Consider the following 57,264-nt stretch of genomic DNA (forward strand, 5'->3'; position numbering starts at 1 on the left):
TGGGTCGTTGGTGAGGGGGTTGGGTGGGTTGTTTGTGGGTGGGGTGGATGTGGATTGGGGTCCGTTGGTGGGTGGGGGTGGGGGTGTGGTTCTGCCTACGTACGCCTTCCAACACAACCGCTACTGGCCCACCACCCCACCGTCGATCGGGACGGTCTCCGCTGTCGGTCTGACCAGTGCCGGTCATCCCCTCCTGGGTGCGCTGTCCCCGCTGCCCGGGTCTGGTGGTTTGTTGCTCACGGGCAGGCTCTCCACCGCGACCCACCCCTGGGCGGCCGGGACCGCGCCGGTCGGAGCGCCGGCTGGCATCCTTCCCGAACTGCTGTTCCGTGCCGCCGACGAGGCCGGATGCGACGCCGTGCACGAACTGACCGTCGACGAGGCGATCCCTCTCCCCGCGGACAGCGCACTACGACTGCACGTCATGGTGGCCGCGCCGGACGATGCCGGGCTCCGCCCGGTCGAGGTGCACACCCGAGCCGAGAACGCCGCCCCCGAGACGCCGTGGACCCGCAACGCCCGGGGCCTGCTCGCCGCACACGGTCCCCGCCCGGACGCTTGGCCGCACACCTGGCCACCGTCGGGAGCAGAGCAGCTCGACATCGATGCTCTCTACGACGAGCTGACCGATGCCGGACTCTCCTGCGTTCCCGACGCACGTTTCCTGCACACTGCTTGGAGCCTCGGTGACCAGGTCTTCGCCGAGGCCGGAATCGACGCGGAGCACGGCGACGGCGAACCGGGGTTCGGCCTGCACCCGGCGCTGTTGGACGCGGCGGCCCACGCAGCCGCCCTCTGCCTTTCCCCCGCAGAGGCGCGACGTCCCCTGCTGCCCACCGCCTGGGCGGGACTGGTCCTGCACGCGTCCGGTGCGACGCGTCTGCGGATCCGGGCGACCCGCACCGGGCCCGCGACCACCAGTCTGGAGCTGGCCGACGACTCCGGTGCCCCGGTGGCCTCCGTCGCCTCACTGACCCTGGAACCGGTCCCACGCGGAACCCGCCCCCCGGGCACCGACTCCCTGCTGCGGGTGCGCTGGGACATCCTGTCCCGGCCCACGGACCGGGCGGACACCCGCACGAATACGCGGTGGGCCGTGCTGGGACCCGCCGGGAGCGCGCGGCCGCTGTCCCAAAGCCTTGGGGAGCCGGTGACCGCCTACCCCGACATCGAGTCGTTGGCCGACGCGATCGAGGACGGCGCCCCCGCACCCGAACTCGTTCTGGCGGACATGGGCGGTCCCGCGGTCGCGCCGGACGCCGACGACGTGCACGCCGCGGTCGCCCGCGGTCTGGGCCTGATCCAGGAGTGGGTGGCCGAGGCGGGACTGCGCGGGGCGCGGTTGGTCGTCCTGACCCGGAAGGCCGTTGCGGCGGGAGGCCCGACGGACGTCCCCGACCCGGTGGGTGCCGCGATCTGGGGGCTGCTGCGCTCGGCGCAGTCGGAGTACCCCGATCGGGTGCAGCTGGTGGACACGGACGACGACGTCCAGCTGGAACTGCTGCTCACGGTGGCCGCGGCCGGGGAGCCGCAGGCGGCCGTCCGTGCCGGCACGATCCTGCTTCCCCGCCTCGAACGGGTCACCGCCTCGGCCCCACACGCACTCCCCGTGCTCGCGCCCGCGGGCACCGTACTGGTCACCGGAGGCACCGGGGCCCTGGGTGGACTCCTCGCGCGCCACCTCGTCGAGGCGCACGGGGTGCGCAACCTGCTGCTGGTGAGCCGCCGTGGCTCCGACGCAGAAGGTGCCGCCGGCCTGACCCAAGAGCTCAAGAGGTTGGGCGCCGAGGTCACCGTGCGGGCGTGCGACGTCGCGGACCGTAGTGCGCTGGCCGCTGTACTCGGCGACATTCCCGCTGCCCACCCGCTTACCGCTGTGGTACACACCGCCGGCCTGGTCGACGACGGACTCATCCCCGCACTCACCCCGCAGCGGCTGGCGGCGGTGTTCGCGCCCAAGGTGAACGCGGCGCTGAACCTGCACGAGTTGACCCGGGAGACCGATCTCGCAGCCTTCGTGATGTTCTCCTCGGCCGCCGGTGTCCTGGGCAGCCCTGGTCAGGGCAACTATGCCGCGGCCAACGCCTTCCTGGACGCCCTGGCGCACGGCCGTCGCTCGGCGGGCCTGGTAGCGACCTCGCTCGCGTGGGGGATGTGGGAGAACCCCGACGGTATGGGCGGCGCACTCGACCCCTCCGACCTGCGCCGGATGGCCGGCCAGGGCCTGCGCCCTCTTTCGGCCGCCGAGGGAACGGCGCTCTTCGACGCCGCACTGTGCCTCGACGACGCGGTGTCGGTGCCGATGCACCTGGACGTCGCCGCCGCGCGTTCCTACGCGAACGCTGCGCTGGGCGGTGCGGTTCCCCCGTTGCTGCGCGCCCTGGTGCGCCCGGCCCGGAACGGCGTCCGACCAACGGCTGGACGCGCGAGCCGTTCGCTGGCCGACCGCCTGGTCGGGCGCACACCGGTCGAACAGGAGCAGGTCGTCCTGGACCTGGTGCTCACCGTCACGGCCCTCTCCCTGGGCGCGACCGAGCGGATGGCACCCGACCACTCCTTCTGGGACGTGGGGTTCGACTCCCTCATCGCGCTGCAGTTCGCCAACAGGCTCAGTACGGGCACCGGTCTGGCGATCGGTGCGGCGCTGATCTTCGACCACCCGACGCCGACCGCGCTCGCGGGGCACCTGCTCCCATTGATCCTGGCCAAGGGGCACGTGTCCGGTGAGGAACTGCTCGCGCAACTCGATGTACTGGAGCGCGCCCTCGCCGCCGCGGAGCCCGAGGACGACGACACGCGGGAGAGCATCGCGGCCCGTCTCGACACAATCGCCGCCCGTATGCGGTGAACCGTCCATCGAGCAGAGCAGGAGAACACCGCCAGTGCCACCGCGAAAGCCCCGGCCCTTCGACGCCGCGACCTACCTGCGACGCCTGGGCTACTCGGGCCCCCTCGAGCCCACGCTCGCCACACTGTGCGCCCTGCACCGCAGCCACCTGCGGTCGATCCCCTACGACAACACCCGGTTCCCCGAAGAGGGCGGTCCGTTGCCCGGGAACCTGGCCGACGTGGACCCCGATGCCGCCTTCGACAAGATCGTGGTGCGCGGGGTCGGAGGGATCTGCTTCGAGCTCAACCTCCTGATGCAGCTCCTCCTCGACACGCTGGGGTTTGCCACCCTCTCCCTTGCCGCGGGCGTCGCCCAGGACGACGGAACGTTCAGCCCGGACCTGTCGCACCGGTTCATCGGTGTCCACGTCGACGACGAACTGTGGCTGGCCGACGTGGGTTTCGCGGGCCCCTCGTTCATCGAGCCCGTGCGGGTGAGCCCGCAGGAGCAGGTGCAGTACGGCTGCCGGTTCAAGGTGACCGAGCAGGGATCGCGGTTCGTGCTGCACCGGAAGGGCGCGACCGGCGACTGGCGCGCGCTCTACCGCTTTCGGAAGCGGAGTCGAACGGTAGGCGAGTGGGACGGTTTCACCGAACGTTTCCAGCGCTTCCTGGGCGAATCCGGCATCGTCAGCACGACCATGGTCGGCCGGGCCACCGATACCGGCCACATCGTCGTCGTGGGCCGCCGTCACCTCAAGGTGGACGACGGGCACGAAACGGTCAGCGTGCTTGGCCCCGGCTCCTACGACGCCGTTGTCGGCGCCGTCCTGGGCCGGGGCGGGACGGCAGTCGGATGATCGGCCTTCCTACCGGTGTACAGCTGCCCGGGACCACCCCATGATCGGACCAGTCGGGGCGCGAGTCGCGGAGAACGCGGGGCGGTGGTGGCGTGACTCCGGTTGGTGATCGGACGGATCGGCCCGGGCGTCCAGCGTGATGATTGTGGAGTCGAACGTTCCTTTCCCCCAAGCAGGCCGGTTGTGCAGGAGGTCGGGATGTGCCATGGCGATCACCAGGAGCGGAACCGGACTGATCTGCTCGACGAGACCGCCGATGAACTCTACGAGTGCTTCGTCGGCACGGTGCAGATCCTCCACGACGACGATCAACGGCCGCTGGGCCGCGATCTCCTCCAACAGCCATCGCACGGCCTTCAACGTCTCGGCCGAGCCCTCGTCCCTGAGCAGCAGGGGCAGCAGGTGCACGATCATCCAGGCCGCCAGGTCCCCGGCCCCGACCAGGCGCTGCACGGACTCGGTGAGCTTGCCTTCGGCCACGCTGTCGGAATCGGAGTCGAGGACGCCCGAGTAGGACCGGACGATCACCGCCAGTGCGGTGGCACCGGCGGCCCCGTCGGCAGGGGAGGCACCACCCCCGAGCAGGCGTACCACCGTCGGATACGACTGCACCGTCTCCTGCAGGCCCATCAGCAGGCCGGCCGCCCGGGGGGAGCCCGGCTCCGCCAGCAGGGTCACCAGGTGCGGGCGGTTACGGCGGCGGACACGTTCGAGCAGGCCGCGCAGGACCCCGAGATCGTGGTCGACAACCGGTTCGGGGCCGGTGTCGTGTTCCTCGGGGAGCACGCCGAGGGGTTCCCACCCGCCGGCAGGGGCACGTTCGGCGGAGTAGAGAATCACCCCTCTGCTGTCCTCGTTGGTGGAGTCGCAGACCAGCACGCCGCCGGCCGGCGCGAACGCCAGCAACCGCACGCACCCGTCGATCACCTCCGCGGCCAGCGCCCGGGGCGGGGCGGTGTCGTCCGGCCGGGCGAACAGCACGACATCGCCGGTGGACACCGCTGCCCGGACCGCGACCCCCGCCCGTGCGTCCTGCCCGAACCGTTCCCTGATGGCAAGTGCCGCGTGCACCGCACGCTCGGCTCCGCCGGCCTCACCGTTGGGCGGCAGACCGAACAGACCCAGAACCATCGAACCGACCGTCCCCGCAACGGTTCCGCCGCACCGGTCGATCTCCGCGCACGTGGTGGCCACTGCCCGGTCGAACACCGTCTCGGAGTCGGCGTCGGTCCCCGTCCCGGTCGACATCCGTGTCGTCACCAGCAGCGCGCTGAGTCGGGTCCGTCGGGGCGGCTGTCCGTCGGTGCCCGGTCCTGTTTCCGCGGCGATGCACGGGGCTCCGGAGGAAGGCGGGGTCTGCACCGTGACCGATCGGCTCCCCGGGGGAAGATCCAGTGCCTGGTCGTGATCGAGAATCATCCGATGCAGTTCGCGCAGTTCCCGCCCGGGCTCGATCCCGAGGTCGTCGACCAGCGCCGAGTGGGTGCGCCGGTAGACCCCCAGAGCGTCGCTCTGCCGACCCGATCGGTAGAGCGCGACCATGAGCTGACCGTGCAGCCGCTCGCGCGGCGGCTCCGTTTCGGCCAGGGTCTCCAGTTCGCCGACGATCTCACGGTGGTGGCCACAGGCCAGTTCGGCGTCGAAACAGTCCTCAAGCGCTGCGAGCCGCTGCTCCTGGACCGCGGCCAGTTCCGGCCACCGGATTCCCTTTTCGACCAGGTCGGCAAGTGCCTCGCCTCGCCATAGTCCCAGGGCCTCGCGCAGTGCCGCTGCCGCCGGCTGCCATGCCCCGGCGGCCAGGTCGCGGCGGCCCTTCGCCGTCAGCAGCTCAAATCGTCGCAGGTCGATGGAGTCGGCGTCGACGTGCAGCAGGTACCCGGGAGCGTGGGTCAGCAGCGCGGCCGAGGGGGTGCCCGCGGTGTCGGTGACGAGCAACCGGCGGATGTCGGTCACGGCGTTCTGCAGCATCTTGCGCGCGGTCGGCGGGGTGTCGTGCTGCCAGAGGGCTCTCAGCAGTCGACTGGCCGCAACCACCTGGTTGGCGTGCAACAGGAGGAATCCGAGCGCGGCTCGTTGTTTCACGCCGCGCAGTGGTACGGGATGGCTGTCATCGATGACCTCTAAGGGGCCAAGCAAATGAAACTGCATGAGATCTCCCGATTTTTTGCCGGCTTTTCAGCGATCCCTGCCGAGGGCGCAGTTTTCGCTATTTTTTCGGGTGGAAAATAGGCAGGCTCACCCCGAGATGGCTTCTCGTGGGCGTCGGCCGATGGGGCGGGTGCGTTCGGTTGCGGCGGTATGGGCCAATCGAACTATTTTGCCGTCGATGCCGCTGGGGAAACATGGAAATCGGCGGCATTGTGCAGGTCGGAGCGGTTGAGAGTTCTGGTGGACGCTTCGTTGTCAAAATCGGTCATAAGGCTCGAATGGGGGTCATCCGTAGTAATTATCAATTTTTGTAAATAAAGAAATGATCGTCGCTGGTAATGATTCTTTCGCTGTTTTGATGTTGCTGTGCTACCTACCCCGGCTGCAGCTCTCCCATGTTTATAGGAAAGCTCCCATCCGATGTCCAGAGAGAGTAATATCACTGTGCTCCGGCAGTTGATTTTATTTTTCGGACACAAGTTCCGTGGTGCGCGGAAAATAAAAACGTACCCGGAAACGCCAATGCGGCGCCCGGCTGCCTGGACGGCCCGGACACCGCACGGTGACGCATTGCCCTAGGGGGGCTGCATCCCCTCCCGTTCGGCCAGGTCGGGCGCTTCGACCAGCATGGTCGTCGGAGCCGGGCGGGGGGCCGGGGTGAGGTGCAACCGGAGGACACCCGGGGAGGCGTCCGCCGGTACTAAGTGGCACGCGCACTCCTCTTCGCCGAATCCGGCGAATCGGTAGGCGACCTCCATGATCCGGTTGCGGTCGGTGGGCCGGAAGTCGGCGACCAGATGGACGCCCGCTCGGCTCGCCTGATCGACCAGCCAGTTCACGATGACCGTCCCCACCCCGAACGAGACCACCCGGCACGACGTGGCCAGCAGCTTGAGGTGCCACATCTCCCGATGCTTGTGGACAAGCAGTACGCCCACCGCGCCGTGCGGGCCGAACCGATCGGCGAGGGTGGCGACCAGTACCTCGTGGGCGGGGTCGGTCAGCAGCCGCCGCAGTTCTGCATCGGGGTAGTGCACACCGGTGGCGTTCATCTGGCTGGTGCGCAGCGTGAGTTCCTCCACGCGAGACAGTTCGGCCCCGCTCGCCCGTGCCACGCACAGCACCAGTTCCAGCGAGCGGAGGAAGTCCTCGTCGGGGCCGGCGAAGGAGGCGCGCTCGGCCGCGCGCTCGAACCCCGCCTGGTAGAGACGCCGGCGCTGCTGCGAGTCCACCGTGGTCGTCGCGGGGGTGAACTCGGGAAGACCCGACAGGCGGGTCGCCTGTTCCGCAGGGTAACAGCGTACGTCGGGCAGGTGAAAAGCCACCTCGGCACGTTCGGCAGGCTGGTCGTCGATGAATGCGATCGTGCTGTGGGCGAACCCCAACTGTTCGGCGATCCGCCGTACCGAAGCAGACTTGACGCCCCACCCGATCTCGGGCAGCACGAAGAATTCGGCCACCCCCAGCGCGTGCAACTGTTCCCAGGCGGTTTCGTGGTCGTTCTTACTGGCCACCGACTGCAGGATGCCGCGCGCGTCCAAGGCGCGGATGGTGGTCAGCACCGCCTCCGGCAGGGTGACGGTTTCGTCCTCCAGCAGAATTCCCTGCCAAAGCGTGTTGTCCAAATCCCAGACCAGGCACTTCACCGGTACCTGGGGCGACGGCGCGACCCTTCCCGCGCTCACGGGGCGATCCCGGGGAGGTCTTCCCTCGTCTCCAGCGCGTGCTGGGCGAGGATCAGCTGACAGATCTCGTTGCTGCCTTCGATGATCTCCATCAGTTTGGCGTCGCGGTAGGCCCGTGCCACCACGTGGCCGTCGTCGGCCCCCGTCGAGGCCAGGACCTGCACAGCAGTGGCCGCCCCGTGCGCGGCCTGGACCGCACTGGTGTGCTTGGCCAGTACCGATGCCAGCACCAGGTCGGGGGAGGCGTCGTCCCAGCAGCTGCTCGCATGCTCGCACGACCGGGCGGCGATCTGTTCGGCCACGACGAGTTCGGCGATGTGGCGGGCCACGAGTTGATGGTCGCCCAGCCGTTTGCCGAACTGCCGCCGGGTACGGGCGTGGGCCGTCGCCGCCCCCAGACAGGCCCGAAGAATACCGACGCAGCCCCAGGCCACGGACAGCCGCCCGTAGGTCAACGCCGAGGTGACCAGCAGCGTCAGCGACCAACCGGAGCCTCCCAGCAGGTTGGCTGCGGGGACCCGGGCATCGGTGAATTCGACGTCTGCGTGCCCTGCGGCACGGCAGCCCAGCGGGTCGGCGATCCGGCGCACCCTCACCCCGGGCGTGCCAACCGGCACGATCACCGCGGCCGCGCCGTCGTCACAGATACCGAAGACCACAATGAGGTCGGCGTAGTGGGCGGCCGTCACCCACGTCTTTTGGCCGGTGACGACGACCTCGTCGCCGTCGACCCGAAACCGGGTTCCCATCGCCGCCAGATCACTGCCGGCGCCGGGCTCGCTGAACGCCACGGCCGCCAGGCCCCCGCTGGTCAGGACAGGAAGGTGTGCTTTGCGCTGCTCGGCATCGCCCAGACGCTGAACAGCCCACGCAGCCATTCCCTGGGACGTCATCACGCTGCGCAGCGAACTGCAGAGACTGCCGGCATATGCGGTGAGCGCTCCGTTGCCCGCGCTGTTCAGGCCGCGGCCGCCATAGGCGCCGGGTACCTGTGCGCACAGAACACCCTCGGCGCCCAGCCGGCGAAGAACCGTCACGGGCAGCACACCCGACCGGTCCCAGTCCGCCGCTCGGTCGCCCACCGCTTCGGCGACCGACGTGCTCAACCCGCGGACCGGGCACGCCTCTCCTTCAGGCATCACCGCCCTCCTCGGCGTCCCCGCCCAACCGCAGCACCATCGACGACATTGCGCGGACCGTGCGAAAATTCTCCATCCGCAGGTCAGGGCCGCCGATCATGACCCCGAACGCTTTCTCCAGATACACGACGAGCTCCATCGCGAACAGAGACGACAGCGCACCGGAGGCGAAGAGATCCTCCTCCGGTGCCCACGACCTCTTGGTCCGCTTCTCCAGGTGGCACGACAGTTCCTGTTCGATCTCCTGCGCCGTCGCGGCCCCGGTCGACGATGTGGTCACAGCAGTGTCTCTCCGTACTCGTAGAATCCCCGGCCCGTTTTTCGGCCCAGGTGGCCCGCCTCGACCTTGTCCACCAGCAGCGCGGTGGGACGGCAACCCTCGTCTCCGGTCCGCTCGTGCAGGACCCGCAGCGAGTCGAGGAGGTTGTCCAGACCGATGAGGTCGGCGGTTCGCAGCGGGCCGGTCCGGTGGCCCAGACAGCCCTGGAGCAGGGCGTCGACCTCTTCCGCCGTCGCGGTCCCGCTCTCGACGACGCGCACCGCGTCGTTGATCATCGGGTGCAGGATGCGGCTCGTCACGAATCCCGGGGTGTCGCCCACCACAACCGGCGTGCGCTTCAGTGCGCTGAGCAGTCGCAGGGCGGCGGCCAGCGCGAGCTCCCCGGTCCGCTTGCCGCGGATGACCTCCACGGTGGGGATGAGGTACGGGGGGTTCATGAAATGGGTGCCCAGCAAGGACTCCGGACACGACACGGAGTCCGCCAACTCGTCGATGGGGATCGAGGACGTGTTGGAGATCAAGGGAGTGCCGGGTGCCACGATCATGGCCGCCTCCGACAGCACCTCGGCCTTGCACGCGCCGTTCTCGGTGACCGCCTCCACCACTGCCGCCGCGTCGGCGGCGCCGGCCAGTGACGCACTCGTCGCGAGCCGGGCCGGTGCCTCCTCCGCCGGTAATGCTCCCGTCAGGCGGGCGAGGCGCAGATGCTGGTGGACCCGGGCCGGCGCACCGGCCAGGCGGGAGGCGTCGGTCTCGACCAGAAGCACGGGCACTCCGTGGCCCAGGGCGAGCGACGCTATCCCCACCCCCATCACCCCGGCGCCGACGACCGCCAGCCGTGGCGCTGTCACCGGCCCGCCCCGCTCTCCGTGCGGGCCCGTGCGTCGGTCGCGCCCAGACGCCCCGATAGCGGTTTTCCTGCGAAACAGGATCGAAATGTCCCGTGGGCCAAAGACATCGGCGCCGTTCCAATCGATTCGATGTGCGTTGCCGCGATAATTCTCGACCGCAGTGGCGGTATAAACAGTGTCTTCGACCCATTCGGTACCCATTCCCCGGTAATTGGGGTGCGGCCCTCGATTTTTCCGTGCGCACTGCTAGCGTCAGAGTATGGCCCATCAGGTTGACGCCAATGCCGAACTACTTGATTATGTCCGGGAATTCTCCCTGCGTGATGACGACATCTTGCGCGACCTCCGCGGAGAGACCTCGGGACTGCCCGCGGCGCAGGCCATGCAGGTCATGCCCGAAGAGGGGCAGCTGCTCGGTCTGCTCGTCGCGCTCACCGGTGCCCGCTCGGTCCTCGAACTCGGCACCTTCACCGGGTACAGCACCCTGTGCATGGCCCGTGCGCTCCCCGCCGGCGGCCACCTGGTCACCTGCGACATCAGTGAGAAGTGGACCCGCGTCGCCGCGCGCTACTGGGAGCGGGCCGGGGTCGCCCACCTGATCGACGTGCGTCTCGGTCAGGCAGCCCACACCCTGCGACAACTCGCCGAACAATCGGGACCGGACTCCTTCGACCTGGCATTCATCGATGCGGACAAGGCCAACTACCCCCGCTATTACGAAGCGGTACTCGGCCTGGTCCGTCCCGGCGGCCTCGTCGTCATCGACAACACCCTGTTCTTCGGCAGGGTCGCCGACCCCGAGGCCCAGGACCCCGACACACTGGCGGTACGCGCACTCAACAGACTGCTGGCAACCGACCGGAGGGTGGATCTGAGCATGCTCCCCATGGCAGACGGGATCACTCTCGCCCGTAAGAGGGTGCCCGCCCAGCGGTGACCGCTCCCGCTGCCCCGGCGGGGCGGCACGTCGAGGGTGATGGCGCCGCCACTGACCCCAAAATGGCATGAAAATGACTGGCGGCAATTGTCAGTCATCGGATCCCACCTCTATGGTGACGATCGAATCGACGATTGACGGCGGTGTATATATCCCGGTTTTTTGTGTTTTCCGAAATGGATCGGCCAGATTTCCGGTCGGTGGACGACGGGAAATCCGGGGACGTTTTCGGCCGCCCTGTTCTGTCCCGGCGAATTTCGCCGAGATACGCGTCTAGGGAAGAAGAGGTAGGCAATGTCCAGTGCCACGCTCGACGCGGTGGTCGTGGGAGGAGGGCCGGCCGGCGCCGTCTGCGCCACGCTTCTGGCCCGCGAAGGCGCCTCGGTCACCCTGTTGGAACGTGACGAGTTTCCGCGCTTCCACATCGGCGAATCCATGCTGCCCTACATGGTCGGCCTGCTGGAGCGCCTGGACCTGCTGGACGCGGTCCAGGCGCAGGGCTACGTCATCAAACGCGGCGGCGAGTTCATCGACCCCACCGGGACCAAGTTCTTCAGTCCGGGAGTGTTCAGGGCCGACTTCTCCAAACAGGGGGAGGGACGCCACGCCGAGACCTTCCAGGTCGAACGGGCCCACTTCGATCGTGTCCTCATCGAGCAGGCCAAACGCGCGGGAGCCCGGGTCCTGCACGGCGCCCAGGTGACCGGATTCCTTGAGGAGGGCGAGCGCCTCACCGGTGTCCGTTACCGCCACCGGGACACGCCGCACGAGCTCCAGGCGCGCTACGTCGTGGACGCGAGCGGCCGCTCCGGCCGGATCGCGCAGCGGTTCGGCCTGCGCAAGACCATCGACGAACTGCGCATGGTCGCGGTCTTCCGGCACTACGAGAACCTCGACGAGGTCCACAACCCCGGTCACGAAGGGGACATCCAGATCGGCAGCCACGCCGACGGGTGGGTATGGGCCATCCCGCTCTCCGCCCACACGATCAGCGTCGGAACGGTGATGCCCCGCGCCGTTTTCCGCAAGGGGGCCGCCGAGGAGCTGTTCGACCAGCACGTCGCGCGCATCCCACGCATCACCCAACGCCTCAAAGGGACCCGGCCGACCATGGGCCTCAAGGTCGAGACCGACTACTGCTACCACACCGACACCGTCACCGGGCCGGGATGGCTGATGGTGGGTGACGCCGGATGCTTCGGTGACCCGATGTTCTCCGGCGGGGTCCTCGTCGCGATGACCACCGCTACCCGCGCCGCCGAGACCATCACCCAGGCGTTGGCCGACCCGGCGTCCGAGACCCGGGTCCTCGACACCTATTCCAACTTCTTCAAAACCGGCTACGACACCTACATCCGGTTGATCCACTCGTTCTACCAGAGCGAACTCCTCAGCGCGCTCGCCGACGCCAAGGGTCCCCGCGAGGAGCTGGAGACCTACATGGTGCGGCTGATGGGCGGCGATTTCTGGAGCGGGGACAACCCCATCTCCCAGGCCTTGCGCGCCAACCCCCGCTGGGACACCTTCGCCCCCTTCGAACCGGTCTTCGGCTGCCCGATCTACCCCGAGAACACGCCCCGGAACCGCGCCGCGGTCGCCGCGGCCACGGGCTGACCCGTCCCGGCCATGCCCTGACCACCCGAGGAACTGGAGTCGTATGCAATCGCCCGTACTCGTCATCGGTGCCGGGCCGACCGGCCTCGCGCTCGCCTGCGGACTGCGCATGCGCGGAACCCCGGTGCGGATCCTCGACACCAACAGCGAGCCGGCAGCCACCTCCCGGGCGCTGGGCGTCCAGCCGCGCGGCGTGGAAGTGCTCAACCGCCTCGGTGCGCTGGGCGACCTACCCGAGCGGTCGATCTCCCTGAGCGAGGTGCGGATCTACATCGGGCACCGGCTCGTGTCCACCATGCCCATGCGGCGCATGGCGGCCCAGGAGCGTTCGCCCCTGCTCATCTCGCAGGTCGAGGTGGAGGCTTCACTGCGTCGACGGTTGGTCGAGCTGGGTGGACGCGTCGAGTGGGACCACGAGCTGGTGGGGGTCACCCAGGACGACACCGGGGTGAACGCCCTCCTGCGCACGCCCACGGGGTTGGAGAGCGTCCGGGCCTCCTGGGTGGCCGGCTGCGACGGCGCGCACAGCCTGGTCCGCAAACTGGCCGGCATCGGTTTCCCGGGCGCACCTGTCGCCGAGAACTTCATCCTCGCCGATGTGCGCACCGGCTGGGACGCCGACCGCGAGATCATGAGCAGCTGGACCCACGGCGGCGGCATGATCAGCGTGTGCGCGCTTCCCGGGGAAGGCCGGTGGCGGCTGATGTCGCCCTCCCCGCCGGGCACCTCCACCGTGGTGCAGGGCGAGGCGGCCCTGGAGCAGCTCCGCCGCCAACTGGGCGACTGCACCTCGTTCTGCCCGGACCAGATCGACAAGGTCGAGTGGCTCTCCAGCTTCCGTATCCACCGTCGCCTGGCCGACTCCTACCGCCAAGGGCGGCTGCTCCTCGCCGGGGACGCCGCCGCGATCCACCACCCCTTCGGCGGCCAGGGCATGAACACCGGCCTCGGAGACGCGGAGAATCTCGCCTGGAAGCTGGCCCTGGTCATGGCGGGGCGCGCCGACGAGCGACTGATCGACAGCTACCAGGCGGAACGGCGACCGATCGCCGACGCCGTCGTCTCGGCCACCACCGCCACCTCCCGCGTCGTCCTCGGCGACACCCCGGGGATTCGGGTGCTGCGCGACTCGCTGATCCTTCCCCTCATGGACCACCCCAAAGTGCAGGAGTACCTGTGGCGCAGCGCCTCCCAACTGGGCGTGCACTACCGGGGGCGGTCCCTGGCGGCCAAACGCAGCCGTTTCAAGGCCGGGCCGCGCCCGGGGGAGCGGGTCCCCGACATCGCCTGCCGCCTCGTCGACGGCAGCCACACCACCGTTCACCAGGCGCTCCGGGGTAGGTGGGCGCTGCTCGCACCACCCGGACACGAGGACAGCATCGCCGTCGCGACCGAGCGTCTGGGAGAAGAACTCGTCACGCTGTACCCCGAGCATCCCGGCCTCACCGACGTCCTGCTGGTACGCCCCGACGCGCATCTGGCCTGGCGCGGGAACGCCGACCCCACGGGCCTGTGGGGCTGGCTGGACGGTGTCCTCACGGTCGGCGCGGCCCCCCGGCGGGCCTGAGCCGATGCCCACCGATCGAATCCGATGAGGAGTGACATGGTGCTGGAACACGAACGGCTCCCGACCATCGCCGACGAGAGCTGGACGGCACTGGGCAACGTCGCCGCACGCGCCGAGGAGACCCGCAGGCCGGCCGGACTCTTCAGTGACCCGCTCGCCGAGCGGTTCTCCGCGGCCCTGGCCGCCCCGGGACAGCGGGACGACAGGCGGAAAGCGGAAACCTGGTCCGGCGACCTGCTCGACATGATCGCCGACACCATCATCATCAAGACCCGGTTCCTCGACGAGTTCCTCGAACAGGCCAGTGCCGCCGGGTGCCGCCAGACCGTGTTGCTCGCAGCGGGGCTGGACACCCGTGCCTTCCGGCTCCCCTGGCCCCCCGGGCAGCGCGTGTTCGAGCTGGACCTTCCCGGTCTCCTCGATTTCAAGGAGGCGGTCCTCGCCGACGCCGGAGCCCGTCCAACCTGCGAGCGCACCGTCGTGCGCGCCGATCTTCGCGACGACTGGCCCGGCGCGCTGCTCGCGGCCGGGTTCGACCCTCGGCGCCCCACCGTCTGGTTGGCGGAAGGAACCCTGGGCTTCCTCACCGAGGAGGCGTGCGACGAACTGATGACGGAGTTGGGGCGGCTGTCCGCACCGGGAAGCCGACTGGGATTGGACCACACCCACGACGGAGAGGTCCACACCGATCGGGTCCGCCCCTTCGTGGAGCAGGCGGGCTTCCACATGGCCGACATGGTCAAAGGCGGCCCCACCCTCCCAGCCGACCAGTGGCTCACCGGGCACGGTTGGCAGGTCGAGGGGCACGACATCGTCGAGCGCGCTGCGGCCTACGGGCGCCCAACCCCGTACCTGTTCCGCGGTGAGCGCTCCGCGCACGGTCGCATCTTCTTCACCGCGGAGCGCGGGTGAGCAAGGGGACACCCGTGTCCAGGGTGCCCCCTTCGGTCTCGGCCATCAGCGGCGAAGGAGACTAGACGGGCTGGTAGTCGCCGCTGTCGGCGACAAAGCGCACCACCACCGACTTGGAGGTGGGTGTGTTGGAGATGTCGGCGGTCGACCCCAGCGGGACCAAGACGTTGGTCTCGGGGTAGTAGGCCGCCGCACAGCCGCGGGCAGTCGGGTAGTGCACGACCTTGAAGTGCGGAGCCCGCCGCTCGACGCCGTCGGTCCACTCACTGACCAAGTCGGTGTAGGAGCCGTCGACGAGACCGAGCTCGGCCGCGTCCTGCGGGTTGACCAGTACCACCCGGCGGCCGTTGTGGATCCCGCGATAGCGGTCGTCCAAGCCGTAGATGGTGGTGTTGTACTGGTCGTGGGAGCGCAGGGTCTGTAGCAGCAGCCGGCCCGCGGGGATCTCCGGTGCGGCGAGCCCGTTGGCGGTGAAGTTCGCCTTCCCCGTCGCCGTGGGGAAGCGGCGCTCGTCACGTGGCGCGTGCGGCAGCGCGAACCCCGAAGGGTTGCGGACCCGCGCGTTGAAGTCGTCGAAGCCGGGCACCACGCGCTCGATACGGTCACGGATCAGGTCGTAGTCGCCGGCGAACTCCTCCCACGGGATGTCGTCGTCCGCGCCGAGCACCCGCCGGGCCAGCCCCGACACGATCGCCACCTCCGAGCGCATCCCGTCCGACAGCGGCTTCACGCTGCCGCGCGAGGCGTGCACCATGCCCATGGAGTCCTCCACCGTCACGAACTGCTCGGCACCACCGGTGAGGTCGTGGTCGGTGCGGCCCAGCGCCGGCAGGATCAGCGCGCGGGCCCCGGTGATGGCGTGCGAGCGGTTCAGCTTGGTGGACACGTGCACGGTCAGCGCGCAACGGCGCATGGCCTCCTCGGTCGCGTGGGTGTCGGGAGAGGCGGAGACGAAGTTGCCGCCCATCGCGAAGAAGACCTTCGCCGATCCGGTGCCCATGGCCTCGATCGCGCGTACCACGTCGTGGCCGTGCTCGCGGGGCGGCTCGAAGCCGAACTCCGCACTCAGGGCATCGAGGAACGTGGCATCGGGCCGCTCGAAGATGCCCATCGTGCGGTCGCCCTGCACGTTGCTGTGCCCGCGGACCGGACACACGCCCGCGCCCGGTCGGCCCACGTTGCCGCGCATCAGCAGGAAGTTCACGATCTCGCGGATCGTGGGCACCGAGTGCTTGTGCTGGGTCAGGCCCATCGCCCAGCACACCACGACCTTCTTGGCGGCCAGCACCATCGCCAGCGCCTCGTCGATCTCGGCGCGTTCCAGACCGGTGCTCTCGTGCACCCGCGCCCAGAACGCCTCTTCCTCGGTCTCCAGCAGCGCGCCGCGGTACTCCTCGAAGCCGTGGCAGTGCTCCTCGATGAAGTCGCGGTCCAGCACCGAACCGGGCCGCTGCTCCTCCATCTGTAGCATCAGCCGGTTCAGGGCGCTGAACAGGGCGAGGTCGCCGCCGAGCCGGACCTGGAGGAACAGGTCGGTGAGCATCGTCCCCGACCCCAGGACCCCGCGTGCCGTCTGCGGGTTGCGGAAACGCTGCATCCCGGCCTCGGGTAGCGGGTTCACCGTGATGATCCGCGCCCCCTCCTGCTTGGCCTTTTCCAGCGCCATGAGCATCCGGGGGTGGTTGGTGCCGGGGTTCTGCCCGGCCACGATGATGAGGTCGGCCTGGTAGAGGTCCTTCAGTGACACGCTGCCCTTGCCGACGCCCAGGGTCTCGCCCAACGCCGACCCCGAGGACTCGTGGCACATGTTGGAGCAGTCGGGCAGGTTGTTGGTGCCCAGCTTGCGGGCGAACAGCTGGTACAGGAACGCGGCCTCGTTGCTGGTGCGGCCCGAGGTGTAGAACAGCGCCTCGTCGGGGGAGTCCAGTCCGTTCAGGTCCTCGGCGACGATATCGAACGCCTGCTCCCACGACACCGGTGCGTAGTGGGTGGCGCCGGGGGCCAGGTACACCGGTTCGGTGATGCGGCCCTGCTGCCCCAGCCAGTAGCCCGAGCGTCCGGCGAGGTCGGCCACGCCGTGCTCGGCGAAGAACTCCCGGGTGACGGCGCGTCGGGTCGCCTCCTCCGCCACCGCCTTGGCACCGTTCTCGCAGAACTCCGCGGAGTGGCGCTTCTCGGGCTCGGGCCAGGCGCACCCGGGACAGTCGAACCCCTTCTTCTGGTTCACGTCCACCAGAGTCAGCAGTCCGCGGCCCGCTCCGGCCTGGCGGCCCACGACCCGCATGCTGTTCAGAACGGCCGGGATACCCACGGCCGACGTTTTGGGGGCGCTGACCTCAGGCGCGTCCTGGCGGGGGTCCTCCTGTGGTGCACGGGACATCGGAATCGGCTCCTCGTTGCTGCTGTCGTTTGGGGGCGGACCTGCGCGGTGTGGCACGCCCTTGATCCGTATTGTCGCAAAGTTCCTGGCGGGGTGCTGTGCGGGGCACCTCCTGAGGGCGCCGGATAACCCCTGGTTGGGGACCTGGTCACCCGAGAACCGTTGTGCTAATCTGACCAGCGGGTTGCAGTCGTTGATTTCGCTTTGATCGCATGTGATCGCCCGCGGAGTTCTTGACAAGCGGGCGTTTTTCTTTGAAGAAGGTTCCGCAGCACCCGCAGACTTGCAAAGTGCGAGTCTGGAACTGTCTCCAAAGAATTGGGAGATCGCATGACGCAGGGAACCGTCAAGTGGTTCAACGGCGAAAAGGGCTTCGGCTTCATCAGCCAGGACGCCGGTGGCCCCGACGTTTTCGTGCACTACAGCAACATCGCGGGTAGCGGCTTCCGCAACCTCGAAGAGAACCAGCGCGTCGAGTTCGACGTCACGCAGGGCCCGAAGGGCCCGCAGGCCGAGAACGTCCGCGCTCTCTAGTCTGCTCGTTCCAAAGCCGCATAACGAGCCCCCTCACGGTAGGGCACGTTCCGGCTTGCGGCTTCCTCACCGTCCCGGTTCTGTTTACCGGCCGGGACGGCGGGAGCCGATGAACCGCCCCGCGGGGGTCGATCGTTCGCGATCGGCCCCCGCGGGTTTTTTCACCCCTTGGCCAGCGCGCCGGCGAGACTGCCCGCCAGCGGCAACCGTGGAAGCAGCACCGTCTGGTAGGCGTGGTAGGCGTCGGGCTTGCCGCTCCAGGTGGCGCCCTCGGGGACCCCCAACGACACCGCGTCGAGTTCGTGGTGCCAGCTCCCCTTCTCGGTGTCGATCAGGTGCGCCGCGGCATGGTCCCACCACACCCGGTACCAGTGCTCATAGCGCTCGTCGCCGGTGCGCAGACCCAATACCGCCGCAACCGCGATCGCCTCGGCCACCACCCAGTGCATCCGCGCTCGGACCACCGGGGTGTCGTCGTAGTCCAGGGTGTAGACGAAGCCTTCCGCGCCGTCCACCGACCAGCCGCGCTCCACCGCGAAGGAGAACATCGCCTCGGCGTCGGCCAGGAGCCAGTCCGGCGCCTTCTCCAGCGAGGTCTCCAGGTTCACCAACAGGCGGGCCCACTCCAGCACGTGCCCCACCGTCACCCCGTAGGGACGGAACGGGTGCGCGCGGTCGTCGGAGTTGTAGTCCGCGACAGGCTCCCAGTCCGTAGTGAAGTGCTCGGGGAGCCGCCATCCGCGTGTGCCCGCGACCTCGTGCACGAAGAACTCCGCGATCCGCAGTGCGCGCCGGGCCCACACCGACGATCCGGTGGCGTCGGCGGCGGCAAGGAACGCCTCCACCATGTGCATGTTGCTGTTGGCGCCCCGGTAGTCCTCGGTCGCCCCCCAGTCACGGGTCCCCCCCTCGCGACAGCGCCCGGTCGCCTCGTCCCAGAACCGCTCCTCGATCACGTTGCCGATATCGGTGAGCAGGGCATCGGCGCCGGGGCGCCCGGCCAGTGCCGCGCTGCTGGCGGCCAGCAGGACGAACGCGTGCTGGTAGGCGTCCTTGCGGTCGTCGGAGGGGGACCCGTCGGCGTTCAGCGCGGCGAACCAGCCGCCGTGCTCGTCGTCGCGCAGCGCACCGCGCAGTGCCTGCACACCGTGGTCGGCCAGCCGGCCGGCCCCGGGGACCCCGTCCAGGTGGGCCAGGGCGAAGACGTGCGTCATCCGCGCGGTGACCCAGGTGTGCACGCCCTGCTCGGCGACGACGGAGCCGTCGGCCCCCAGCCAGCCGAACCCGGTTGCCGGGTGGTCGGCGGCGGAGACGAATTCCAGGAGGCGCAGGGCTTCGTTGTCCAGCCAGACGCGGTGCATGCGCGAAGTGGTCCACTGAGGCATCGAGGGTGGCTCCAATCGGGTCGGGAGAATCGGGCCATCCTTTCGCATCGCCCGCGCGCCGCTTCCCCCGGCACCGGGTGGAGCCGCCTGTTCCCGGAAGGGAGGCCACCGCATCCGCGTACGGATCGGGGGCGGCGAACAGCGAACAGGACCCGCCATCCGGCAACTCCGCGTTGTTCGTGGCCTTCGCCGGTATCGCCGGGGCCGGCGAGGTCGCTAATCGCGGCGGCGGGCGGGAGGACCCTCCGACGCCGGCGGGGCGCTCGGGCCGCACGTGCCGAACACCGTCTTTGGTACGGCCCGGTGACCGTCGCCGAACCGATGGGGCACACCGGCACCGCCCTGCCCGCCGACGAGACCACAGCACCGGAAAGGCTTGCCCGCGATCGGTGTGCAGGCCAAAAGCCCTCGCGCGATCCTGCGCCGGTGTTCCTCGGTCCCCGGACGCAAAACCGCCGGCCGTTTGCGCCGACGGGAACGGCCCCACCCTGGGCGTGGCAGGCGCCGGAGACCGGATACCCGTCATTGCGAGTCGTGCGCAGCGCCGTACGCGAGTCAGATCGGCGCGGCCCAGGCCCGGGCGAAGGCCAGCCGTACGAGTTCGGCGGGGCCGAGGCGGGAGTCGCGCAGCTCGGCGGAGAACAGCACCGCCCCCACGCAGTCGTTGAGCAGTACCCCCGCCAGCCAGCGCGGCGGAAGCGCCGGATCCAGCAGTCCCGCCTCCTGGGCCCGCGCCATCGGCCCGGCCAGCTCGTCCAGGCACGCCCCGTAGCCCGACTCCGCGCTGCCGGTGACCGTGTCCTGGTTCAGGCCGGGGCCGTTGACGAGCACCGGGTAGATCTGCACCGCCCGCATCGCCACCGCCACAGCTCGGTCCAGCAGCTCGTCCTGCGGGCAGGTCTGTAGACCTGCCTCGGCCACGAGGCGCTGGGTGCCTGAGAAGGCCGTCGCGTAGACCTCGGCCACCAGCTGTTCACGAGCGTGGAAGTGCCGGTAGACGGTCGTGCGTCCGAGCCCGGTCGCCGCGGTGAGCTCGTCCATGCCGGCCCCGGGGGAGGCGGCGAGCAGCTCGGTCGCGGCCCGGATGATCTGTTCGTGGTTGCGGCAGGCGTCCGAGCGCTGTCCCCGTGTCCCGGCCCTGATCGGCTGACCCCTCATGCCTTTCATGGTGCCATGGTCCAGACCAATTTTTCCCACTGTGCTCTGACCAGTTACGGACACTCTGGCCAAAGAAAGGGGTGCGCCCGAAAAGGGCGCACCCCCGAGGGAAGTCCGGTCAGACCTTCTTGAACAGGCCGCCGATCTCCCAGATGTCCTGCGGTGGCTGGGCCTGCTCCACACCCCACGTGCGCACGTCGATGAACCCCGGAGCCAACGGCTCCAGGTCGCCGACCAGGTCGGCGGCCTCCTGGGGGCTGCGGACCCGGCCCCAGTTGCCGTGCGTGTTCTCCAACATGGTGTTGGTCAGCTCCGCCGCGGCCGAAGGATTGTCGCTGACCAGGTGGGAGTAGGCCAGGTAGCTTCCGGCGGGGACCGCGTCCATCATCGCGCTGATGCAGCGGGCGGGGTCGGCCTTGTCGGGGATGCAGTGCAGCAGCGCGATGAACAGCACGCCCACCGGGCGGTCGAAGTCGATCAGCTCCCGCAGCTGCTCGTTGCCCAGGATCTCTTCCGGCCGGGTGGCGTCGGCGGTGAAGACGGTGGTGTTCTTGTTGTCGGCCAACAGCGCGCGGCCGTGCGCGAGCACGATGGGGTCGTTGTCCAGGTAGACCACCCGCACGTCGGGATTGACCCGCTGGGCGACCTGGTGGGTGTTCTCGGCGCTGGGCAGCCCGGAACCCACGTCGATGTACTGGTCGATCCCGAGCTCGTCGGTCATGTGGTGCACGACCCGCGACAGCCACGCCCGGTTGTCCAGGGCGACCTTGCGGATCTCGGGCAGCCCTTCCAAGATCATCTCGGCCACGGCTCGGTCAGCAGCGAAGTTGTCCTTGCCGTAGAGCAGCGCGTCATAGATCCGCGCGGTGGTCGGCACGGTCATGTCGATGTCGGGGATGACGGGCTGATCTGCGTCCTTCTCGAGTCCGGCCATGAGGGAGGGGTACCTCGCGTATTCTGCTGGGCGTTGAGGGGCGGTTCGCTCTAACCGCGAATTTTAACCGCGAATCCCCTGTGTTTACGGCATTCCTCGTGTTTCTTGAAACTTGTGCCGCTATGGTTACCCCGCTTCGTCGACGCCGGAGACCTGTTCCCCCGGGCCCTGCGCGGTCAGCGCACGCAGGAGCGGTGCCACCGCTGCGGCGACCTCTTCCACTCCTTTGGGGGCGAACGGCGGCGCGACGGTCACCCGGTGCGGGCGGGGCAGTGGGGGAGCCGACCAGAACTCCCGTGGATCGTCGGGAAGCGGGGCCGCTGCGACAGTCGCGGGCGGCGAGGGTTCGGTGCCTGCGGACACCGGTTCCGCGCCGGCGCGCGCCCTCAGCCGCATCTGTGACAGCAGTGCGGCCCGGTCCCGGCCCAGCCACGCCGTGAGCAGGAAGGGGTCACCGTCCAGCCGCTCGGCCATAACGTACAGCGCGGCAGCCGTGTGCTTGCACGGGTGGCCCCAGTCCTGGCACGAGCAGGTCAGGACGAGGTCGTGCAGCCCCCGCGGGAACAGGTCCAGGCCCAATACGTCGAATACCTGCTCCACCTCCGCGGGTAGTTCTCCCGACAGCAGCCGTGCCCGAAACAGTGGTTGTCCGGCGAGGGCGGCGACCACCACCTCCCACTGGGCGTCATCGAGTACCCGCCCGATCAGGCTCACCCGGTAGGGCCGGGACCGGCTCCCCCGAACTGAGGCCACCACCTCGCCCGGTCGCACCTTCACCTCCAGCACCGCGCCCGAGGCGGCGTAGGCGCGTCCCCGGGCCAACCGTCCGTCCTCGGTGCCCGACTCCAGGGCCGAGACGAAACGCTGCGACCACCACCGCCGCGCGCTCACGGGGTGACCGCCTCGGGGGACAGGCGCACGACCTCGCGCAGTTGCGCGGTGGAGAGCCCGGTCAGCCACTCCTCACCGGTGCCCACGACGCTCTGGGCCAGGGCTTTCTTACGCTCGATCATCTCGTCCACCCGCTCCTCCAGGGTCCCCACACAGATCAGTTTGCGCACCTGGACGTCGCGACGCTGGCCGATGCGGAACGCACGGTCGGTGGCCTGGTCCTCCACCGCGGGATTCCACCACCGGTCCACGTGCACGACGTGGTTGGCCCGGGTCAGGTTCAAACCGGTCCCCGCGGCCTTGAGCGACAACAGGAAGACCATCGGCTCGGCCGACTCCTGGAACCGACGTACCATCTCCTCGCGCCGAGGCCGCGGCGTCCCCCCGTGCAGCCACAAGACCTCCCGGTCCAGCCGCGCGGCGAGATAGGGGGCGAGGCGGTCGCCGAAAGCGGCGTACTGGGTGAAACACAGGGCCTTGTCGCCCTCGGCCAGCGCCTCGGTGAGCAGATGCTCCAACCGGTCCAGCTTGCCCGAACGTCCCGCGAGCGCCGAGCCGTCGCCCAGGAACTGCGCGGGATGGTTGCAGATCTGCTTCAGCCGCGCCATCGTCGCCAGTACCAGCCCCTTGCGTTGGATCCCGTCGGCATCGTCGAGACGCTCGCTCATCTCGTCCACCACGGCCTTGTACAGTGACGCCTGCTCCGGGGTGAGGGTGCACCAGGTGCGCATCTCCAGCTTCTCGGGGAGGTCGGAGATGATGCTCTTGTCGGTCTTGAGGCGCCGCAGGACGAAGGGACCGGTCAACCGTTTGAGCAAGGCGGTGCTCTCCTCGGAGCCCTCCACGTCGTCCCGTCCGGCTTTTGCCGCGATCGTCCGGTCGAAGGCCGCGGCCGGACCGAGCAGGCCGGGGTTGGCGAACTCCATGATCGACCACAGCTCGCCCAGGTTGTTCTCCACCGGGGTGCCGGTCAATGCGATCTTGGTGTCGGCCCGGAGCTCGCGTACGGCGCGGGCCTGCCGGGTGGAGCTGTTCTTGACCGCCTGGGCCTCGTCGCACACCACCCGACGCCAGGGGATTCCCGCCAACTCCTCGACGTCGCGGGTCACCACGCCGTAGGTGGTCACCACCAGGTCGGTACTGCCGAGCAGGCGCGCCAGGTCGTTGCCGCGGGGGCGATCGGGACCGTGCTGCACGTGCACTCGCAGAGCCGGGGCGAACCGGGCGGCCTCGCGCTGCCAGTTGCCCACCAGCGATACCGGACAGACCAGCAGGGTCGGCCCATGGGCGTTTCGTGCCTGCTCCTCGGCCAGGAGCGCCAGCAGTTGAACCGTCTTGCCCAGCCCCATGTCGTCGGCCAGGATCGCGCCCAGCCCGAGGTCACCGAGGAAGCGCAACCATGCGGCGCCACGCTCCTGATAAGGGCGCAACGTCGCGCCGAACCCGTCCGGAAGCCGCAGCGGCTCCAGCGTCCGCTCCGCCGTACCGTCCAGGAGCGCGCCCAGAGCACCGTCGGCGGTCACCTCGGTGACGGGTACCTGCTCCCGGGCATCGGCGGTCACCGCCAGACGCAGCACCTCGGACCGGCGCATCCGGCCTCTGCCCCGGCGGCGCAGGAAGTCCAGTGCGCCCTCCACCGCCGCGGGGTCGATCTCCACCCATCGTCCGCGCAGGCGCACCAACGGCTGTTTGAGCCGGGCCAGTTCGGTCAGGGCCGCCACGTCCAGACGGTCGCCGTCGAGGATCGCCGTGAAGGAGAAGTCCACGAGATCCTCGGCACCGATCCCGCCCCCCTGGGCGCTGGGGCGCTCGTGGGCGTCCAAGGCAAGGCTCAGCGCGGGCCGGCCCGCCCACTCCGGCAGCACCACGGAGAAGCCGGCCGCGGCCAGCCGGGGGGCGATGTCGCGGATGAAGACATAGGCCCCACCGCGGCCGAGTTCGATGTCGGAGGGGGCGAGTTCGCGCAGCACGCGCCGTAGCGCGGGATAGTGCTGGGCAGCCCGGGCGAGCTCGCGCAGGGCCGTGGCCTCCGCCTCGGGGCCCAGCCAGTCCCCGCCCGCCCCCTCCCAGAGGTCGCGCAACGGGAGTTGCAGACTCGGGTCGGTCGCCGATCCCACCCAGAACTCCACCCGCCACACCTCGTCGGCCTCGGCGGTGTCGGGGGCCTCGACGGGCTCGGTCAGGCGCAGCAGCAACCGGGGTTGTCCGTCGCCGTGGCGCGCAGAGTCGAACCAGGAGCGCAGCCCGCTCGCCAGTGCGGGGTCGGGATCGAGCAGGCCCGCCTCGGGAGTGCGCAACGCAGCGGTCCAGGCGGCGGTGCCGGACGGCCGGGGCGCGCGTCCCAGCCGTTCGCGCGCGGTTTCGTCGACAAGCGCGTTCAACACGGACAGGGCGTGCTCGCCGGCGGACGGTCGGGCAAGAGGGTCCAGATGCGCGCGGGCCACGGGGGGCCATGCCTCCGCGAGTGCGGTGAAGAACGCCGCGTCGGTGCCGGTGATCAGAGGACGCCATCGGGCCGTCGGCGGGTCGCCCAGCACCAGGGGGAGCACCCGCCCTCCCGCCACCAGCCGGCGGGCGAGGTCGCGTACGGCGACGAGGTGGCGGGTCCCGGCGCCGATCGCCACATCGCCGGTGACGGCGCTCTCCATGCGTCCCAGTACGGTGGTGACGCTCTCGGCGAAGGCCAGTGCCGGAACGCGCCAGCGGCGCAGGGCCGGCGTGCGTACGGCGGGCGGTTCGGTCAGCGGTTCCAGCCCGGGGGAGGGGAGGGGATGGCGCGCCGAACCGGGCAGGTGCAGTTCGAGCTCTGTGGTCGCCGCCTTCGCGGCGAGGGCGGGACCCAGTGCGGCGGCCAGCCCGTCGTGTCCCAGCGCATAGGGGTGCGGGGCCGCTGCGGCCCGGGATCCGGTGGCGGGGGGAGCGGTGGAGTCCTCGGCCCATACGGCCAGTGCGTGGTCCAGCCACGCGGCGTGCAACACCAGCACGATCCCCGCCTGTTTTCGCTCGTCGGCACGGTTGTCCGTTCCAGTATGGCCGCAGACGGGGACAACGGTGGCGTGACGGACGCCTCCGTCCGCTTCCCAAGTGATCTACATTGTAAAGCTAGTTGTTTGAGCAATTATCAAAAAACCACGCAATCGCCCCGCATCCTGCCCGCGACGGGACGATCACTTCTTCGCTGACGGGTACTCGGCGAAACCCGATGAAGAATTTTCGGCGAAGCTGTCGATTCGGCCTCCTGCCGTTCGACATAGGGGTGAGAAGCGGGGAAATCCCTCGCGATCACGACAGAGGAGTCACCATGCCGCGCTACCTGACGATGATCCGACTCGACGAGCAGAACCCTCCTGCCGAGGAAGACGGCCCCGAGTTCGCCGAGCGCATGGGCGCGCTGTACGAGGAGATCACCAAGGCCGGGGTCATGCTGGACACGGGCGGTCTCGCCCCGACCGCCGAAAGCACCCGGGTCACCTGGTCCGGCGGCACACTCAGCTCCATCGACGGGCCCTTCACCGAGAGCAAGGAGGTCGTCGGCGGATACTCCATCATCCAGGCCAAGGACAAGGCCGAGGCCCTGGAATGGGCCAGGCGCTTCCTCCAGGTCCACGACGAGCACTGGACCATCACCGCCGAGATCCGCGAAATCACCGAAGGCTGACCCGAGCGTGCTTGCCCTGCCCGCGCACGGCTGCTCTGATGGGGAGCTGTGAGGGCAGCAGGCACGAACGAAACGGTCGCAGCGGTGTTTCGGATCGAATCCGCGCGGATCATCGCGAGAGTCGCCCGCATCGTCCGCGACGTGGGAATCGCCGAGGAAATCGCGCAGGACGCACTGGTCGCCGCGCTGGATCAGTGGCCGGAGTCGGGCGTCCCGGACAGTCCGGGCGCCTGGCTCATGGCCACCGCCAAGCACCGCGCCGTCGACCTGGTCCGCCGTAAGGAGACCTACGCGCGCAAGCTGGCCGAGGTCGGGCGGACGCTTGAGGACGCGCCGCCGCCCGAGCCGAGGGACGCCGACGGTATCGATGACGACCTGCTGCGGCTGATCTTCACCGCCTGCCATCCCGTGCTGTCGACGGAGGCCCGGATCGCGCTCACCCTCCGACTGCTGGGCGGACTGACCACCCAGGAGATCGCCCGAGCGTTCCTGGCCGCCGAACCGACGATCGCCCAGCGCATCGTCCGCGCCAAACGGACACTCGCCACGGCCGGCGTTCCCTTCGAGGTCCCGTGCGGCCGGGACCGTACGGCCCGCGTCGCATCGGTCCTGGAGGTCATCTACCTCGTCTTCAACGAGGGCTACTCCGCGACAGCCGGTGAGGACCTGGTCCGTCCGGCGCTGTGCGAGGACGCGCTCCGGCTGGCCCGCGTCCTGGCGGACCTGATGCCCCAGGAGCCCGAGGCCCACGGTCTGGCGGCGCTCCTGGAACTGCAGTCCTCTCGCATCGCGGCCCGGACCGGTCCCGACGGCGCGCCGGTACTGATCGCCGACCAGGACCGCGCAAGATGGAACCGGATGCTCATCCTCCGCGGCATCGAGGCCCTGCGGCGTGCGGGCAGCGGCCCCTACTCCGTCCAGGCCGCGATCGCCGCGTGCCACGCGCGGGCGCTCCGCTATGCCGACACCGACTGGGGGATGATCGCCGCGCTCTACGGCCGGCTCGTGGAGATGGTCCCCTCCCCGGTGATGGAGCTGAACCGGGCGGTCGCCGTCTCGATGGCGCGCGGGCCCGCTGACGCCCTTCCGTTGGTGGACGCCCTGGGAGGGGAACCTGCCTTGAAGAACTACCACCTGCTGCCGAGCGTGCGCGGGGACCTGCTGGAGCGCCTGGGCCGGACGGCGGAGGCCCGCGGGGAGTTCGAGAGGGCGGCGTCGCTGACCCGCAACGCGCGCGAGCGGGATCTCCTCCTGGACCGGGCAGCCCGCGCCGCAACCGAGTCCTGAACCGATGCAGGCGACGTGTCGGCCCTGGCGTCCGGTTGTGCGGTGCGGAGAGCGTCCGCACGGTGCCGTGCAGGGGAGCGGTTCAGGACGTATGGGCACGCAGATGGGCGCGTTCGCCCTGCCGGCCGAAGTGGACTCGCTGTCGGGGCCCTCGACCGGGATCACCTGGAAGACGGCCAGCGCGCGGTCCTGGGACACGCCGACGGGCGCGCCCCCCTGCCTCCAGTTCGGCCTCCGGGGTGTCCAGGTCGGGTCCGACCATGTCCAGCATCCCGGCCGTCTCGGCCTCTTCGCGGGCGCCGGCGATCTCCTCAACGCAACCGCGGCAGTGACCCTGTCCGATGACCGTTCGGCCCCGACGCCCCCGAGGCGCGGCTGAGGCGCGACCGTGGCCTGCTGATGCGCTCGGCACCACACCGTCTGCCACAGCAATTTGCCGGCGGCGGATCGCCACCGCGCCCGCGCCAAGTCCGACCTCAAGCCACTCTTCCGCAGCCTTCCACCAGGGGCGCCGGCAGCGCCGAATCCGGCCACCGGACTCGGAACCGCCGCCAAGTCACTGACGGTCAAGAAACTGTGCACTCCAGGTTGAGGACAACGCCGGTGGTCGACTCCATCCTTGAGGCATGGGGCACATGCGCCACACGGTCACCTGTACTCCTGCCGCCTCGGGTCCGAAGCGGCACAAGCTGGACTCGGGTCCGGCGGCGGGTCTGTAGAAGCACAGGCCCCGCGGCCGTGGCCCGCTTGTCTCTGTTCTTCGTGGGACAGATCCACATCCCCACCTCTGAAAGGCGTCCGCCTTGCGTTACCTGTCGCGTTTCCTGCCCTTGGCCGTCGCGGTCGGCTTCGCTGTTCCGTTTGCCGCCGCGCCCGCAGCGGCCTCCGCCGCCGCGCAGCAGGGCCCGATCGTCGCCGCGCCGCGGGAGAAGGTCATCGGTTACTACCCGACCCAGCGCGCGTGCAACGAGAGTGGCCGCCGCCTGGGGGGCGAGGCATACCGCTGCGCCAGGAACCAGTACGGCGAGTGGATGCTCATCGTCTGGCGGGCCTGACCCCTCCGGGCCGGTCCACCCAAGCGACGGGGCGCCGACGCTGAAGTGGACCGGCCCTCTGACACGCGGAAAACCCTCGTTCTTCTGACGCGTTCCCGAAGGGCGGGGGCGTCGTCGTGTGCGGCGTCAGATGGAGGTCCTGCCGTCGGATCCTGAGGCAGCCCTCCTGCGTCTCTGGGATCCTTCTCGTATTTCCCGGACGCATACCGGTACGCGCATGGTGGTGGAGTCGATGTCCGAGGTCCACCCCTCACCGATGTCGACGGCAGTACGATGACCGCGCCTCCTTTCACCCGGTGGGGGAGAGGGCCGAAAACGCGACGTGCGGGCTCCACCCGACGGAGCCGGACACGCCGGGCCGCGGGGGCCTGGCGGGGTAAGGACGCTCGCCGGGCCCCGACCGCATCCGAACGGGAGGCCCCGCTCGGATGCGGTCGGGGCGGATATCAGGACCGGTCGGTGCCGGGCGATTCGTCGAGGAGCGGCTGTAGGCGGCGGAGGACGTCGATCTGGGCGGGGTTGTAGACGTCCTTGAGGGCCGTGCTGAGCGTCTGCTCGAAGAACCGTGCTCCCCCGGGGCCTCGGCCTTGATCTCCGCCAAATGGGGATGCCCGGTGCGGAGCTCGCGGAGATAGGGAACCATGCGTTCGGCCACGTCCTGGCGGGTCGGTTCGTCGGCGTCGGCCGGCAGGTCGTCGAACTCGGAGGCCGTCGGATCCTCGGGGAGTTCCTTCAGCAGGTCGGCGTAGGCCTGCATGCCTTGGGGGCCGAGGATCCGGGTCAGGACGACGATGATCGAACGGTCGGCGTCGGACAGTTCGGCTTCGGCAGCGGCCTGGGCGAAATCGGTGGGCAGGTCGGTGGGCGCGGACTGGCGCAGGATGACGCCGAGTTCGAGGCGGACCCGCTGGAGGCGTTCGATGGTGGTGGCGAGCTCGGCGTCGAGGGTGCGCAGGGCCTCTTCCGGGTGGTCGTCGGCGTCGCCCATGTCGGCGATCTGGGCCAGCGAGAACCCGAGGTCGGTCAGGCGTTTGATGCGCAGCACCCGGACGAGGTGGGCGACGCCGTACTGCTTGTAGCCGTTGGCGCGCCGTTCGGGTTCGGCGAGCAGGCCGACCTCGTGGTAGTGGCGTACCGCCCGCAGGCTCGTGCCGGCGAGCTCGGCGATCTCACGGGTACTCCACGCCACGCGTGACACCTCGCTTCGGGGTTCCAGGTGCGGCACGGTCGTGCCGACGTTCTCTGGCCGCAACTGTGCCGTCACGGCACGGTCAACCGCAAGTCGCCCAAAACGGGGGAGTGGCGTGGATCACTCCACCCGGGGGTTGAGTGTGCCGTAACGGCACGGCGTCTTCTGGTTCCCGTCATCCCGCGTTCCCGAACACGAACGAGAGGAACAGCATGGCACTGCCCGACCTGATCGCGGTCGAGCGCTTCCTCGCCCGGCACCTGGGGGGACGCGCCGGCCATGACTGGCCCCCGCCGCCGGGGCCACCGCCACGATCACCCCGCCGGCGATGCCGCCCCCGGTGGCGTCCGATCGGGCGTTGCACCGCTCTAGTACGCGCGGCTCGCCGACTCCGCCGGCGCTGAAACCACCACGCGGCCCCCAGCGGTCCACCCGGTATCGGCCCGCAGGAGAACCGAACCACCGATCCCCCCTGCGCATGCGACGACCGTCGGCATGCGCACCGACCACCGTCAGGAGGCGAGGAACAATGCGTCGCAGCCCCGCGGTCTACTTCGCCTCGTACGCGCTGTCCCTGCTGGGCAAGGGCATCGCGAGCGTCGTGATGCCGCTGCTCGTCCTCGACCGCACCGGCGACGTCCTGGCAGCAGGCGTACTCGCGACCGTGACGATGGCGGCCTCCGCCGCAACCGGCCTCTTCGCGGGACTGCTCGTGGACCGGGTCGACCGCCGGACGGTGTCGGTGACCTCCGACCTGCTCGCCGCGCTGTCGGTGGCGGCGCTGCCGCTCATCGACGTCGTCTGGGGCCTGGACCTGACCTGGTTCCTGGTGATGGGCACCGTCGGGGCGGTGATCCGTGTGCCGGGGACGACCGCCCAGGAGACGCTCCTGCCCACCCTGGCGCGACTCGGACCCCCACGACCGGGCCGCCCGGCTCGGCTGGACCGCCTGATCGCCACCCGCGAGACCGTGGGCAGCGTACTACTGCTGGCCGGGCCCGGCCTGGGCGGACTGTTCGTCGGACTGTTCGCGATGTCCCCGACCCTCCTGCTGGCGACCGCCGCCACGAGCCTGCTCGCCGCCCTGACGACGCTCGTACTCGACCCGCGGACCGGCCACGTCCCACGGCGCGCCCCCGTCCCCGCCGATACGGCCGGGGGCGCGGTGCGCCGGGCGGCAGCCGACCTGAGGGACGGGTGGAAGTTCCTCGGCGCCAACCGACTCGTCCTCGGCGCCACCCTGGTCAGCGGGGTATTCATCGCCGTCCTGAGCTCCCTGCAGAGCACCCTCATGCCCGCCTACTTCACCGGTGAGGACCTTCCCGAGCTGACCGGGCTCACGTTGAGCGCGATCGCTGCCGGCAGCATCACCGGCTCCGCGCTCTACGCCGCCTGCGCAGACCGGATCCGCCGCCGCACCTGGTTCGTCATCGGGATGACCGGCACACTCGTCGGGTTCGGCGCGGTGGGCACCATGGCCTCACCGTGGCTGGTACTGGGCGCGGCGGCCCTGGTCGGACTCACCTTCGCACCGGCCTCGGCCGTGCTCGGCGTCCTGACCGTCGAAGCCACACCGGACGCCATGCGCGGCCGTGTCCTCGGCGCGCAGAACACCGTCATGCTCACCGCACCCGCGCTCACCAGCGCCCCGCTCGCGGCCGTCGCAGCCACCGCCGGCCTGCCCGTCGCCGGAGCGGTGATCGCCGTACTCGTCGGCGTCACGGCCCTCACCGCTCTCGCCGCGCCGGCGTTTCGCTCCCTCGACGACCCGCGGAGGGATGAGGCGACCGGAGGCGTTCGCGACGGCCGACGTGTGGTGGATGGGAGTCCGACGGCAGGGGTCGTGGCGGACCCGAACCGCTGACAGGGCCCGGTTCTCCCGGAGGAGCGGGAACCAGGGGCAACCGGGAGTGGTTTCGGCTGCCCTTCTGTGCACAAGGCTCGCCGCCCCGGGAGACCAGCGATGAGCTCTTCCTGGTGGGCCGCCGCAGTTCCACCTCTCGTCGTCCTCCTCCGGCCGCCCGCGGACGGCCGGTTCACCGACGTCGAGGGGCAGCCGGAAGCGGTTCCCGTGCAGAATGCCTGCCGCCCATCGTCTGACCGCCGCGGGATGTCCGGAGCCCCTCCTCCCCGGCCTTGTGGCCGTCGGGCCCGCATCGGGCTACCCGCGGTCGATGGCGGCTTCGACGGCGGTGCCGATGCGGCGCAACGTCGCCAGTTCGTGGGGGTCGAGCCCGTCCATCAGGTACTCGCGGACCGCTGCGACATGGCCCGGTGCCGCCTCCACGACCTCCTCGTAACCGGCCTCGGTCAGGATCGCGTTCGTGCGCCTGCCGGAGCCGGGGATCCGGGCTCGTGAGAGCAGCCCGCGTTTCTCCAGGCGGCCTGCGACGTGTGACAACCGCGACAGCGACGCCGACGTCCGCGTGGCCAGGCCACTCATCTGCATCGTGTGATCCGGCTCCTCGGACAGGACCGAGAGCACCATGTACTCGAAGAAGGTCAGTCGGGTCTCGCGCTGCATCCGCGCGTCCAGCGCCGCCGGCAAGCTGATCATGATCGCTGAGGTGGCCAGCCATGCGGCCCGCTCGTCGCGGCTCAGCCATCGTGTCTCGGTGGCCGGTCCAGTGGGTTGCCCCGTGCAGGCCCCTTCCACGGCGGGACCTGGTGCATCGGAGGTCGACGCGTTTCGCGTGCTACGGCGGCGTCGCCCGTTCGTGCCGGCTGTGCTCTCTGCCATAAGGCCACACTAACCCCTCTTGTTGACGGGTCAAGTTCAAGGGTGTACATGTTGATGCATCAAGTTCACTTCGCTCCGGGGAAGCTCCGGCATCCGTCCTGTGTCCGGTGCCGACCGTCTCGAAGAGCGGTCCCCGTATCGAGGCGGGGGACCGGCGAACCGATCCAGGAAAGGACGACCAGATGCACATCACGTCGCTAGGAGGGCTCGACGTCTCGCGTATCGGTCTCGGAGTCATGGGGATGTCGGTGTTCTACACGGGCGCCGGCCGTGACGATGCCGAGTCGATCCGTACCATTCGTCGCGCCGTGGATCTGGGCGTCACACATCTGGACACCGCTGAGGTGTACGGGCCCTACGTCAACGAGGAATTGGTGGGGCGCGCCGTCAAGGGACGCCGGGACGAGGTCGTTCTCGCCACCAAGTTCGGCCTCGTCTCCCACACCGGCCGAGCGGGCCCGGACAGCACGCCGGCCAGTATCCGTGCAGCTCTTGACGGGTCCCTGCGGAGGCTCGGGACCGACTACGTCGACCTCTATTACCAACACCGGGTCGACCCCGACACTCCCGTCGAGGAGACGGTGGGAGCGCTGAGCGAGTTGGTGGCCGCGGGCAAGGTACGCCACATCGGACTGTCGGAGGCGGCAGCGGCGACGATCCGTCGGGCTCATGCGGTTCATCCGGTGGCCGCCGTCCAGACCGAGTACTCGCTGTGGACCCGCGACCTGGAGGTCGAAGTACTGCCCGCGCTACGGGAACTCGGGATCGGTCTGGTCCCCTATTCGCCGCTCGGGCACGGCTTCCTCACCGGTGGCATCCGCTCCCTCGACGGCCTGGACGCCACCGACTGGCGTCGCACCAATCCCCGGTTCACCGGCGACAACCTCACGCGCAACCTGCGCATCGTCGACGAGGTGAGCGAGGTCGCCCATGAAGTCGAGGCCACGCCCGCGCAGGTGGCTCTGGCCTGGCTGCTCGCACAGGGAGACGGCATCGCGCCCATTCCGGGCACCAGGCGTGTCGACCGGCTCGAGGAGAACAGCGCGGCCGACAGTATCCGGCTCACCACCGAACAGGTCGCCCGTCTGAACGACCTGACACCGGCGTCCGGCGATCGGCATTCCGCACCCGACATGGCCGCCATCGACCGTTGAGAAGGGTGTGGGGCGAAAGATCCGCCCCACGCTCTCGGGCGGGCGAGCCGTAACAGGTCCGGCCGCCGAGATCTGGACGGGCGCATCCATCAACGTGGGAGAGGTGTACGCCAGTCCGGCCCGCGACATCGTGGACAAGCCCCGCCGCACTCCTGGCTTCGGACACGCCGTCCACAACAGCCGCCTTATCGCCCGGGTCGAAGAGGCGGCGCGAACCGGCGTTTGGCAGTGAAGGCGTTCGGTCGAGCCCCGATACTGTGTCTCCCGCCGCAGGGGAGCGGCCCAAGGGAGCGGTCCGGCCGAACCTTCCGGCAGTGGGGGACGGGCGTGCTGCTGCACCTTTGGGAGCGACTGCGGTCGCGCGGGCAACTGCGGCGAGGAATGGCGAGACGAGAACTGCCCGGTCGGTTCCTGCGAGCCGGAAGAAGCAACAGCGAGGCCGGTTTTCTTTTAAAAATCTACAACGTAAAGGTGGCCTTGTTGTTGAAAAACAACACAACGGCAAAAATCGAGTGGCAAGCCACCCGAAAATTCTTGGGCTCCGCCCAAAAAAGCGACATTAGACCCCAAAACTCTTGATTTTTGGGGCTGTTCGGCTACGTGAAGTTCCGTCGATTACACCCCGTAGGGGCACGGTGTGGTCCGATGGCAGGGAAGTGGAGTCAGCTGCCGGCTCGGGGGTCCTGTGCGGGCAAGAAGCGAAGAGTCGTGGTGGAGAGCGGTGGTCATGGCCGAGTGGACGTGGGCCGTCGGCGCGGACGGCCCATGGGTGAGTGCGGACGGTGCACCGGGCCGGGCCCGGGGGGTCGTGCTGCTTCTGCACGGCGGCGAAGTGGTCGATGACTCGGCGACCGGCACGTGGGACGCGTCGGTGCTGCGCATGCTGCCGTTCGGGTGGGCTTTGCGGAACTGGGGTGCCGCTCGCGGTCTGGCCGTCTGGCGGGTGCGCTTCCGGGTGCGGGGATGGAACGGGAGGCGGGCCGACCCCACGCATGACGTCGCTGTGGTTATGGAAGAGGTGCGGCGCCTGCACGGGGACGTGCCGGTGATTCTGATGGGGCACTCGATGGGGGGACGCGCCGCACTGCTGCGGGCCGGTGACCCTGGGGTGCGCGGAGTGCTCGGACTCGCACCATGGATCGAGCCCGGTGACCCGGTGGAGGGTGTGCGGGGGCGGCACCTGTTGATCGCGCACGCGGCCGGGGACGTGCACACGAGCGCACGGGAATCCCGGCGGTTCGTGGAGCGGGCACGCGGGCCGGCGGCGAGCGCCGATTTCGTGGGAGTGGCGTTGGACGCGCACCCGATGCTGCGGGTGCGCAGGTGGAACGAGGTGGCGGTGGCTTTCGCCGCCGGGGTGCTCGGCTGGGCGTGAAGGGGCCCCGGCCCGCGGGTATCTGGCCGGGACCGGCCGAGCCACCGCGGACGGCCCTGCGCCTCGAGCGTCCCTACCTCTACCGGTCCTGTTCGATGCGACCGTCGACCTCAAGGACGTCGAGGCCGCCGGTCCCGACCGGCTCGGCACCGAGGTCTGGCCGGTCTGCCACGGGGGTGCGTCGCGCTGCGACCGCTTCAGGGCAGCACGGCCACGGCCTCGACCTCGACGAGGTAGCCCGGTGCGGCCAGCGAGGCGACCTCGATCCAGGTGCTCGGCTGCTGGAACTCCACGCCCAGTGTCGCGGCCGCTCGATCGCGCCCGATGACGAACTGCTCGGCCTTGGCCTCGTCGAGGTCGACGCTGTAAACGGTGACCGTGGCCAGGTCGGCCGCCGTTGCCCCGGCGGCGATGTTGAGGGAGCACTTCTCGGCCTGCGCGGCGACGTCGTCGCGGCCCGCGAGGTTGCCCTCGGTGTCCCAGGACACCTGTCCGGCCAAGTACACGGTGCGCGAGCCCTGCGTAACGCCGACCCGATGGTGGACATGCTCTGGGCGCTGCACGGTTCACACGACGGCACCAATTCTCCGGGACGGAGTAACGCCGTCGTCGTACGGGTGGGTTCGAGGCGGGGGGCGAGAAAGGGGGCGAGCTCGGCCCGCCCTCGCGTCCCTTCCGACGGATCGGTTGCGTCGCCGGTCGTGGTTCCGGTCAGCCGGACGACGGCCGGGCTCGGCGTCAGCGAGGGGTGAGGACGCAGAACTCGTTTCCCTCCGGGTCGGCCAGGACCGTCCACGGTACGTCGCCTTGCCCCAGGTCGACGTCGGTGGCACCGAGGGCCCGCAACCGGTCCGCCTCCACGGCCTGATCGTCGCCGGGGTAGGGCCGGAGGTCGAGGTGGACGCGGTTCTTCACGGTCTTCGCCTCGGAGGAGTGAACGAACTCCAGATACGGGCCGACACTTTTGGAGGAGCGCAGCAGCGCGTGTGCGTCGGTCACCTCGTGCACGGTCCAGTCCGTCGCCCGGCCCCAGAAGCGTGCCATGGCCCTCGGGTCGGCGCAGTCGACCACCACCGCAGCCATCGGGCCGGTGTCCCGGTAGAGCGATCGGGGTTCCAGCACGCGGAACTCGTTTCCCTCCGGGTCGGCCAGGACCGTCCACGGTACGTCGCCTTGCCCCAGGTCGACGTCGGTGGCACCGAGGCCCTTCAGGAGCGCGAGCAGGTCCGCCCGGTGGGCCGCGGAGGTGGTGGCGAGGTCGACGCGCACGCGGTTTCGCACCGTCTTGGGTTCGGGCACACGAAGGACATCGACGCAGAGCGCGACTGGGTCGGGGTAGTCGAAGCCTTGGGGTTCCAGGTTGGTCACGCCGGGCCCCTCGCTGGAAGTCCCCCAACCGAGTACCCGTGCCCAGAAGCGGCCGACTGCGGCGTCGTCCTGGGCGTTCATCGCGATTTGGACAAGTCGTGTGGCCATGGTGCCGATCCTATGCCTGTGCGGATCGGGGAGCCCGCCCGCGTTCACCGGTTGTTGCGGGCGGTCCCGGCCGGGCTCATCCGGTCGTCTTCTTCGAGGGGTGACCGGTCCCAGGTCGTGGTGGTGGGAGCGGGGGGCAAGGTGTTCCTCTGAGCCGTGACCCCTGGTTGGTCCTTGGGCGTTTCAGGAGCTGCTTTGCCCTTGGCGGTGGTCTCGGGGGACCGGGTCGGAAGCGGGGTGGGGCGAGCGTGCTCGCCCCACCCCCCGTGGCTCGGGAACGACGTCCGTCGTTAGGTGATGTGCGGTCCGGCCGGGGCCACCGGCGGGTTCGGTGCCGGCCCGCTCAGGCCGGGCAGAGCGTGTCCTGTGATGGTAGGTCGCCCTCGACCAGGAAGGCCGTGGTCACGTCCTGCCCGCATGTGTTGTCGCCGTTGACGTAGACGCCGTGTCCGCTCCCGTCGACGCTTACCAGTCGGGAGCGCTGTGCGAACTTGTCGTTGAGCATTTCTCCGCCGAGGTGCGGTGTGACCGGGTCGCGCTGGTTCTGCACGATCAGGATGTTGCTCGGTCCGTCGTCGACGATCTCCACTGGCGGCTCGGCCGGCTCGTGCGACCAGTAGGCGCAGGGCATGATGTTGGCGCTGGCGGCGCCGTACAGCGGGTATCTTTCCCGGTCCTGGGCGACGCTGCGCTGGTAGGTGTCGAGGTCTTCGGGCCATTCGACGTCGTTGCAGGTTACGGCGAGGAACACCGACCAGGCGTTGTCGAACGGCGACGGTTGTGTCTTCGGTTCGGTGGCGGGGGCCGGTGCACCGGGAGGCTGGGTGTCGTGCGGCTGTTCTTGGACCGGTGCCTCGTCGGAGGCGAGTATGGACTGCCAGCCTTGCGCTGCCTGGGGGTAGAGCGACTCGTGGTAGAGGGTCGCGAAGGTGGCGAGTCGGAAGGTGCTGCCGTCGATGGGGCCTTCTTCCGTGTCCGCGGGGTTCTCGTCGAGCCGCTCGGCGAGTGCGAAGTAGGTCGCGCGCACCTCTTCCGGCGTGGTTCCGAGGCCGTAGTCGTCGTGGCGTTGTGCGGCCCATTGCGCGAAGTCCGGGAAGGTCTGTTCGGCGCCCAGGCCGTACCTGCGCATTCCTTCGTGGTCGAGGTGGGTGTCGCCGATGTTGCTGTCGAGCACGATGCGGTCGGAGCGGTCGGGGAACAGCGAGGCGTATGCGGCGCCCAGTGCCGTGCCGTAGGACGCGCCGTAGAAGCTGATCTGTTGTTCGCCGAGTGCGGCTCGGATCCGGTCCAGGTCGCGGGCCATGTTCGCCGTGGTCAGGTGGCGCAATCGGTCGTCGGTGTCGTTGTGCGCGCACTGGTCGGCGGCGGCCTCGGCGGTTTCGGCCTGCTCGGCCACGGCTGTTTCGTCGACTGCGTACGGTGGGATGTTGCCGCGGTAGTCGGTGGTGAAGCCGCAGCTCACCGGGGAGGAGTATCCGACGCCGCGGGTGTCCATGCCGATCAGGTCGTAGCTGTCGGAGACGTCGGTGGGCAGGCCCCGAGAGACCAGGTCCGTTGGCATCGTCAGCCCGGACCCGCCTGGGCCGCCGGGGTTGAACAGCAGTACGCCGCGTCTCTTGTCGGGGTCGGGGCTGGCCAGGCGGGACACCATGATCTGGATTTCGGTGCCCTTGGGGTCGGTGTAGTCCAGGGGCACCGGTAGTAGGCCGCACTCCAGCTGGGGTGCCTCGGCCGCCACGTCCTCGGGGCAGGTGCCCCATTCCACCGGTGGTGTCGGCTCGCCGTTTTGGTCCTGGGCCGTGGCTGGTGCCGCGACCAGTGAACCGGCGAGGCCGATCGCTATAGCGGGTGCCAGGTACCGGCTCGGGCCATGTCTTCGTCCCACGTCCAACCTCCTGGGTGTCGGTCTTGCCGTTGCTCCCGGCGGCTTGTGACCGTGCCTCGTTGCTGCGGGCCCGGTTGCCACCGCTGTGGATGCTCCCCAGAGTGCTGTCATCACGTTGTGCTTCACAGTGACATCTGTCATGAGTCCTTTGCTGGGAGTAACGGCGTGGGACGGCTGGGGACGTGTGGGCGGTGGGCGGGGGCGGGTCAGTCGGGAGGGGGAGGGAGCACGAGGAGGTCGGTGAGGCGGCGGGACTCGGCGTCCGGGTCGTGGGTGAGGCCGGTGTGGATGGGGCCGGGTTGGACGGTGGTGCTGCGTGGTGCGGTGAGCCAGCGGAAGCGTTGGCCGCGGGGTTGGTCGGCGGCTGGTCCGTGCGGGGCTGTGGGGTGGCAGGTGGCCTCGATGGCGGCGAGGGCGTCCTCGATGGCGGCTGCGTCTGCGTGGGGGTGGAGGGCGTGCAGGCGGGGCCGGTCGAGGTGGGTGCGGGCGGAGAGGTGGTCGTGGTGCTGGCTGTAGAGGATGACGCCGGCGTTGATGACCTCGCCGCGGCGGAGGTCGGGGATGACGCGGATGAGGGCGTATTCGTAGGGGTGGCGGGTCATCGGGGGAGCTCCGGGAGCCAGGCGCGGTTGGTGGCGCGGGCGAGGAGGTGGTCGGTGTAGGCGGTGCGGACGTCGTCGGGGGTGGGGAATCCGGGTTCGTCGGTGAGCCATTGGTCGGGGATGAGGCGGGTGACCTCGGTGAGGAGGTCGTGGGTGATGCGGGGGGCGAGGGCGGTGTCGGCGGCTTTGAGGTCGGGGTGGTCGTTGATGAGGACGTGGTCCTGTGCTTGGTAGGGGCGGGTGAGGGTTGCGGGTGCGCCTGGCCAGTTGTGGTGGAAGATCAGGCTGGCTCCGTGGTCGATGAGGTAGGGCTTGCGGTGCCAGAGGATCAGGTTGGGGTTGCGCCAGGTGCGGTCGACGTTGTTGGTGTAGGCGTCGAGCCAGAGGATGTGGCCGGCGAGGTGGGGGTCGGTGGTGTGGGTGGTGGGGTCGTAGCCGATGGAGTGGGGGAGGTAGTCCATGGCGAGGTTGAGGCCGGCGCTTGCGCGGAGGAGTTCTTGGATCTCGGGGTCGGGTTCGGCGCGGGCGATGAGGGGGTCGAGGTGGATGAGGGCGAGTTCGGGGACGGGGAGGTCGAGGCGGCGGGCGAGTTCGCCGGTGATGATTTCGGCGATGAGGGCTTTGCGGCCTTGGCCGGCGCCGGTGAATTTGATGACGTAGGTGCCGAGGTCGTCGGCTTCGACGATGGCGGGGAGCGAGCCGCCTTCGCGGAGGGGGGCGATGTAGCGAGTGAGGGTGAGGTTGTGGAGCACGGGGTTGATCTTATGGGGGGTGACGTGGGGTTTTTGGGGTTGGTTGCCGGGGGGGTAGTGGAGGTCACTCTTTTTGGGTGGTTGTTTGTGGATGGTTGGGGGGTTCAGGGTTGTTGGGTGTCTTTGGTGCCCCGTGAACTCAGGGGTCCGGTGATCCCATGTAAGGAGTGCAGTGACGCACAGCGTGGTCGGTTCCCCGGCCGAGCGGTCGAGCGTGTCCATCTCTTCGGTTCCTGCTGCGGATGATTCTGCGGCGCCGCCTTCTGCGGTGCGGCCACGGCGTTTTGTGGCGTTGCTGGTCCTGGTGCTGGGGGTGCTGACGGCGGTTGGTCCGTTGGCGACGGATTTGTACCTGCCGGCGTTTCCGATGATCGCTGCGGATCTGGGTGCGTCCGAGTCGCGGATCCAGTTGACGCTGACGGCGATCATGGTGGGGTTGGCGCTGGGGCAGTTGGCGTTGGGGCCGATGAGTGACGCCTGGGGGCGGCGTGTGCCGTTGCTGGTGGGTGTCGCGGTGTTCACGGTGGTGTCGTTGGCGTGCATGTTCGTGGAGTCGGCGCAGGCGTTCGTGGTGTTGCGGTTCGTGCAGGGGGTCGCGGGTGCTGCGGGGGCGGTGATCTCGCGGGCGGTTGTGCGTGATCTGTTCGAGGGGGACGAGGCCGCGCGGTTCTTCTCGCGGTTGATGTTGGTGACGGGGTTGGCGCCGATGCTGGGGCCGATTCTTGGTGGGCAGTTGCTTCTGGTGGGGCCGTGGCAGTTGAGTTTCGCGGTGCTGGCGGGGATGAGTGCGCTGAGTTTCGTGTTGGTGCTGGTGTGGTTGCCGGAGAGCCTGCCGGCTGAGCGGCGGCGGCGTCAGGGGCCCGGCGTGCTGTTGGCCACGGTGGGGCGGTTGGTGCGGGATGTGCGCTTCATCGGTCCGACGGTGACGTTGGCGTTGAGTTTCGGGATGATGTTCACCTATATTTCGGCGTTCTCGTTCGTGTCGCAGAAGGAGTTCGGGGCTTCGGCGCAGGACTTCAGTTTGATGTTTGCGGTGAACACGGTGGGTTTGATGGTGGGGACCCAGGTGAACGCGTTGTTGATCGGGCGGGTGGAGACGGTCAGGCGTCTGGTTGCCGGGTTGGTCGTTGGTGTGGTGAGTGTGCTGGTGCTGGCCGGGTTGGCGGTGTGGGGCGGCGTTGGCCTGGTGGGGTTGACGTCGGTGCTGTTCGTGATGATGTTGGGGATGGGTCTGGTGTTTCCCAATGCGATGACGTTGGCGATTTCGTCGCAGCCGCCGCAGGTTGCGGGGACGGCTTCGGCGTTGGTGGGGGCGTTGCAGTTCGCGGTCGGTGGTGGTGTGTCGGCGATGGCGGGGTGGACGGCCACGGGTGAGGCGTCGTTGGGGAGTATGTCGGTGGTGATGGTGTCGGCCGGGGTGTTGGCGCTGGTGGTGTTTGCCTGGGCGTCGTGGCGGTCGAGGCGGTTGGCGGCCGCCGTGTAGTTGGGGGTGCTGGGGCCGGGTGCCTGTCCGTGGGGGCGGGGTGCCCGGCTTTTTGTATGTCTGTGGGGTATTGGGGCTGGTTGTGAGGTTGTTGCTGGCTTGCCGAATAGTGACCGATGCGGGCACAGTAGGGCTTCATCCAGGTGGTCGAGGGGTTCTGTCGGGTTGTGTCTGTGGTTGGGCACTTGGGCGGGTCCCCCTTGCTGAGGAGTGTCGAGGGTATGCGCCAGTCGGGTTCCACCCGCGTTGGAGAGTCGTCGCGGCCGGAGTCGTTGGGGGAACTGGTTTATTGGGCGGCTGCTCGGTCGGCCGCGGGGCCGGTGTTCGACCGGTTGTCGGGTGAGGGTTGGGACGGGGTGTCGGCGACTGCGTTCTTGACGGAGGTGACGGGGGTCGCCAAGGGGTTGATCGCTGGTGGGGTGAGTAGTGGCGACCGGGTGTTGGTTGCTGCGCGTTCGGGTTATGAGCAGGTGGTGGCGGCCTGGGCGGTGTGGGCTGTTCGGGGTGTGGTGGTGAGTGTTCCGGGGGGGTGTGCGCCGGGGTTGTTGCGTCGGGTGGCGCGGTTGACGCGGCCGGCTGCTGCTGTGGTGCAGACGCAGGCGCAGGCGCGGGTGATGGGGGAGTTGCAGCAGGAGCTGGTGGATCTGGGGCGGACGTTCACGTTGGAGTCCGGCGGGGTGGAGGCGGCGGTGAAGACGGGCGCCTACATGGACGGTACGGCGGTGCGCCTTCGGGTTGATGAGTGCCGGGGGGATGATCCGGCGCTGGTGTGTTTCACGGTGACGCGTGACCGGTTGGTGCGGGGGGCGGTGTTGACGCACGCCAATGTGTTGGCGGGTGTGTTCGGTGTGGTGGAGCGGTTGTCGCCTGCGGTGACGGGGTTGGCTGCGGGGGATGCGTCGACGCTGGTGCGGGGCGGCGCGGGTGGGTTCGAGCCGTTGGCGGTGGCGGCTGCGTGTTTGTGGTCGGGCGTGCGTATGGGGTTCGGGCGTGCGGTGGACCATGTGGGGTTCGGGGAGGACATGCGCCGGTATCGGCCGAGTGTGCCGGTGGTGGGGGCGGATTTCTTGGCGTGGCTGTATGAGTGGGAGAAGGGGAAGACGAAGGAGGGGGGCTGGGACGGTGTGCAGATGTTCAATGCCGCGACCCAGCTGGCGGTTGATTATGACAAGCAGGGCAAGCGGGGGGCCCGGGGTGCGTGGCAGCGGATGTCGCGGGCGATGTACGAGTGGGCGTATGGGCGGTTGAAGGAGGCGTTGGGCGGTCGGGTGCGGGTGATCGTGTGCCCGATGGGGGGTTTGGAGGCGCGGTTGACGCATTTCTACGCCGGTGCGGGGTTGCCGGTGCTGGAGGGTGCGGGTCTGGTGCAGGCGGGGGGTGCGGTTGCGTGGAACGTGTGGGGTGCGCATCGGCCCGGGACGGTGGGGGCGCCGTTGTCGGGGGTCGAGGTGGGTGTGTCCGATGGTGGGGAGTTGTTGGTGCGGGGGCCGGGGGTGTTCTCGGGGTATTACGGGGATGCGCAGGAGTCGGGGGTGGCTTTGGCTGATGGGTGGTTGGTGTCGGGGCTGCTGGGCGGGGTGCAGGAGTCGGGCGATGTGGTGGTGAGGGAGCGGCGTCGGGCGCATTTCGCTGCGCCGCGGCGGGGGCCGGCGGAATTGGAGAGGGCGGCTCCGGCCCGGGGGGCGGTGGTGGCCCGGGTCGAGGGGATGGGGGTGGAGTCCGGGGAGGGCGGGGTGCCTGATTTCGTGTCGTTGGAGACGCGGTTGTTGTCGCATCCGTTGATCAGCCAGGTGATTGTTCTGGCGGAGGGGCGGCCGTACGTGAGTGCGTTGATCACGTTGAAGCGGGAGCAGTTGGAGTACTGGCGGTTGGTGAACGGGCATCCGTTGTCGACGCCGTTGAGCGAGATCGCGTTCGCGCCGGAATTGGGGGTGGAGATCCGGCGGGCGGTGGAGGATGTGAACACGAGTGTGTCGGCGGGGTCGGCGATCCGGGCGTTTCATGTGTTGCCCGAGGAGTTCAGTCCGTCGTCGGGTTTGTTGTTGCCGTCGGGGCGGTTGCGGCGGGACGCGGTGTTGCGGGCGTTCGCCGAGGAGATCGAGGCGTTGTATGCGGGGCCGCCGTCTGGGAGTGGGGCGGGTTAGCGGGGCGGCGGGGTTTCAGGCGGGAGGGCGGGGTAGCGGCGTGTGTGGCGGGGGTCGCGCCGGCTGGTGCGGCTCCTGACGATGTACGTCGATTGGGAAGGACGGTTGCGAACATGTCCGAGGTAATCGAAGCGGTCGAGGTCGATGTCCCGGTTCGTCAGGTCTATGACCAGTGGACGCGTTTTGAATCGTTTCCTGAGTTCATGGGGGGCGTGGAGCGCATCACGCAGCAGGACGACACGCATTCGCTGTGGGAGGTGTCGGTCGGGGGGCAGCACCGTGAGTTCGAGGCGGTGGTGACCGAGCAGGTGCCCGATGAGCGCATTGCGTGGAAGAGCGTCGACGGGGTTTCGCATGCGGGCGTGGTGACGTTTCACCGGATCGGTCCGCAGCGCACGCGGGTGACGTTGCAGTTGCATACGGCGCCTGAGGGCGTGGTGGAGCAGTTGGGCGACAAGCTGGGTGTGGTGAAGGCCCGGGTGAAGAGCGATATGAAGCATTTCCGGGAGTTCATCGAGTCGCATGGGGGGCCGGCGCAGGGCGGTTGGCGCGGTGAGGTTGCCCCGGGGCACGGCGAGGTGCGTCCTGATGGGGGTGGGGACGCGATCCGGCCGTCTGCTGCGCCCAAGCCGGGGCCGGGGACGTTCGGTGCTCCTGGGGGTCCGGACGCGCCGGGTGCTGGAGGGCGCGGGCCCGCTGTGTAGCGGTTGATGGTGGGTGAGGGGGTGGACCGGGTGGTCCGCCCCCTCTTCGTTGTGTGGTGGGGGTCAGTCGTTGAGGTAGGTGAGGACGGCCATGACGCGTCGGGAGTCGTCGGGGGAGGGTGGGAGGGAGAGTTTGGCGAAGATGTTGTTGATGTGCTTGCTGACGGCTTTGTCGGTGATGAAGAGGCGGGTGGCGATGGCGGAGTTGGAGCGGCCTTCGGCCATTTCTCCGAGGACTTCGCGTTCGCGGGCGGTGAGGGCGCCCAGGGGGCTTTCGGGGGTGTGTTTGGCGAGGAGTTGGGCGATGACCTCAGGGTCCATGGCGGTGCCGCCGGCGGCGACGCGGCGGATGGCTTCGATGAATTGGTTGATGTCGAAGACGCGGTCCTTGAGGAGGTAGCCGACGCCGCCTTGTCCGCCGGAGAGGAGTTCGCGGGCGTAGAGCTGTTCGACGTGTTGGGAGAGGACGAGGACGGGGAGGCCGGGGACGCGTTGGCGGGCGGCGATGGCGGCTTTGAGTCCTTCGTCGGTGTGGGTGGGGGGAAGGCGTACGTCGACGACGGCGACGTCGGGGCGGTGGTGCAGGAGTGCGTGGAGGAGGTCGGGGCCGGTGTCCACGGCGGCGACGACGGTGAAGTCGTGGGCGTCGAGCAGGCGGATCAGTCCGTCGCGGAGGAGGGCGAGGTCTTCGGCGATGACAACGCGCACGGTAGCTCCATGGTGATGATGGTGGGGCCTGCGGGTGGGCTGAGGAGAGTCATCGTCCCATCGAAGGCTGCGAGGCGGCGTTGGACGCCGGTGAGGCCGGTTCCGGTTGCGGGGGTGGCGCCGCCGTGGCCGTTGTCGCCCGCGACGATGACCATGCGGCCCAGGCCGTAGTTGATGCGGACCCAGGCGCGGGTGGCGTTGGCGTGTTTGGCGGTGTTGGTGAGGATTTCGGCGATGGCGAAGTAGGCGGCGGATTCGACGGGGTCGTCGGGGCGGCCGGGGAGGTCGATGTCGACGTCGATGGGGAGTTGTTGGGCGATGGCGAGGGCGTGGACGGCGCCGGGGAGTCCGCGTTCGACGAGGACGGGCGGGTGGATGCCGCGGACGAGGTCGCGGATTTCGGTGAGGGCCTGGCGGGTGGAGTCGCGGGCTTCGGTGAGGAGTTTTTGGGCGGCTGCGGGGTTGGTGGTGAGCATTTGTTCGGCCATGCCCAGGCTCATGCCGAGGGCGACGAGTCGGGCTTGGGCGCCGTCGTGGAGGTCGCGTTCGATGCGGCGGACTTCGGAAGCTTGGGTGCGGGTGGCGTCGGTGCGGGTGGCGGCGAGGTGGGTGATGCGTGCGGTGAGGTCGGCGTTGGTGGTGGGGGCGAGGAGGAGGCGGTTGAGGCGGGCGTAGGTGTGGATGAAGGGTGGGGTGGTGGGCCAGATGAGGAGGAGGACGAGGGAGGCGAGCAGGAGGATGGTGCCCAGGGTTGCGTTGAGGAGGAGCCAGGCGAGGTCGCGCCAGGTGGCGGGGTCGCGGGCGATGGCGATGGTGCGGGAGTCGAGTGCGGTTGGGAGGGGGCGGTAGGGGGTGGGGACGGGGGTGGTGAGGAAGGGGGTGAGGAGGGTGCGTTGGTAGTTGGCGTAGCGGCGGATGAGTGTGGTGGCGCCGACGAGGAGGGGGAAGCCGACCCAGAGCAGGGTGGTGAGGGAGGCGAGGAGGAAGAGGGCGGCGAGGATGATGCCGAGGAGGCCCAGGGGGAGGAAGGTGAGGGCCCAGCCGATGAGGGAGAGGCGGTTGGGCCGGTGGTCCTGGGCGGCCATGGTGGTCCTGTCCTGTGGGTGGGTGGGTTTTCATTGTCGTTGATGGTGGGGGCGGGGTCGGTGGTGTGGTGACCACTGTGGGGTGGACGTGGGCTCCCCCATGCCCTATGTTGTTCTCAGATAGAGAAAATCTCTATCTGAGAACAACTGGGGGTTGTGGTGGCCGAACATCCGGGCGGCGAGGCGGGGTTCCTCGCCGGCTACGATCCGCGGGCGTATGCGCCGGTGGCCGTCACCGTGGACGTGGTCGCCCTGACCATCCGCGGCGGCGAACTGCACGTGCTGTGCGTGCGCCGCGGACAGGAACCCTTCCGGGGGGCATGGGCACTGCCCGGGGGGTTCGTGCGCCCCGACGAGGACCTGGCGGATGCGGCCGTGCGCGAGCTCGCCGAGGAGACGTCGGTGCGCGCGGGCCTGCACCTGGAGCAGTTGGGCGGGTACGGGGCGCCGGGGCGCGACCCGCGCATGCGCGTGGTGTCCATGGCCTATGTGGCCTTGGCCCCGGACCTGGGAGAGGCGGTGGGCGGGGGGGACGCGGGAGACGCGTCGTGGCTGCCGGTGGCGGGGCTGGCCGCGAAAGTGGGGGCGTTGGCCTTCGACCACGACCAGATCCTGGCCGACGCGCTGGAGCGTGCCCGCGCCAAACTGGAGTACACGCCCCTGGCCGCGGCGTTCTTGCCGCGGGAGTTCACCATCGCCCAGTTGCGCGGGGTGTACGAGGCGGTGTGGGGTCGTGAGCTGCACGCCGCCAACTTCCACCGCAAGGTCGTGTCGGTGCCGGGGTTTGTCACCGACACCGACAGCCGTACGGAGTCGGGGGGTGCGCGCGGGGGACGGCGCGCGCGCCTGTACACGCGCGGCGCGGCCACGCTGTTGCATCCGGCGCTGCTGCGCGGCACCCCGGGACCCCGGGAGGAGGGGTGAGTACCGAGGAGGAGTTCGCCCGGGCGGAGCGGCGGGTGCTGGGGGCCCGCGAGGCCCACGAGCTGTTCGGGCCCGCGCCCGGGGTGGGGGGCGAGCCGGGGGAGCAGGCGGCGCGGTGCTGGCGTGCTCTGGCGCGGTCCCTGCACCCCGATGCGTGCCCGCCGGGCATGCGCGGGCGGGCGTCGGTGGCGTTCGCGCGGTTGGGGGTGCTGTGGGGCGGGTACCGCGGGGCCGGCGGCGAGCAGCAGGTGCGCATCGCCACCGCGCAGCGCTCCTACCGGGTGGGGGCGTTGGTGGCGCGCGGGGACATCGCCAACGTCTACCGGGTGAGCTACACGCGCAAGGGCGGGGAGCAAGGCGAGGCGGTGATGAAGATCGCGCGGTCGCCGGGCGACAGCGACCTGATGGCGGCCGAGGCGCACGCGTTGGCGCGTCTTGAGTCGCACGGCCCAGGGCACACCCGCGCCTACGTCCCGCGCCTGGTGGAGTCGTTCACCCACCGCGACGAGTCCACGGGGGCGCGTCGCGGGGTGACGGTCATGGAGCCCCTGGCGGGGTTCTTCACGCTGGCCGAGGTCGCGGCGGCCTACCCCGAGGGGGTGGACGCCCGTGACGCGGCGTGGATGTGGCGGCGCCTGCTGGTGGCGCTGGGCCACGGGCACCGGGCGGGGCTGGTGCACGGTGCGGCCCTGGGCGCCAACGTGCTCGTGCACCCCGGCGAGCACGGGCTGGTCCTGGCCGACTGGTGCTACTCGGTGCGGGCGGGGCAGCCGTTGGCGGCGATGGTGCAGGGCCAGGAGCGCTGGTACGGGCCGGAGGTGGCCGCGCGGGGGCCGGCCACCGCGGCCACCGACATCTTCACCGCGACCCGCACCATCGAGGCGTTGGTGGGCACGCGGATGCCGCCGCGGTTGGCGGTGTTCGCGCGCGGATGCGCGTTGGCCAATCCCGCGGCGCGTCCCGGCGACGCCTGGGCGCTGCTGGAGGAGTTGGACGAGGTGTTGGAGGAGTTGTGGGGGCCGCGGCGGTGGCGGCCCTTCGCGATGCCCGCCGGGGCCGCTGCCGAGGGTGTGGCGTCCCGGTAGCAGCGGGACACCGCGAAGGGCCGCGAGTACGCCGTTTTCAGAGTCGGATCGATTACGAGAGCAGGGAAGAACCATGGGAAGCGGACACTGGTCCACCGATGTGTACGGGGCGGCGCGGGCCTATCGCGCCAGTACCGGGGCGAGCGCGTTCGGCTACACCGACGACGTCAGCGCCAAGGCGCCGCGCAGTTCCTGGAAGGCCCACCCCAGCCTGGACCCCAAGGGGGTGGGGGTGCGGGAGAGCCGTGATTCCGATGAGCACCCGCTCTCCCAGGCCGTGGCGGTGCTGTTCGACGTGACCGGGTCGATGGGGCACATTCCGCGTGGTTTGCAGGCCAAGCTGCCGGAGCTGTTCGGGTTGCTGCTGCGCAAGGGCTACTTGGCCCACCCCCAGATCATGTTCGGCGGTATCGGGGACGCCACGTGCGACCGTGCGCCCTTGCAGGTGGGGCAGTTCGAGTCCGACAACCGTATGGACACCCAGTTGGGCGACATCCTGTTGGAGGGCGGGGGTGGCGGCCAGATGATGGAGTCCTATGAGCTGGCCATGTACTTCATGGCGCGGCACACGGCCATGGACTGCCTGGACAAGCGGGGCCGGCGCGGTTACCTGTTCCTCATGGGCGACGAGCTGGCCTATCCGGTGGTCAAGGCCAAGGAGGTGCGTGCGGTGATCGGGGACGACATCCACGACGACATTCCCCTGGCCCAGATCGTGGCCGAGCTCAAGGCGAAGTTCGAGGTGTTTCACATCGTGCCGGCGGGCGCCTACCACGCCAAGGACACGCGTCTGGAGGAGTTCTGGCGGTCGCTGTTCGGCCAGAACGTGATCATGTTGGAGGACCTGGACGCGGTCAGCGAGACGATCGCGGTGACGATCGGGTTGGCCGAGGAGGCCATCGACCTGGCGCAGGGGCTGGCCGACCTGGGGGACGTGGGGTCCTCGGCGGGGGAGGCGGTGTCCAAGGCGTTGGCGCCCATCGCGCGCGGGCGCACGGTGGCGGTGCGCGGGGGGCTGCCCGCGGACCTGGGCGGGGGCGACGACGAGGCGGGTCCGGCACGCACCAGGAGACTGTGAGATGCAGTCCCCGGTGATCGTGGTGGACCTGGGGTTCGGCGACGCGGGCAAGGGCACGGTCGTGGACTGGTTGTGTGCGCGCGACGGTGGGCGTCCGGCGTCGGTGGTGCGTTTCAACGGCGGGGCCCAGGCCGCCCACAACGTGGTGACCCCCGATGGGCGCCACCACACCTTCGCGCAGTTGGGGGCGGGGATGTTCACCCCCGGCACCGTGACGTTGCTGTCGCGGTTCATGCTCGTGGACCCCTTGGCGTTGGCGGCCGAGGCCGCGCACCTGCAGCAGTTGGGGGTGGTGGCGCCGTTGTCGCGGGTGATGGTGGATGCCGACGCGCTCGTCACCACCCCCTATCATCGGGCCGCCAACCAGGCGCGGGAGCGTGCCCGGGGTGCGGGGCGCCACGGGTCGTGCGGTATGGGGGTGGGGGAGACCGCGCGGTACGGGGTGTGCCACGGCGAGCAGGCGCCGCGGGTGGGCGACTGTGCCGATCCGGTGCGCATGCGGCGTCTGCTGGGGGTGTTGCGCGAACGGTTGGAAGCGGAACTGGGGCCTTTGGGCGGGCCGTCGGTGCAGGAGTGCGCGCAGGTGTTCGCCGCGTTCGCCCAGCGCGTGGAGGTGGTGGGCGGGGGGCGCTTGAAAGAGTTGGTCGCGCGGGGGCCGGTGGTCATGGAAGGCGCCCAGGGGGTGTTGTTGGACGAGTGGCACGGCCTGCACCCCTACACCACGTGGTCGACCACCACCAGCGCCAACGCGCGCGTCCTCCTGGAGGAGGCGGGGGCCGATGCGCCCTACACGTTGGGGGTGGTGCGCACCTACACCCCGCGCCACGGGCCGGGGCCGCTGCCCACGGAGGACCCGGGGCTGGGGCGTGCGCTGGTGGAGGCGCACAACGGCACCGGGCCCTGGCAGGGCGCGTTTCGGGTGGGGCACTTCGACGGCCCGTTGCACCGCTATGCGGTGGCGGCCACCGGGGGGGTGGACGGGGTGGCGTTGACGCACGTGGACGCGCCCGAACGGGCGGGGCTGCGGCTGTGTACCGGTTATGACACCGAGTGGGGGCCGATGGAGGAGGTGCCCGCGGCGGTGGTGGGCGATTTGGAGCGTCAGCAGGAGTTGGGGCGGGTGTTGGACAAGGCGGTACCGCGACTGGTGGAGGTGGGCGCCCGGGAGTGGCCGGGTGTGGTGGAGCAGGCGCTGGGCGCACCGGTGGTGGTGGCGTCGAGGGGGCCCGGGCGCGGCGACAAGCAGGTGCGTGCGGCGGGGCGCGCGGTGGTGTGAAGCGGGGGCGTCGGTCGGGGGCCGCGCCCGGGCCTTGCCCTTCGTGGTCGCCTTCACCGCGGCTGCGGTGGCCTAGGAGGCCAGCTGTTCGCGTGCGCTGTGATCGGGGCCGGTCGGCTCGTCGGCGCCGTGCTCGGGCCGGTTGATGTCGGCCCACACCGTGTCGAGGGAGAGGCCGAGGACGTCGGCGATCGCGGCGATGGTGGGGAAGGCGGGGGTGGCTACGCGGCCCGACTCGATCTTGCGCAGGGTTTCGGGTGAGACGCGTGCGTCGAGTGCGGTCTCAAGCATCGAGCGTTCTCCCCTTGCGCGACGCAATAGGGCGCCGAGGCGCTGTCCGCGCTCGACCTCTGCGGGTGTGAGCGGCAACCTGACCATGGCTGCGACTCTAGCACCGGGATAATATGGCCGGGATAGTTATTGGTCGCATGAGGAGGGTGCCGCATGATCGAGATCCTGAACCCCACCAGCCTGCCCCAGGCAAGAGAGACGGGTGCCCTGGTCGCGGACATTTTGCAGACCATGAGGAGCCGTAGCGCCGTGGGCACGAACCTCCTGGACATCGACCGGTGGGCCAAGGCCATGATCGCCGAGGCCGGGGCGCAGTCCTGCTACGTCGACTACGCGCCGTCCTTCGGGCGCGGACCGTTTGGCCACTACATCTGCACGGCCGTCAACGACGCCGTGCTCCACGGACGGCCCCACGACTACGCGCTCGGGGACGGCGACCTGCTGACACTCGACCTCGCCGTCTCCAAGGGCGGAGTCGCGGCAGACGCCGCCATCAGCTTCATCGTGGGCGATTTTACGCCCCCGGAGAGCGTCGCGCTGATCAGCGCGACCGAACGGGCGTTGAGCGCGGGCATCGCGGCGGCCGGGCCCGGAGCGCGCATCGGCGACATCTCCCATGCCATCGGCACGGTCCTCAGCGAGGCGGGGTATCGGATCAACACCGAGTTCGGAGGTCATGGCATCGGATCGACGATGCACCAGGACCCGCACGTCTCGAACACCGGACGCCCCGGCCGCGGATACAAACTGCGTCCCGGGCTGCTGCTCGCACTGGAGCCGTGGGTCATGGCCGACACCGACGAGCTCGTCACCGATGCCGACGGGTGGACGCTGCGAAGCGCGACGGGCTGCCGGACGGCACACAGTGAGCACACGATCGCCATCACCGAGGACGGAGCCGAGATCCTCACCGTGGCGGGGCGGGCGCAGCCGTGAGGGACGCAGCCGCGCCCGTCCCGGCGCCTCGCCGCGGAGCGCCGGTGGGAAGAACGGTTGTTCGCCGTCCCACGCCGACCGCCGCACCCCATCCGCAACGGCGCGCCCGTGTGCCCGATCAGTGCGCTTGGGCGGGGACGGCGACCAGGGCGCAGAAACCGGCGTCCAGGTGCAGGACGTGGGCCAGGTCGAGGTGGGCCCGGGTGCACAGGGCGGCGTACTGGTCGCGGGTGCGTTCGCGTCCGCCGGTGATGGCCATCATGTGCAGGTCGTGGGCGATGGACAGGGTGGAGTCGGGGCTGAGCAGGCGTTCGACGACCAGCAGGCGCGCGTGTGCGGGCATGGTCGAGCGGATGCGGGTGAGGATGCGCGCGGCGTCGGCGTCGTCCCAGTTGTGCAGGACGCGGCTGAGCGTGTAGACGTCGGCGGGCGGGGCGGCGTCGGTGAAGAAGTCGGCGGGGCGGGTGCGGGCGCGCCCCTGGGCGACGAGGCGGTCCATGGCGGGGTCCAGGCGGGCGAGGACGTCGGCGCGGTCGGTGAGGGTGCCGCTGAGGTGGGGGTGGTGGGCCATGAGGGTGGCCAGGAAGCGGCCGTTGCCGCCGCCCACGTCGGTGAGGGTGCGGGCGGTGGTGAAGTCGTGGTCGGTGGCCAGACGGGTGGCCGCGGTGTGGGAGGCGGCGGCCATGGCGGTGTCGAAGACGGCTGCGTCGTCGGGGGTGGCGTGCAGGTAGGGGTAGACGGGGGCGCCGTTGGCGTGGGGGAAGGCGGCGTGCCCGGTGCGGATGGTGTGCTCCAGGTGCTGCCAGGCGCTGGTGATGGCGGGCAGCGCGTAGAGGCGGGCCAGGGGGGCGAGGCTGTGGGGGTGGGCGCGGGTGAGCAGACGCGCGGCGGGGGCCAGGGCGTGACCGTCCGGGTGGGGGGTGACCAGGTGGGTGGCGGTGAGCAGGCGGAGCAGACGTTCGAGGGAGGGGGCGTGGGTGCGGGTGCGGTGGGCGATGTCGCCGGTGGTGCGGGGGCCCTCGTCGAGGATGTCGAAGACGCCGATGCGCAGTGCGGTGTGCACGGCGTGGGTGGTCCAGGGGGCGGTGAGCAGGGCCAGGACGGTGTCGGCGTCGGATCGCACGCCCCAATGGTAACGGTGGGTGAGAGGGGGTGTGGTGAGAGCGGCGGACTGCCGGTGGGCGGCCCGCCGCTGTGGCGCGGCAGGGGTCAGGGCCAGCGCATGTCGGTTGAGTGGGGCAGGGCGCTGACGCGGGTCTCGGGGTGGGCGTTGAGTTCGGTGTGGAGTTGGGTCCATGCCTGGGCGGGGGTGTTGTCGGTGCCGGTGCAGCCGCGTTGGGCGCAGGCTTTGGACTGGGACATGGCGCCGGCGAAACGCAGGGCGGGTGCACCGGCGCGTTTTCCCCATGCGCTGATGTGGGACCACTGACGGGCCTGGACGCCGTCGGTGCGGTAGATCTGGGGGATGACGTGCATGCGGGCGGGGGCCGCGCCTCCGGCCACGTAGTGGACGTCGCCGGTGGTCCAGCCGTTGTGGCAGGTGGTGGAGGAGGACCCGTAGAAGGGGCAGCCGTCGGCGGAGTTGGCGGCGTAGAGGTCGACGGTGGCGCTGGTGGTGAAGGCGCGCACCCAGTCGCGGGCCCAGGCGGGGGCGGACCAGGAGGGTTCGGCGTCCACGGCCCCGGTGATGGTGACGGCGTCGGTGGTGGCGCGGCGGGCGGCCTGGTTCACGGTGGTGGCCCAGGCGCGTCCGGCGGTGGCACCACCGACGCCGCCGTCGGACTTGTTGTTGACGCCCAGCGCCAGGAGGGCGGTGGCGCCTGCGGTGCGGCAGTCGGTGAAGCCGCGGGCCCAGGCGTGGGCGGCGTCGATGGCGCGCGAGGTGGGGACGCGACTGGTCGTGGTGGCCGCGGTGGTCCCGGGGTGGCGCAGGACTCCGCCGGCTTCCTGGGTGCCGAAGAACAGGACGCGCAGTCCCGAGCGTCCGCTCGTGCCTTGGGCGCATCCGGCGCCGCGGGCGTGGTCGAGGTCGGAGGCCGCTCCGGTGAGGGTGAGGTAGTGGCTGGTGGTGGCCGCAGGTGCGGTTGCGGCGGTGGCGGGGGCGAGGGGGGTGAGGGCCAGGGCCGCCACCAGGAGGGGCAGGGCTGCGTGTGCGGGGCGCGGGGCGGGTGCCATGGCGGACGTCCTCGGGTGGTCGGGGCCGGGTGGTGCTGCCTATTGAGCCCCGGGTGCGGGGTGCGGGGCCACCCGACGTGCAAAACGGGCGTTTCTGCCGCTCATGGTGGGCAAGTGGGGTGTTGGGGGTGGAATCGGCGGGGGGTCGGGGCGATGTCATCCAATGGCTACACGGCGGCGACGTCCCGGAAAAACACGGCGGCTATAACGAGTCGCTAGGCGTGGTCATCGATGCCGCTGATCAGGCCCGACTCGTTGGGGGCGCTTGAGTGCGCGCCGGAGCCGATCCATGGGGAGGCAACGTGCTGGCAGAGGTAGAGGCATGGCTGGACAAGCGCACCAGCCGCGCACAGGACTGGGACGCGCGGGAGCTGGCCGCGGCCAAGGGACAGCAGAGAGTCACCGTGGTGTTGCCCGCCCGTAACGAGGCCGCGACCGTGGGGTCGATCGTGGCGAGTATCCGCACCGCCCTGTGCGAGGAGGTGGCGCTGGTCGACGAGATCGTGGTCATCGATTCGCGCAGCAGCGACGACACCGCGCAGGTGGCGCGCGGGGCGGGCGCCACCGTCTACCACCAGGACGCCATCCGGCCCGACCTGGCCGGAGGGGAGGGCAAGGGGGAGGCGTTGTGGAAGTCGCTGTTCGTGGCCACCGGCGACATCCTGGTGTTCGTCGACGCCGACCTGCTCAGTTTCACGCCTTCCTACGTGACGGGGTTGCTGGGGCCGCTGATCAGTGATGACACGGTGGCCTACGTCAAAGCCTGCTACGACCGCCCGCTCAAGGGCACCCCTGGGCAGACGTTCAACGGGGGCCGGGTGACGGAGTTGGTGGCGCGCCCGCTGCTCAACCAGTACTGGCCGCGCCTGGCCGGGTTCGTGCAGCCGCTCTCGGGCGAGTACGCCGGGCGTGCCCACGTGCTGCGGGGTCTGCCGTTCGTGTCGCACTACGGCGTGGAACTGGGGTTGTTGGTGGACCTGGTGGAGCAGTACGGGTTGGATGCGATGGCGCAGGTGGACCTGGGGCGGCGTGAGCACACCAACCAGACCACCCCCGACCTGGGGGTGATGGCCGCCCAGATCCAGCACACCGCGCGTCTTCGCCTGGTGCGTTCGGGCCGGTTGGTGGAGCCCCAGGGGGAGGCGGCCACGACGCTGGTGCAGTACGTGCGTTCGGGGGCCGGCGAGGGCGACTACGCGCCGCGTCCACGCGAGACCGCCATCACCGAACGCCCGCCCGCCGACACCTTGGAGCCCGTCCTGGTGTGAGGTGGCGCGCCCCCGCCCGCGCCGCGCCAAGGAGCGGGCGGGGTTAGCGTTGGGTCCTATGCGAAGCGGTGGTGGGGCGCTGGCGTGGTGGCGCGGTCCCGGCGTGGTCGTCGACGCGCTGGTGGCGGCGGGGTTATGCGTCACGGTGGTGCACTGGCTGTGGCAGTGGCGTCCGGGCGGGGGGTTCGATCTCGCCGGGCCGGTCGTGGCCATGGTGGTGACGTTCGGTGCGCTGGCGGCGCGCCGGGTGTGGCCGTTGCCGGTGGCGGTGCTGGTGAGTGCGGGCGTGGTGGCGTGTGTGGCCACGGACATCGTGCGGATGCCGTTTGTGCTCGCCCACGGGATCAGCGTGTACTCGGTGGCGCGTCATCGCGGGCGCGCGGCCGGGATGACGGCCGCGGGTGTGGGGTCGGCCGCGGTGGCGGTGGCGTACACGTGGTGGGACGGGCAGCCGCTGCTGGACCCCATCGGGACGGGGTGGGTGGTGTGGCTGTTGTTGGCGTTGGCGGTGGGCGAGGCCGCCCGGGTGCGCCGCGACTACGTGGTCGAGGTGGAGGGGCGGGCCCGTCGCGCCGAGGAGTCGCGCGAGCAGGAGGCGCGTCGGCGCGTGGTGGAGGAACGGCTGCGGATCGCGCGTGAACTCCATGACGTGGTGGCCCACCACATTGCGGTGGTGAACGTGCAGGCGGGGGTGGCCACGCATCTGATCGGGCACAATCCCGGGGCCGCCGAGGAGGCGCTGGGGCATGTGCGCCGCTCGGGGCGGGCCGTCATGGTGGAGCTCAACGCGCTGCTCAACGTGTTGCGCCAGTCGGGGGAGCCGGTGGCGCCCACACGGCCTACGCCGGGGGTGGCGCAGTTGGAGGGGTTGGCGCGGTCGTTCGCCGCGGCGGGACTCCAGGTGGAGTGGGAGGTGGGCGGGCACGCACGTCCGGCACCGTTGGGGGTGGAGCTGGTGGCCTACCGGTTGGTGCAGGAATCGTTGACCAATGCCCACAAGCACGGCCGCGGGTCGGGGGCGCAGGTGGTGTTGGACTACACCGACGATTCGCTGCGTATCAGGGTGCGCAACGACCGTGAGCGCGAGATGGGCGAGGGCGGGGCTCCCGGCAGCGGGTTGGGGTTGGTGGGGATGCGTGAGCGGGTGGCTGCGGTGGGTGGGACGCTGAGTGCGGGCCCCACCCGTGAAGGGTTCGTGGTGGAGGCGGTGCTGCCCATCACCGAGCGGTGAGGGCGGGGACGACGACAAGTGGGGGCGACGGGTTGATTCGGGTGCTGTTGGCTGATGATCAGACCCTGATCAGGGCCGGGTTTCGGGCCCTGATCGATTCGGCGCCGGACATGGTGGTTGTGGGGGAGGCCGCGACGGGCGCCCACGCGGTCGAGTTGGCGCGCTCGACCCGGTGCGACGTGGTGCTGATGGACATCCGTATGCCGGGCATGGACGGGTTGGCGGCCACGCGCGCGATCACCGCCGACGAGGACCTGGCGGGGGTGCGGGTGTTGATCTTGACGACGTTCGAGATCGACGAGTACGTGTTCCAGGCGCTGCGGGCCGGTGCCAGCGGGTTCTTGGGCAAGGACGTGGAGCCGGTGGAGTTGTTGGATGCGGTGCGCCGGGTGGAGCAGGGCGACGCGTTGCTGTCACCGGTCGCCCTCAAAGGTCTGATCGCGAACTTCCTGGCCCAGCCCGATGCCAACCCGTTGGCTGCCAGCGCGCGTCTTGGGGCGTTGACCGCGCGCGAGCGCGAGGTGATGGCGTTGGCGGGTGCGGGCCTGGGCAACGACGCGATCGCGGAGCGGTTGTTCGTGGCGCCGTTGACGGTCAAGACGCACATCAACCGGGCCATGGTGAAGTTGGGGGCGCGTGATCGCGCCCAACTGGTGGTCATCGCCTACCAGACGGGGCTGGTCAGCCCCGGGGAGTTCCCTGAGGCGCGGTGAGGTGTGGTGTTCCCCGGGCCGGTGGGCCCGGGGAACACCATCGGTCCCACGGTGCGCGGGCCGGCCCGGGTTGCGTGCCGGCGTGGCCGGCCCTAGCGGTGGGACGTGTGGAGGAGGCGCCGGGTGGGGCGGGGCGCCTCGGGTGGGGCGGGAACGCACAGGAGGACGACGCCGCGCGCGGCCACGATGGCACTCAGCAGCGCCACCCCCGCCCCCCACGGTCCGCCCGCGTAGGTCTCGCCTATGAACAGCAGGCCCGCGCACACCGATGCCAGCGGGTTGGCCAAGGTCATGGTGGCCAGGGGCGCGCCCACGTCCATGCGGGAGTAGGCGGCCTGGGACAGCAGTAGGCCCGCGCCGGCGAGGAGCGCGGTGGCGGTCGCGGCCAGGCTCAGCGCGCCCCAGGGCCCGGCTGCGGCTACCGCGTCCAGGACGGTCTTGGCCAGGGCCGAGGCCGCCCCGAAGGACACTCCTGCCGCGGCTGCCAGCAGCAGGCTGCGCGTCACCGCCGTGTGTGTCGCGGTGCTCGCGCCGGCGAGTGCGGCGACCACCGCGCCGGCGGTCGCGCTCAACGCAAGCACGCGGGTGTCGGTGAGGGTGTGTCCGGCGGTTCCCGCGCCGGCGGTGACCACCAGGACCGACAGGGCCAGGACGGTCAGCAGCGCGCCGTGCCACTGGCGTGGGCTGACACGGCGTGCGGCCAGCCACGCCGACCAGGGCAGGGCGATGACCAGGGTGAGGGTGCCCAGTGGCTGCACCACGATGAGGGTGCCGTAGGCCAGGGCGACGGCGTGCAGGATCGCGCCGGTGCTGTTGAGGGCGACCGAGATCCACCACAGGCGGCGGGTGAGCAGCCGGGAGAGGGGGCGGTGGGGGACGGTGGCGT

The 57,264-nt window shown here is 70.0% G+C and carries 50 protein-coding genes (1 of these 50 only partly in view); 26 read left to right on the forward strand and 24 right to left on the reverse strand.

Going from position 1 to position 57,264, the window contains the following annotated elements; all coding sequences use genetic code 11:
• Positions 1-85: 85 nt before the first annotated feature.
• Together QSJ59_RS12370 and QSJ59_RS12375 are read left to right on the forward strand one after the other, a co-directional pair.
• Entirely contained in the window at positions 86-2,848 is a 2,763-nt protein-coding gene (locus QSJ59_RS12370; protein WP_285759580.1) for a type I polyketide synthase, read from the forward strand.
• Between the two features lie 34 nt (positions 2,849-2,882).
• On the forward strand, positions 2,883-3,689 hold the full coding sequence (locus QSJ59_RS12375; protein ID WP_285759581.1) for an arylamine N-acetyltransferase family protein: 807 nt from the start codon (positions 2,883-2,885) through the stop codon (positions 3,687-3,689).
• 9 nt (positions 3,690-3,698) lie between these two features.
• Here the strand turns inward: QSJ59_RS12375 and QSJ59_RS12380 are convergent, their stop codons facing one another.
• The 5 genes from QSJ59_RS12380 to QSJ59_RS12400 all read right to left on the reverse strand — a co-directional run bounded on the left by QSJ59_RS12380 (position 3,699) and on the right by QSJ59_RS12400 (position 9,792).
• On the reverse strand, positions 3,699-5,837 hold the full coding sequence (locus QSJ59_RS12380) for an ATP-binding protein (RefSeq protein WP_285759583.1): 2,139 nt from the start codon (positions 5,835-5,837) through the stop codon (positions 3,699-3,701).
• Between the two features lie 575 nt (positions 5,838-6,412).
• Positions 6,413-7,522, reverse strand: a complete 1,110-nt coding sequence (locus QSJ59_RS12385) for an HAD-IIIC family phosphatase (protein ID WP_285759585.1) — start codon at positions 7,520-7,522, stop codon at positions 6,413-6,415.
• Positions 7,519-8,661, reverse strand: coding sequence for an acyl-CoA dehydrogenase family protein (locus QSJ59_RS12390; protein WP_285759587.1), 1,143 nt, complete (start codon positions 8,659-8,661; stop codon positions 7,519-7,521). The genes QSJ59_RS12385 and QSJ59_RS12390 overlap by 4 nt, the downstream gene beginning before the upstream one ends.
• Positions 8,654-8,941 carry an acyl carrier protein gene (locus QSJ59_RS12395; RefSeq protein WP_285759590.1) on the reverse strand — a complete coding sequence of 96 codons (288 nt, stop codon included), beginning with the start codon at positions 8,939-8,941 and terminating at the stop codon, positions 8,654-8,656. Before QSJ59_RS12395 ends, QSJ59_RS12390 begins: the two co-directional genes overlap by 8 nt.
• A complete protein-coding gene (locus QSJ59_RS12400; RefSeq protein ID WP_285759592.1) occupies positions 8,938-9,792 on the reverse strand; it encodes a 3-hydroxyacyl-CoA dehydrogenase family protein in 855 nt (284 codons plus the stop codon). The genes QSJ59_RS12395 and QSJ59_RS12400 overlap by 4 nt, the downstream gene beginning before the upstream one ends.
• Before the next feature lie 259 nt (positions 9,793-10,051).
• On the opposite strand from QSJ59_RS12400, the gene QSJ59_RS12405 reads away from it, so the two are divergent.
• The 4 genes from QSJ59_RS12405 to QSJ59_RS12420 all read left to right on the forward strand — a co-directional run bounded on the left by QSJ59_RS12405 (position 10,052) and on the right by QSJ59_RS12420 (position 14,822).
• Complete coding sequence (locus QSJ59_RS12405) at positions 10,052-10,729, forward strand: O-methyltransferase (protein ID WP_285759593.1); 678 nt, start codon at positions 10,052-10,054, stop codon at positions 10,727-10,729.
• A gap of 294 nt (positions 10,730-11,023) precedes the next feature.
• Positions 11,024-12,343 carry an NAD(P)/FAD-dependent oxidoreductase gene (locus tag QSJ59_RS12410; protein WP_285759594.1) on the forward strand — a complete coding sequence of 440 codons (1,320 nt, stop codon included), beginning with the start codon at positions 11,024-11,026 and terminating at the stop codon, positions 12,341-12,343.
• 43 nt (positions 12,344-12,386) lie between these two features.
• Complete coding sequence (locus tag QSJ59_RS12415; protein WP_285759595.1) at positions 12,387-13,910, forward strand: FAD-dependent monooxygenase; 1,524 nt, start codon at positions 12,387-12,389, stop codon at positions 13,908-13,910.
• Between the two features lie 36 nt (positions 13,911-13,946).
• Positions 13,947-14,822 (forward strand): SAM-dependent methyltransferase, encoded by an 876-nt coding sequence (locus QSJ59_RS12420; RefSeq protein ID WP_285759596.1) that lies wholly within the window; start codon positions 13,947-13,949, stop codon positions 14,820-14,822.
• A 61-nt stretch (positions 14,823-14,883) separates the two neighbouring features.
• On the opposite strand, the gene QSJ59_RS12425 is transcribed toward QSJ59_RS12420, so the two are convergent.
• Entirely contained in the window at positions 14,884-17,202 is a 2,319-nt protein-coding gene (locus tag QSJ59_RS12425; protein ID WP_285759598.1) for an FdhF/YdeP family oxidoreductase, read from the reverse strand.
• 330 nt (positions 17,203-17,532) lie between these two features.
• On the opposite strand from QSJ59_RS12425, the gene QSJ59_RS12430 reads away from it, so the two are divergent.
• On the forward strand, positions 17,533-17,736 hold the full coding sequence (locus tag QSJ59_RS12430) for a cold-shock protein (RefSeq protein WP_285759599.1): 204 nt from the start codon (positions 17,533-17,535) through the stop codon (positions 17,734-17,736).
• Positions 17,737-17,897: 161 nt separating this feature from the next.
• Here the strand turns inward: QSJ59_RS12430 and QSJ59_RS12435 are convergent, their stop codons facing one another.
• The 5 genes from QSJ59_RS12435 to QSJ59_RS12455 form a co-directional block, all read right to left on the reverse strand.
• A complete protein-coding gene (locus QSJ59_RS12435) occupies positions 17,898-19,121 on the reverse strand; it encodes an AGE family epimerase/isomerase (protein ID WP_285759600.1) in 1,224 nt (407 codons plus the stop codon).
• A gap of 555 nt (positions 19,122-19,676) precedes the next feature.
• Positions 19,677-20,279, reverse strand: coding sequence for a TetR/AcrR family transcriptional regulator (locus QSJ59_RS12440; protein WP_285759601.1), 603 nt, complete (start codon positions 20,277-20,279; stop codon positions 19,677-19,679).
• 118 nt (positions 20,280-20,397) lie between these two features.
• A complete protein-coding gene (locus tag QSJ59_RS12445) occupies positions 20,398-21,213 on the reverse strand; it encodes an SAM-dependent methyltransferase (protein WP_285759602.1) in 816 nt (271 codons plus the stop codon).
• A 126-nt stretch (positions 21,214-21,339) separates the two neighbouring features.
• On the reverse strand, positions 21,340-22,104 hold the full coding sequence (locus QSJ59_RS12450; RefSeq protein ID WP_285759603.1) for an SWIM zinc finger family protein: 765 nt from the start codon (positions 22,102-22,104) through the stop codon (positions 21,340-21,342).
• Entirely contained in the window at positions 22,101-25,088 is a 2,988-nt protein-coding gene (locus QSJ59_RS12455) for a DEAD/DEAH box helicase (RefSeq protein ID WP_285759605.1), read from the reverse strand. The genes QSJ59_RS12450 and QSJ59_RS12455 overlap by 4 nt, the downstream gene beginning before the upstream one ends.
• A 317-nt stretch (positions 25,089-25,405) precedes the next feature.
• On the opposite strand from QSJ59_RS12455, the gene QSJ59_RS12460 reads away from it, so the two are divergent.
• The 4 genes from QSJ59_RS12460 to QSJ59_RS12475 all read left to right on the forward strand — a co-directional run bounded on the left by QSJ59_RS12460 (position 25,406) and on the right by QSJ59_RS12475 (position 28,104).
• Positions 25,406-25,762 carry a YciI family protein gene (locus QSJ59_RS12460; protein ID WP_285759606.1) on the forward strand — a complete coding sequence of 119 codons (357 nt, stop codon included), beginning with the start codon at positions 25,406-25,408 and terminating at the stop codon, positions 25,760-25,762.
• Between the two features lie 48 nt (positions 25,763-25,810).
• On the forward strand, positions 25,811-27,049 hold the full coding sequence (locus tag QSJ59_RS12465; RefSeq protein WP_432707474.1) for an RNA polymerase sigma factor: 1,239 nt from the start codon (positions 25,811-25,813) through the stop codon (positions 27,047-27,049).
• A gap of 91 nt (positions 27,050-27,140) precedes the next feature.
• Positions 27,141-27,428: a hypothetical protein gene (locus QSJ59_RS12470; RefSeq protein WP_285759609.1), complete on the forward strand. Its 288-nt coding sequence runs from the start codon at positions 27,141-27,143 to the stop codon at positions 27,426-27,428.
• Between the two features lie 424 nt (positions 27,429-27,852).
• On the forward strand, positions 27,853-28,104 hold the full coding sequence (locus tag QSJ59_RS12475; protein ID WP_285759611.1) for a hypothetical protein: 252 nt from the start codon (positions 27,853-27,855) through the stop codon (positions 28,102-28,104).
• Positions 28,105-28,393: 289 nt separating this feature from the next.
• Here QSJ59_RS12475 and QSJ59_RS12480 read toward each other — a convergent pair whose 3' ends face one another.
• On the reverse strand, positions 28,394-29,293 hold the full coding sequence (locus QSJ59_RS12480) for a MerR family transcriptional regulator (RefSeq protein WP_285759613.1): 900 nt from the start codon (positions 29,291-29,293) through the stop codon (positions 28,394-28,396).
• A 529-nt stretch (positions 29,294-29,822) separates the two neighbouring features.
• Here QSJ59_RS12480 and QSJ59_RS12485 point away from each other — a divergent pair.
• Positions 29,823-31,157: an MFS transporter gene (locus QSJ59_RS12485; RefSeq protein WP_285759615.1), complete on the forward strand. Its 1,335-nt coding sequence runs from the start codon at positions 29,823-29,825 to the stop codon at positions 31,155-31,157.
• A gap of 297 nt (positions 31,158-31,454) precedes the next feature.
• Here the strand turns inward: QSJ59_RS12485 and QSJ59_RS12490 are convergent, their stop codons facing one another.
• Positions 31,455-32,033, reverse strand: coding sequence for a MarR family winged helix-turn-helix transcriptional regulator (locus QSJ59_RS12490; protein WP_285759617.1), 579 nt, complete (start codon positions 32,031-32,033; stop codon positions 31,455-31,457).
• A 182-nt stretch (positions 32,034-32,215) separates the two neighbouring features.
• Here QSJ59_RS12490 and QSJ59_RS12495 point away from each other — a divergent pair, with 182 nt between their 5' ends.
• From QSJ59_RS12495 to QSJ59_RS12505, 3 genes are all read left to right on the forward strand, one after another.
• Positions 32,216-33,187, forward strand: a complete 972-nt coding sequence (locus QSJ59_RS12495) for an aldo/keto reductase (protein ID WP_285759619.1) — start codon at positions 32,216-32,218, stop codon at positions 33,185-33,187.
• 7 nt (positions 33,188-33,194) lie between these two features.
• Positions 33,195-33,419, forward strand: a complete 225-nt coding sequence (locus QSJ59_RS12500; protein ID WP_285759620.1) for a hypothetical protein — start codon at positions 33,195-33,197, stop codon at positions 33,417-33,419.
• Between the two features lie 495 nt (positions 33,420-33,914).
• Positions 33,915-34,562 (forward strand): alpha/beta hydrolase, encoded by a 648-nt coding sequence (locus QSJ59_RS12505; protein WP_285759622.1) that lies wholly within the window; start codon positions 33,915-33,917, stop codon positions 34,560-34,562.
• 197 nt (positions 34,563-34,759) lie between these two features.
• Here QSJ59_RS12505 and QSJ59_RS12510 read toward each other — a convergent pair whose 3' ends face one another.
• The 5 genes from QSJ59_RS12510 to QSJ59_RS12530 form a co-directional block, all read right to left on the reverse strand.
• Positions 34,760-35,125: a RidA family protein gene (locus QSJ59_RS12510; RefSeq protein WP_285759624.1), complete on the reverse strand. Its 366-nt coding sequence runs from the start codon at positions 35,123-35,125 to the stop codon at positions 34,760-34,762.
• Between the two features lie 175 nt (positions 35,126-35,300).
• A complete protein-coding gene (locus QSJ59_RS12515) occupies positions 35,301-36,038 on the reverse strand; it encodes a VOC family protein (protein ID WP_285759626.1) in 738 nt (245 codons plus the stop codon).
• A gap of 343 nt (positions 36,039-36,381) precedes the next feature.
• Entirely contained in the window at positions 36,382-37,923 is a 1,542-nt protein-coding gene (locus QSJ59_RS12520) for an alpha/beta hydrolase (RefSeq protein ID WP_285759627.1), read from the reverse strand.
• Between the two features lie 206 nt (positions 37,924-38,129).
• Positions 38,130-38,525 (reverse strand): DUF3037 domain-containing protein, encoded by a 396-nt coding sequence (locus tag QSJ59_RS12525; protein WP_285759629.1) that lies wholly within the window; start codon positions 38,523-38,525, stop codon positions 38,130-38,132.
• On the reverse strand, positions 38,522-39,277 hold the full coding sequence (locus QSJ59_RS12530; RefSeq protein ID WP_285759631.1) for a HipA family kinase: 756 nt from the start codon (positions 39,275-39,277) through the stop codon (positions 38,522-38,524). The genes QSJ59_RS12525 and QSJ59_RS12530 overlap by 4 nt, the downstream gene beginning before the upstream one ends.
• Before the next feature lie 172 nt (positions 39,278-39,449).
• Between QSJ59_RS12530 and QSJ59_RS12535 the strand changes: the two genes are divergently transcribed.
• From QSJ59_RS12535 to QSJ59_RS12545, 3 genes are all read left to right on the forward strand, one after another.
• Positions 39,450-40,760 (forward strand): multidrug effflux MFS transporter, encoded by a 1,311-nt coding sequence (locus QSJ59_RS12535; protein ID WP_432707475.1) that lies wholly within the window; start codon positions 39,450-39,452, stop codon positions 40,758-40,760.
• A gap of 221 nt (positions 40,761-40,981) precedes the next feature.
• A complete protein-coding gene (locus QSJ59_RS12540) occupies positions 40,982-42,904 on the forward strand; it encodes an AMP-binding protein (protein ID WP_285759633.1) in 1,923 nt (640 codons plus the stop codon).
• A 113-nt stretch (positions 42,905-43,017) separates the two neighbouring features.
• Positions 43,018-43,608, forward strand: a complete 591-nt coding sequence (locus QSJ59_RS12545; RefSeq protein WP_285759635.1) for an SRPBCC family protein — start codon at positions 43,018-43,020, stop codon at positions 43,606-43,608.
• 63 nt (positions 43,609-43,671) lie between these two features.
• Here QSJ59_RS12545 and QSJ59_RS12550 read toward each other — a convergent pair whose 3' ends face one another.
• Together QSJ59_RS12550 and QSJ59_RS12555 are read right to left on the reverse strand one after the other, a co-directional pair.
• Complete coding sequence (locus QSJ59_RS12550) at positions 43,672-44,316, reverse strand: response regulator transcription factor (RefSeq protein ID WP_285759636.1); 645 nt, start codon at positions 44,314-44,316, stop codon at positions 43,672-43,674.
• The gene (locus QSJ59_RS12555; RefSeq protein ID WP_285759638.1) at positions 44,268-45,401 is read right to left on the reverse strand and encodes a sensor histidine kinase; all 1,134 of its coding nucleotides are present in this window, start codon (positions 45,399-45,401) and stop codon (positions 44,268-44,270) included. The genes QSJ59_RS12550 and QSJ59_RS12555 overlap by 49 nt, the downstream gene beginning before the upstream one ends.
• A 159-nt stretch (positions 45,402-45,560) precedes the next feature.
• On the opposite strand from QSJ59_RS12555, the gene QSJ59_RS12560 reads away from it, so the two are divergent.
• The 4 genes from QSJ59_RS12560 to QSJ59_RS12575 all read left to right on the forward strand — a co-directional run bounded on the left by QSJ59_RS12560 (position 45,561) and on the right by QSJ59_RS12575 (position 49,764).
• On the forward strand, positions 45,561-46,325 hold the full coding sequence (locus QSJ59_RS12560; RefSeq protein ID WP_285759640.1) for an NUDIX hydrolase: 765 nt from the start codon (positions 45,561-45,563) through the stop codon (positions 46,323-46,325).
• Complete coding sequence (locus tag QSJ59_RS12565; protein ID WP_285759641.1) at positions 46,322-47,410, forward strand: protein kinase family protein; 1,089 nt, start codon at positions 46,322-46,324, stop codon at positions 47,408-47,410. The genes QSJ59_RS12560 and QSJ59_RS12565 overlap by 4 nt, the downstream gene beginning before the upstream one ends.
• A gap of 73 nt (positions 47,411-47,483) precedes the next feature.
• Positions 47,484-48,488: a hypothetical protein gene (locus tag QSJ59_RS12570; protein WP_285759642.1), complete on the forward strand. Its 1,005-nt coding sequence runs from the start codon at positions 47,484-47,486 to the stop codon at positions 48,486-48,488.
• Between the two features lies 1 nt (position 48,489).
• Positions 48,490-49,764 (forward strand): adenylosuccinate synthetase, encoded by a 1,275-nt coding sequence (locus QSJ59_RS12575; protein WP_285759643.1) that lies wholly within the window; start codon positions 48,490-48,492, stop codon positions 49,762-49,764.
• 72 nt (positions 49,765-49,836) lie between these two features.
• Here QSJ59_RS12575 and QSJ59_RS12580 read toward each other — a convergent pair whose 3' ends face one another.
• Positions 49,837-50,142: a helix-turn-helix domain-containing protein gene (locus QSJ59_RS12580; protein WP_285759645.1), complete on the reverse strand. Its 306-nt coding sequence runs from the start codon at positions 50,140-50,142 to the stop codon at positions 49,837-49,839.
• 66 nt (positions 50,143-50,208) lie between these two features.
• On the opposite strand from QSJ59_RS12580, the gene map reads away from it, so the two are divergent.
• Entirely contained in the window at positions 50,209-50,991 is a 783-nt protein-coding gene (gene map / locus QSJ59_RS12585) for a type I methionyl aminopeptidase (protein ID WP_285759646.1), read from the forward strand.
• Between the two features lie 118 nt (positions 50,992-51,109).
• Here map and QSJ59_RS12590 read toward each other — a convergent pair whose 3' ends face one another.
• Both QSJ59_RS12590 and QSJ59_RS12595 read right to left on the reverse strand, forming a co-directional pair.
• Complete coding sequence (locus tag QSJ59_RS12590; RefSeq protein ID WP_285759648.1) at positions 51,110-52,114, reverse strand: methyltransferase; 1,005 nt, start codon at positions 52,112-52,114, stop codon at positions 51,110-51,112.
• An 86-nt stretch (positions 52,115-52,200) separates the two neighbouring features.
• Complete coding sequence (locus QSJ59_RS12595; RefSeq protein WP_285759650.1) at positions 52,201-53,166, reverse strand: hypothetical protein; 966 nt, start codon at positions 53,164-53,166, stop codon at positions 52,201-52,203.
• A 302-nt stretch (positions 53,167-53,468) separates the two neighbouring features.
• Here QSJ59_RS12595 and QSJ59_RS12600 point away from each other — a divergent pair, with 302 nt between their 5' ends.
• The 3 genes from QSJ59_RS12600 to QSJ59_RS12610 are packed head-to-tail and all read left to right on the forward strand — an operon-like array spanning position 53,469 to position 56,378.
• Positions 53,469-54,434, forward strand: a complete 966-nt coding sequence (locus tag QSJ59_RS12600) for a glucosyl-3-phosphoglycerate synthase (RefSeq protein ID WP_285759651.1) — start codon at positions 53,469-53,471, stop codon at positions 54,432-54,434.
• Between the two features lie 58 nt (positions 54,435-54,492).
• The gene (locus tag QSJ59_RS12605) at positions 54,493-55,665 is read left to right on the forward strand and encodes a sensor histidine kinase (protein ID WP_285759652.1); all 1,173 of its coding nucleotides are present in this window, start codon (positions 54,493-54,495) and stop codon (positions 55,663-55,665) included.
• A 32-nt stretch (positions 55,666-55,697) separates the two neighbouring features.
• On the forward strand, positions 55,698-56,378 hold the full coding sequence (locus tag QSJ59_RS12610) for a response regulator transcription factor (protein WP_285759654.1): 681 nt from the start codon (positions 55,698-55,700) through the stop codon (positions 56,376-56,378).
• Positions 56,379-56,470: 92 nt separating this feature from the next.
• On the opposite strand, the gene QSJ59_RS12615 is transcribed toward QSJ59_RS12610, so the two are convergent.
• A protein-coding gene (locus QSJ59_RS12615) for a DMT family transporter (RefSeq protein ID WP_285759655.1) crosses the window boundary here: on the reverse strand, positions 56,471-57,264 show its 3' portion. It continues 97 nt past the right edge of the window; only the last 794 of its 891 coding nucleotides appear in the window; its start codon lies beyond the right edge, outside the window; its stop codon occupies positions 56,471-56,473.

The organism is Nocardiopsis ansamitocini (genome assembly GCF_030268225.1).
In the GTDB taxonomy this organism is placed as follows: domain Bacteria; phylum Actinomycetota; class Actinomycetes; order Streptosporangiales; family Streptosporangiaceae; genus Nocardiopsis_D; species Nocardiopsis_D ansamitocini.

Excerpts from the sequence above, each read along its gene's own strand:
- QSJ59_RS12595 (WP_285759650.1), bottom strand. The coding sequence starts at position 53,166 with ATGGCACCCGCCCCGCGCCCCGCACACGCAGCCCTGCCCCTCCTGGTG.
- QSJ59_RS12545 (WP_285759635.1), top strand. The coding sequence starts at position 43,018 with ATGTCCGAGGTAATCGAAGCGGTCGAGGTCGATGTCCCGGTTCGTCAG.
- QSJ59_RS12540 (WP_285759633.1), top strand. The coding sequence starts at position 40,982 with ATGCGCCAGTCGGGTTCCACCCGCGTTGGAGAGTCGTCGCGGCCGGAG.
- QSJ59_RS12380 (WP_285759583.1), bottom strand. The coding sequence starts at position 5,837 with ATGCAGTTTCATTTGCTTGGCCCCTTAGAGGTCATCGATGACAGCCAT.
- QSJ59_RS12525 (WP_285759629.1), bottom strand. The coding sequence starts at position 38,525 with ATGACCCGCCACCCCTACGAATACGCCCTCATCCGCGTCATCCCCGAC.
- QSJ59_RS12505 (WP_285759622.1), top strand. The coding sequence starts at position 33,915 with ATGGCCGAGTGGACGTGGGCCGTCGGCGCGGACGGCCCATGGGTGAGT.
- QSJ59_RS12410 (WP_285759594.1), top strand. The coding sequence starts at position 11,024 with ATGTCCAGTGCCACGCTCGACGCGGTGGTCGTGGGAGGAGGGCCGGCC.
- QSJ59_RS12495 (WP_285759619.1), top strand. The coding sequence starts at position 32,216 with ATGCACATCACGTCGCTAGGAGGGCTCGACGTCTCGCGTATCGGTCTC.
- QSJ59_RS12460 (WP_285759606.1), top strand. The coding sequence starts at position 25,406 with ATGCCGCGCTACCTGACGATGATCCGACTCGACGAGCAGAACCCTCCT.
- QSJ59_RS12420 (WP_285759596.1), top strand. The coding sequence starts at position 13,947 with ATGGTGCTGGAACACGAACGGCTCCCGACCATCGCCGACGAGAGCTGG.
- QSJ59_RS12555 (WP_285759638.1), bottom strand. The coding sequence starts at position 45,401 with ATGGCCGCCCAGGACCACCGGCCCAACCGCCTCTCCCTCATCGGCTGG.
- QSJ59_RS12405 (WP_285759593.1), top strand. The coding sequence starts at position 10,052 with ATGGCCCATCAGGTTGACGCCAATGCCGAACTACTTGATTATGTCCGG.
- QSJ59_RS12470 (WP_285759609.1), top strand. The coding sequence starts at position 27,141 with ATGGGCACGCAGATGGGCGCGTTCGCCCTGCCGGCCGAAGTGGACTCG.
- QSJ59_RS12430 (WP_285759599.1), top strand. The coding sequence starts at position 17,533 with ATGACGCAGGGAACCGTCAAGTGGTTCAACGGCGAAAAGGGCTTCGGC.
- QSJ59_RS12515 (WP_285759626.1), bottom strand. The coding sequence starts at position 36,038 with ATGGCCACACGACTTGTCCAAATCGCGATGAACGCCCAGGACGACGCC.
- QSJ59_RS12570 (WP_285759642.1), top strand. The coding sequence starts at position 47,484 with ATGGGAAGCGGACACTGGTCCACCGATGTGTACGGGGCGGCGCGGGCC.
- QSJ59_RS12390 (WP_285759587.1), bottom strand. The coding sequence starts at position 8,661 with ATGCCTGAAGGAGAGGCGTGCCCGGTCCGCGGGTTGAGCACGTCGGTC.
- QSJ59_RS12425 (WP_285759598.1), bottom strand. The coding sequence starts at position 17,202 with ATGTCCCGTGCACCACAGGAGGACCCCCGCCAGGACGCGCCTGAGGTC.
- QSJ59_RS12605 (WP_285759652.1), top strand. The coding sequence starts at position 54,493 with ATGCGAAGCGGTGGTGGGGCGCTGGCGTGGTGGCGCGGTCCCGGCGTG.
- QSJ59_RS12440 (WP_285759601.1), bottom strand. The coding sequence starts at position 20,279 with ATGAGGGGTCAGCCGATCAGGGCCGGGACACGGGGACAGCGCTCGGAC.
- QSJ59_RS12575 (WP_285759643.1), top strand. The coding sequence starts at position 48,490 with ATGCAGTCCCCGGTGATCGTGGTGGACCTGGGGTTCGGCGACGCGGGC.
- QSJ59_RS12445 (WP_285759602.1), bottom strand. The coding sequence starts at position 21,213 with ATGGCCGGACTCGAGAAGGACGCAGATCAGCCCGTCATCCCCGACATC.
- map (WP_285759646.1), top strand. The coding sequence starts at position 50,209 with ATGATCGAGATCCTGAACCCCACCAGCCTGCCCCAGGCAAGAGAGACG.
- QSJ59_RS12490 (WP_285759617.1), bottom strand. The coding sequence starts at position 32,033 with ATGGCAGAGAGCACAGCCGGCACGAACGGGCGACGCCGCCGTAGCACG.
- QSJ59_RS12415 (WP_285759595.1), top strand. The coding sequence starts at position 12,387 with ATGCAATCGCCCGTACTCGTCATCGGTGCCGGGCCGACCGGCCTCGCG.
- QSJ59_RS12580 (WP_285759645.1), bottom strand. The coding sequence starts at position 50,142 with ATGGTCAGGTTGCCGCTCACACCCGCAGAGGTCGAGCGCGGACAGCGC.
- QSJ59_RS12435 (WP_285759600.1), bottom strand. The coding sequence starts at position 19,121 with ATGCCTCAGTGGACCACTTCGCGCATGCACCGCGTCTGGCTGGACAAC.
- QSJ59_RS12485 (WP_285759615.1), top strand. The coding sequence starts at position 29,823 with ATGCGTCGCAGCCCCGCGGTCTACTTCGCCTCGTACGCGCTGTCCCTG.